Raw genomic sequence first — 55025 nt, 5'->3', positions numbered from 1 at the left:
AAAAGACGGCGAGACTCAAGAAATATTTATTTATAATATCATCGATCATGAAGACGCTTATGCCGAAGTCGGTAGTCAAGGCATTTCTTATACCGCAGGTGTGCCGCCTGTTGCAGCAGCACTTTTGATCGCCAGTGGTGAATGGAATGTAGGTACGATGGTCAATGTTGAAGAGCTAGATGCCAGACCTTTTATCAATCTACTAAATACCATGGGTTTGACGACACGCATTGCTGATAAAGATGGCGATCGATTGTTAGCATTCGGCTAACCTAAGCTTTAGAGCACAGTGCAGCAACGCAAATGCCTTGCTGCGTTTTTGCTTTTTGTCAAAAATCACCTGTGATATAATAATGCCAAACAAACATAAGATGACAATAAAAAAGGCTTATCATGCGAATTCGCAAACTGTTTAAATTTGAAAATGCACACATTGTGCGTAATTGTTCATCCGATCGCTGTAAACGATCCATACATGGGCATAGTTATGAAGTTGAACTGATTTTGGAGGCACATCGCCTTGATCACGGTCAAATGGTTTATGATTTTGGGCTATTAAAGCACCATATCAAAGATATCATAGACAGTTTTGACCACGCCATCACTTTTTGGGATCAGGACGATACACGCTATATCCAAGCTTGCAAGGACTTTAGTGCGCGTTGGATAAGTTTGCCTGTATCACCTTCAGCCGAACAGTTTAGTCGAGTGATTTTCTTTTGGGCAGATGCCATTTTGAATCAAACTGTCATGCAAAACGGTGAACAAGATATCAGCGTTTATTCTGTCATTGTCCATGAGACAGCGACAGGCTATGCTCAGTGCTTTAAGCAAGATGTTGAAAATGAACAAATGGGCGTACTTAGCTTAGCTGATTTTGAGTTTAGTGAGCAAGTTAAATCAGAGTGGAGCGACCCTCAGATGTATGATAAGCTGCTAAAAGGTGACGCATTTGTCAATCCAAAAGTGGATTTGCAGGTTCAAGTATGATCAGCCAAACCTTATCCTTACACAGTGAAGCGGACACCCAAGCACTTGCCGAAACATTGGCTCAGATGAACTTATTGGGCAGTGTGTGGTTGTCAGGTGATTTGGGTGCAGGCAAAACGACTTTGGTACGCTATTGGCTACAAGCTATGGGTCATCAAGGTGCTGTCAAAGCCCCACTTACACGCTGGTAGAGCCTTATCAAATCAATCTTCAAGGAAGATTAAAGCCTGTTTATCATGCTGATTTATACCGCTTAAATGACCCTGAGGAGCTTGATTTTATTGGCTTTTATGAATATTTTGATGAACCAAACAGCCTTGTTATTATTGAGTGGGCAAGCCGTGCCAGTCAGGTTTTACCCAAACCTGATTATCACATTGATATCATTCGCCATCTTGATGACAAAAGAGTCGTTACCTTGATGGGCCTTGAGGAAGTTTAATGGATCTGCCGCATTATACAGATTTGCCAAATAATAGTGTCGTTTGCTTGATGTCTCCGACCGCCAGTGGTAAGACAGATTTGGCGTTTAAGCTATATGATACAGGCAGGTTTGAGCTGATTTCTGTTGATAGTGCACTGATATATGAAGGTATGGACATTGGCACTGCTAAGCCAACCAAAGATGAGCTGAACGCTTATCCACATTATTTGGTGGATATTTTATCGCCCACCCAAAGCTATAGCGTCGCAAATTTTGTGCAAGATGTTGAGCGATTGATTGGCGAGATTCATGCGCGCAATAAAATCCCTATTTTGGTCGGCGGAACGATGATGTATTATATGGCACTGCTTGATGGGATATCCGCAGTACCGCAAACCAATCCAATGATCCGCAATCAGGTCAAAATTTGGCACGATGAAATGGGTAATAAAGCGTTATATGATTACCTAAAACAACATGACCCCGTGATTTGTCAAAAACTCAAAGTCACAGACACTCAGCGTATCACGCGTGCCGTTGAGGTACACTTACAAACAGGTAAGCCGTTAAGCCATTGGCAATCAACACCAAAGCTGGCAATCAGCCACCACCCAAAATGGCACTGGTACGCTATTATTGTTATGCCAGATAGAGCTTGGCTGCATGAGCGAATTGAACAAAGGCTTCAAGTAATGTGGGCGGATGGATTTTTACAAGAAGTTATCGGACTAATCAAGCAGCATCCAAATCTGACGGCCGATATGCCAGCACTGCGTGCTGTTGGATATCGGCAGGTGCTTGATTATTTGATTGCAATTGATCATGCCTGTGTCGCTGCCCATCTTGGGCTTAAGCCTTATTATCATGCTCAAAAATCCAAGCAAAACCAAGAAATTAATTCAATTCATCAAGATTTTAACAAAAAATCTAAAAAAACCATGACAAATACAAGGGATTTGGCTTGTCAAGATATGAAAAATAAGGCATTATATGCTACAAGGCAATTGGCAAAACGCCAATATACTTGGCTGAAGCAATTGGCACAGACAGACAAACCAACCAAAAATAACTTAACAATAGTATCATTTAATAGCATAAAACAAGTAGAACAGCAATTTTTGCAATAATTCATGAGGCGTCTTCTCATTTACATTGCTTTAGCTATTTAGATTGGAGAAACTTATGTCAAAAGGACAAACCTTACAAGACCCATTTTTGAATGCTCTGCGTAAAGACCGTATTCCAGTATCAATTTTTTTGGTCAATGGCATAAAGCTACAAGGGCAGATCGAATCTTTTGATCAATATGTCGTATTATTAAAAAATACAGTCAGCCAAATGGTGTATAAGCATGCCATTTCAACGGTTGTACCTACCAGAAATCCTCGCACAGAAGGCGGCTCTACACCTGCACAATCCGCTGGTGGATATCAAGGCGCTAATCTGGGTGTCATGTCTAGTGGCACTTATCAAGGCGGTGGTTTTGAGCGTCAAACTCAAGGTGGATTTGACCGTGGTGGTATGAGCTATCAAAGCAGCTCTCGCCCACAAGGCGGCTTTACTCGTACCTCTCAAACTGGTTTTGAGCGTCAAACTCAAGGCGGATTTGACCGTGGTGGTATGGGCTATCAAGGCGGTGGTATGAATCATACTGGTTTTGAGCGTCAAAACTTTGACCGTTCAGGATTTGAGGAGCGAGGCTTTGATGGTAAAGCCTTTGAAAGCAAAGATACCAAAAATTTCAACCGCTCAGGTTTTGACACCAAACCTGACCCAAAATTTAATTATGATGACGATTTTGAAAATCAATCCTGATTTGGTCATCATCTTGACTTATCCAACCCAAAATGAAGTATTTTGGCATAAAAACTTGTATACGAGTTAATCGTGTACAAGTTTTTTATTGGGTGATACCTTCTAACTCATAAATGCTAAAATACCAATCAATTAACAGATAAAATATGCTATTATTATGGCCTGTTTTTTTGATGAATGAAATGGCAATGAAACAAAACAACCTTGCACCCAGTGATTACATCCAAGATGCTATTGACGCAATCCGTACCGAACAGCGTGCTTTGGAGTTGTTGATTGATGAGCTTGATGAGCGTTTTGTCAATGCATGTCAAACGATTTTAAACTGTTCTGGACGCGTGGTCGTAACAGGCATGGGCAAATCTGGACATATTGGTCGTAAGATTGCTGCCACTTTTGCATCAACGGGTACACCGGCCTTTTTTATGCACCCTGGAGAGGCAGGGCATGGTGATTTGGGAATGCTGGTACAAGGCGATGTACTCATTGCCATCTCAAATTCGGGCGAATCAGATGAGATACGCATGCTGCTGCCTGTCGTCAAACAACTCAACATTCCACTAATTAGCATCAGTCGTGATAAGCGTGGAATTTTGCCAAGATCAGCGGACATTGCACTGACTTTGGGTCTGTCCGAAGAAGCATGCCCCCTTGGACTTGCACCAACTTCAAGCACCACAGCCACACTGGCTTTGGGCGATGCGTTGGCGGTTGCACTGTTACACGCACGTGGATTTACCAGTCATGATTTCGCACTCTCTCATCCTGCAGGTGCGCTTGGACGCAGGCTTTTGATGCGTGTATCTGACATCATGCATACCGATCATTTACCCGTTGTACATCATCAATCAAGCTTGAATGAAACTTTATTAGTCATGACCAGTGGACGCTTGGGGCTTGCTGTGGTCGTTGATGATGATGGCAAAGTGGTTGGTATTTTTACCGATGGGGATTTACGCCGTAAATTGGCTGAGCATACCAATCTGACGGTTGAAATTCAGACACTGATGACCAAGACGCCAAAGTCTGTTGATCAGCAGATGCGTGCCTCTGATGCACTGAGTTTGATGAATGAAAATGCCATCAGCCAGCTTTTGGTACTTAAAGATCGTCAATTGATTGGCGTAATTAGTATTCATGATATACTAAAAGCTGGCATCAGCTAATTTTATATACACCTAAACTGACATTAAGCGGTTTGAAATTAAAAAGATAAACTCATGAATGAAATTTACCAAAAAGCCAAACATATCAAACTTTTTGCCATGGATGTCGATGGTATTTTGTCGGATGGGCAAATCATTTATAATTCTGAAGGCATAGAAACCAAAGCATTTTATGTGCAAGATGGTTTGGGTTTGCAAGCACTCAAACAATCAGGCATTATTTTAGCCATTATCACAGGCCGAAGCTCTGCCATGGTTGATAGACGTGCCAAAGAACTTGGTATTTCACATATTATCCAAGGTCAAAATGATAAATTGACTGCTTTGGTGGGGCTTGCTAAGAAGCTTGGTATTGAGCTATCACACTGTGCCTATATCGGTGATGATTTGCCCGATCTAAAAGCTGTGCGTGAGGTAGGTTTTGGGATCAGTGTACCTAATGGGTGTGAGCAGACCCGAGCAGTTTCAGATTATATCACAACCAAAACTGGGGGTAATGGTGCTGTCAGGGAGGTTTGTGAGCTGATTTTAAAGGCACAAAATAACTTTGATGCATTCATTGCAACATTTCAGTAGGCGACCCAAATGAACTTTCGTATGTTAAGTGTGTTGGGTGTCATAGCATTAGCGGTGGCAGTGTGGTTTTTTTATCAAGAAGATATCGAGGTGAAACCTGCCTTGCCTGAAGTGCCGACTGTGGATTCTGAAGTTACCCAAATCAAAGCCATTCAAACCGATCCTAAAACTGGTGCAACAGAATACACACTGACCGCAGATTCATTGATTCAAAACGCCAATGGTCAAGATGAAATGTTGGGTGCAACCATTCACTGGCAACCTCCTCAGGGCGAAACCTATACGCTGACTGCCGACCGTGCGACACTTGAACAAAACAGTGGCGATTTGCGACTATCTCAAGGATTTCGGTTGGTGCGTGCAGCCACTGCTGCTAAGCCTGAAATGATTATTGAGGGCTTGAATATTATTGGCAATACCAAAAATCGTACTATATCCAGCCGAGACCCTCTAACAGTACAACAGGGCATAGATCGCTTTAAAGCTCAGGGTTTTCGGGCGAATCTACAAACTGGTGAATATGAGTTTGATCACATTGAAGTGCTTTTTGATGCACCAAAGCGTCAAAATCAAACTTTATTTTAATTAAATTTTTTAAGTTTTTTCAAGGTTTTATATGAAAGCTGATTTTGTAATTACAAAATACTTATTTTTATCGTGCATAGTCAGTATACCAATGATTGCTTCAGCATTGCCTTCTGATACCAATCAGCCGATCCGACTATTGGCCGATCGTGCGACTTATAGCGAACGCACTGGCGTAACCACTTATTCAGGTAAAGTGACGATTGAGCAAGGCACATTAAAGATTGCTGCCGATAATTTGACCGTGAATCTTGATACCAATAATCGCAGCATTAAATCAGCGGTTGCAACAGGGCAGCCTGCCACCATACAACAAGTCGTAACCCAAGAAAAGGGATTGGCAAAAGGTCAGGCAAATCGCATTGATTATAATGCTGTCAGTGGGATTGTGACGCTGACAGGCAATGCTAAACTCACTCAAGCTGGATCAAGTTTTTCTGGTAATACGATCCGTTATAGCTTGTCTGTTGGTGATGTTGAAGCCAATGCTGGTGGTGGTCAGCGTGTAGAATTGGTCTTTCCACCAAGCGACTCAAATTCTCGCAGTGGGTTACGCTAAGGCCTGAATATGACAACAGTATTATCGATGCGTCACTTGGGTAAGCGTTATGGTCAAAGATGGGTGGTCGAGGATGTCTCTTTTGAGATTGAGCAAGGTCAAGTGGTCGGTATCTTAGGTCCTAATGGTGCAGGCAAAACCACAAGTTTTTATATGGTGATCGGTCTTGTGCCTATGGATAAAGGTCAGGTAATTTTAGGTAACCAAGATATTTCAAAAAATGCCATGCATGAGCGTGCTGCCAAAGGTATCGGTTATCTGCCCCAAGAAGCTTCTATCTTTCGTAAGCTGACCGTCGAACAAAATATCATGGCAATCTTACAGACACGCAAGGATTTAACACAAACAGAGCAGCGTCAGCAGCTTGAAAAGCTGATGGCTGATTTTCATTTAGAGCATGTCCGCCATTCGTTGGGCATGAGTGTATCAGGCGGTGAACGCAGAAGGTGCGAGATTGCACGCTGTTTGGCATCAAATCCCAAATTCATCTTATTGGATGAACCATTTGCAGGCGTTGATCCAATTTCTGTGAGTGATATCATGCAGGTCATCGAAACTTTGCGTGAGCGTGGGATTGGTGTACTAATTACCGATCATAATGTTCGTGAAACACTGTCAATTTGCCAAAAAGCTTATATCGTTTCTGAAGGGAAAGTTATCGCCCAAGGTAATAAAGATGAAATTTTATTTAATGAGTTAGTTCGTAAGGTCTATCTTGGCCAAGATTTCGTTGCTTAAGTATTTATAAAATAAAATAATTCTGCTTTATTACAATAAAACCGCTCCAAGATAGAGCGGTTTTATTGTGGTTTAAGGGCTTACGCCGAAGCCATTAAGCTGGCATTGCCCCCTGCAGCGGTTGTATTATAGCTTTGGCTGACCTCATGATACAGTCTTGCAATATCAAGCCCATTGGTGGCATCAATGATACGGCGAATTGAACCATCTAGTTTGGCAATACTAACTTGTTCATCAGCAGGCATTGTTGATAATGCAATGATGATATCATTAGCATTCACCGCAGGTTCTTCAACAACTTTTAGGACGCCAATTAACTCATTGGCATGCTCTGCCAGTACATGAGATGGGCGAACCTGAGTGATGATACCATTGGCTGCCAAGATTGCCAAGGCGTCTAGTGCTTGGGATTGTGATCCACCATACAAAGCAACTTGTTTTGGCGCATGCCAACTTAGGGTGTTAGTCTCTCCTGTCGGGCCTGGTAGGATGACCGAAGCTTGATTTAAAGATGAGTTGATGGCTTGTTGTGCGACAGCATCAAAATTTGCCTTCTCATTATCAGATGTCAAAAGCTTGTGCGCTAACCGCTGTACTTTGCTTAGTGCTGTATGATCAATACTCGCTGGCGTATCAACCGTTGGTTTTTGCCAGTTTGTCAGCTGACTTAGACGCTGAAGATAAAAAGGACCGCCTGCCTTAGGACCTGTACCACTCATACCATGTCCACCAAAAGGTTGAACGCCAACGACTGCACCAACAATATTACGGTTAATATAAACATTGCCTGCTTGGATACGGTCAGTAATTTGATCAATCGTACCATCAATGCGACTATGGATACCGTGGGTTAGGGCGTATCCTTTTTTATTGATACTGTCTATCAAATCATTCAGCTCATGGGCAGCAAATCGTACAACATGCAAGACAGGGCCAAAAACTTCCTTTTTAAGCTGTGATAGATCTTTGAGTTCAAACAAAATCGGTGCAACAAAGGTTGATGGTGCATCTGATGCGATGGCAACTTCATGATAAGGTGCAATTTGTTTGAGTGCGTTGATGTGTTCAAGTAGATTTTTTTGTGCTTCTTCATCAATCACAGGTCCAACATCTGTTGAAAGGGCGACAGGATTATCAACAATCAGCTCATCCATTGCCCCTTTAATCATTGCAACCACATGATCAGCAATGTCTTCTTGGACACATAAAATTCTCAAAGCAGAGCACCGCTGACCTGCTGAATCAAATGCTGATGCCAGTACATCGGCACAAACTTGTTCGGGTAGAGCGGTACTATCAACAATCATTGCATTCATCCCACCTGTTTCGGCGATGAGTACTGGATTATCATCACGAGCAGCAAGTAGTTTATTGATATGTTTGGCAACTTCTGTTGAGCCAGTGAAAATAACACCGTTGATGCGTTCATCTGATGTTAAAGCTGCTCCAACATCGCCTGCACCTAAGACAAGCTGTAAAGCATCTTTTGGCACACCAGACTCATGTAGCCAAGATACTGCCAAATGTGCGATTAAACTGGTTTGTTCGGCAGGTTTGGCAACAACAGTATTACCTGTTACCAATGCCGAGACAACCTCACCGACAAAAATAGCTAGGGGGAAGTTCCATGGGCTAATCGCAACGACCGTACCAACAGGGCTAGACAGATTAAGCGATTCTGCTTCATCAGCATAATAACGACAAAAATCAACCGCTTCACGAACCTCAGCAATAGCATTTAATAAGGTTTTGCCTGCTTCACGGACGGCAACCATCATCAATAGTGCCATATGAGCAGAGTCTTCCATCAAATCTGCAAAACGGCGTAAAATGGCAGCTCGTTCGGCAGCAGAGACAGTCTGCCAATTTGTTTGGGCGTTTAAAGCTGTGGTGATAACATCTGGTACGCTGTTTGGATCAATAAAAGAAACTTGACCAATAACATCTCGATGATCACTTGGATTTAAGACAGTATGAGCAGGCTGATGGCTGACATCTACTGCCGTTAATGAAGAGACATTAAAATCAATCTGACTGGCAGGTTGCATTAAGTCTTCTAATCTGCCAAGTGTGTGTTCATTGGTTAAATCCAATCCAAGCGAGTTTTTGCGATCACCATAAATATGGCGAGGTGGTGGCGTGAGTGGATTTTGAGAGATGCCATTGGCTTTGACAATATCAATGGGCGATTCAACCAATTCATCAATACTGACTTGCTCATCAACAATGCGATTAACAAAAGAGGAGTTTGCCCCATTTTCTAGCAAGCGGCGTACCAAATAAGCCAGTAGCGTTTTATGAGTACCAACAGGCGCATAAATACGCACTCGACGACCCAAATTATTATCACCAACAACTTGGTCATACAGTGTTTCGCCCATACCGTGCAAGCATTGAAATTCAAATTCTTTATCTTTACCCATCTCATAGATGGTTGCTAAACTTTGGGCATTATGCGTGGCAAATTGTGGATAGATCACATCTTGAGCAGCCAATAATTTTTTAGCACAGGCTAAATAAGATACATCGGTATGTACCTTACGGGTATATACAGGGTAACCATCCAAGCCATCAACTTGGGCCCATTTGATTTCGCTATCCCAATAAGCACCTTTAACCAAGCGAATCATCAGTTTTTGATGATTGCGACGAGCCAAATCAATCAAATAATCAATCACATAAGGGCAGCGTTTTTGATATGCTTGTACCACAAAACCAATACCATTAAATCCCGCTAAATCAGGATCAGAAACCAATTTTTCCATCAAGTCTAATGATAACTCAAGACGGTTAGCCTCTTCAGCGTCAATATTTAGACCGATATTGTATTCTTTGGCAAGTACAAACAAGGCTTTTAGGCGTGGCAACAGCTCATTCATCACGCGTGCGTGTTGTGCACGAAAATAGCGTGGGTGAATGGCAGACAATTTAACTGAAATACCATTACCATCATAAACGCCTCGACCAACAGAATCTTTGCCAATCGCATGAATTGCAGTAACATAATCTTGATAATAGCGATCAGCGTCTTCAGCGGTCATGGCTGCCTCACCAAGCATATCAAAGCTGAAACGATATCCAAGCTTTTCACGCTCTTTACCATTAGACAAAGCTTCTTGGATCGTCTGACCAGTAACAAATTGTTTACCCAAGATTTTCATGGCATGGTTAACGCCTGCACGAATAAATGGTGCGCCACCTTTTTGTAGAACACGGGTTAATGCCGAGCTTAGCCCTTTTTCGCTGGTAGGTTGGGTGAGTTTGCCTGTCAAAACCAAACCCCAAGCAGCAGCATTCACAAACATGGATGGACTATGACCGATATGGCTTTTCCAATTGCCATCAGACAGTTTATCTTGAATCAGTCTGTCTCGTGTGGTTGTATCTGGAATGCGTAGCAAGGCTTCTGCCAAACACATCAATGCCACACCTTCTTCGCTGGATAAGGAAAATTCGTGCATGAGTGCATCAACGCCCGAGGATTTGCTGCGGTTGGTTCGAACTTGGGTAATTAATCGGCGAGCCAAATCGCTGATGTGTGATTTTTCATCATTATTGAAGTTTAGAGTTTCTAATAAATTTGATACTGCGGTGACTTCATCTAATCGATAAGCACTGGTAATGGCGTCTCGTAAGGTGGATTGAGTGTGGGTAAAGTTAAACATAAAGTAACTCACAAAATGAAAATATAAGAACCAGTTAAACTGTCAAAATAAATGATATAAAAATCAGAATTAAGCGTTAATTATATCTTATATGAACATATAAACCAAGTAAATTTTTATGCATTTTCCGTGATATTACCGATTTTTTAAGTATGATATTTTTTTAAGCTTAAGATAATTATTTTTTATGAATTGGTTAAAACTATCAGGCTGGTTTGACCAAACAGTTAGCCCAATAACTTTAATAAAAACAGTAGTGTTTTGGTATGGTTTAGCTCAGGTGGTTTATTGTATAATCATACGGTAAGGGCTGATTTAGACAACAGGTGATGATTAATGAAAATCATGGGGCAGGTCATTCCAACTTGGGTATTAATGAGTGCTGTGGTTTTGGCATTTTGTGCAGGTATTTTAAATACAACTGCCTTAATGGGTATCACCCATATTTCAGCATCACATGTGACAGGCAATGTCAGTTTATTTGTGGTTTCAATGCTTAGCAATGACTGGTTAAATTTTAAGTTATTATTAATATCCATCGGGTCTTTTTGGGTAGGATCGGTATTAAGTGGTGCTATCATTGGCTCAAGTGAACTCAATATCCACCAAAATTATGGCTATGCCATGCTTTTAGAGGTGCTGATGCTGTGCTTGAGCCTTTGGATGTATTTATTGACACATCATTTTTTGGGTCAAATGATGATTGCCATGGCGTGCGGACTCCAAAACTCAATGGTTGCAACTTATCATGGCACAGTCATTCGCACCACACATTTAACCGGTATCACTTCAGACTTGGGTGCTACAGTAGGTAACTGGTTGGTTGGTCGGCGTGTCAGCTTGCGTAAAATCATTTTACATAGCTCGCTGTGGTGGGGATTTTTTATGGGCAGTATTTCAGCTGTACTTTTATACAGTTACATCGGATATTTATCGATGATTTTGCCAATTACGATCATTTTGATTGCCGCTTTATTTTATCATCAAATGGGCAAATTATATACTCAAATATTGAGACTTGTACGCCTAAAACTGATCCAAAATCAACGAAAAAAACGCCGCTCAAAGTCTCATCATTCCAAACTATCCACTTAAAACATGCCAAAATCGTTTGGCATGTTTTAAGGATTTGAGTTATTTAGTTATTTGTCCAAATTTGGCTTAGTTTTACCCACGGTGATGATGATAAATTCATCAGGCTTGATACGCAAGTTCAGTGCGGTATTAACACTATTTATCGTGGCATTATCCAAGCGATTGAGCGTATGGTTAAGATGATCTTTTGGGTAATCGGCAACAAATAAAGCACCAATGACACGATGAATACTGGCATTGCTTGAAAAAATATTGGCAAAACCATTTTTATTACCCAAACGCACCAATTCAAGCTCTTCTTGGGTTATGCCTTCATTCAGCGACTCATTAATGATGTGTAGCGTCTCTAAAATGGCATCGGCTGCTTTATCGCCATCGGTTGAAAATTCAACCACATAATTACCACCTGCTCTGAGGCGTTCCATACCGCCATAAATGCCATAAGTGTAGCCTTTTTGCTCTCGAATGGTTTTCATCAATCTGGCATTAAAATCACCACCTGCCAAAATTTCATTACCTAATGAAAAATCGCTGAACTCTTGACGACCTGCTTTGTCCGTGCGTACTTTACTGGTGGGGTGACCGATGATGATTTGGGTTTGACTACTGTTGTGAGGAATATGGATATGGCGAGCCTTAACTGGTTTTGTCAAATCCAGCGTATTTTTATACGACTTGCCTGTCGGTAATTTGGCGGTCAGATGGTTGGCAAGTGATTTGGCTTGCTCGGCGGTCATATCACCTGTAATCACCAGTGTCGCATTATTTGCATTAATAAAAGTATGCCAAAAATTAAGCAGCTCATCACGATCAATTTTGGCAATACTATCTTCATCGCCTGTGGTTGCGTGTGCATAAGGATGATTTTCATATACGGCTTGATGATAAGCAACAGAAGCTACATGATAAGGGTTTTGCTTTTTTTGTTTTAAACTGGTGATGAGCTGATTTTTGTTGCGTTGTAGAGTCTTATCATCAAAAGCAGGTTGAGTGACAGCATCGACCATTAAATCGGCGGCTTGATTTAATAATGATTGATCAGACAAGCTTCTTAATGATAAAGTTAAGTTATCCTTATTTGCTGTACTGGTAAAATCAATGCCAAGACGCTCTTTGGCAGCAACAAACTCATCTTCAGAAAGGCTGTCAGTTCCTTGGGTGAGCATGGTTGCAACCATGTTAGCCGTGCCTGATTTGCCAACCTGATGGTCATACGCTGACCCTGCATTAAAATACAAGCTGATATCGACAATAGGCAGCTCATGTAATGGCGTAAAAGCAACGCTCACACCGTTGTTGGTTTGAAAATATTGTGTATTTGGAATATTGACGGTCAGCTCACCCAATTGATTGATACTATCAATAATACTATCATCAGCAAGTTTAAGCTCGCTACTGGTTAGCGTGTGATGGTGTGTCGTATTTGCTTGCACTGATGGGCTAATGAATAATAAAACGCCAATGATGGCAGCTGATAGGCGATGTTTTGTTAAATGTTTCATGTCAGTGTCCATCGATTAATGAGTGTCTGAGGGCGATTGTGTATTTTTGGGCAATACATAAACCGTGGTTAGATTGTCTTTGGTCAGATATTTTTTACCCACAGCTTGGATGTCTGATTTACTGACTTTGTCCAATGCTTTTGGTAGAGTATCTAAAGTATCTAAAGGCAACCCCAACGCAGACAAAGCACCTAAATTAGAGGCTTGTTTGGCGATACTATCATTGGCAAACACCAAAGATGATAACAAGCTTGCACGACTACGGGCCAGCTCATCATCCGTGATTTGATCGTTGGTGATGGCATTAAGCTCTGCTAATATGGCAGCTTCAGCATCTGCCAAGCTGACACCCTCACGAGGTGTGGCAATAATGGTAAATAAATCATCACTTTTTGAGAGCATATTATAGCGAATAGAAACGCTATTTAGTATTTGTAATTTGCGAATCAGATGACGCTCAAAACGCGCTGATAAGCCGCCATCAGCAATATCGCTAAGCAGTGATAATGCATGAGCTTCTTTGGTATGATTTTTAATAGTACGACTACCTAAAGTAGGTACATTAAACCCCATGATTAAGCTTGGTACTTTAACATTTTGATAGCTATTGGTCTGCGTATAGCCACGATGACTTGGCTGGCTAAGTGGGGTGCGTTTTGGTAATGATGATGGTTTTAGAGTGCCAAAATATTTTTCGATCCAAGGCAGGGCGGTTTTGGGGTCGATGTCGCCAACCAGTACTAATGTTGCATTGTTTGGTGCGTACCATTGATCATACCAATTTTGCAAGTCTGTTACCGTAATTGCTTCAATCTCTGGCATGCTACCAATGATGGGGAGACCTTTGGGAGAATTTGGTAGGGCAATTGCCAAAAACTCTTCATGAGCTTTGGCGGTGGGTTTGTCGTCTGTGGTTAGGCGGCGTTCTTCTTTGATTACCTGTTTTTCGGTGGCAACCTCCTCAGCGGTTAAGATGAGGTTATTCATGCGATTGGCTTCTATTTGTAGTGCCAATGGAAATTGATTGGCAGGCAGGCTTTCATAATAGGCCGTAAATTCATCACTGGTAAAGGCATTTAACTCACCCCCAAAATGACTAATGAGGCGTTGATAGTCGTCATGACTGACACCTTTGGCATCTTTAAACATCATGTGTTCTAAAAAATGTGAAATACCACCTTTTCCAATAGGCTCATCACTTGAACCCACATCATACCAAACTTGGGTCATCACAATGGGCGCTCGGCTGTCTTGTTTGATGATGACCTTTAGACCATTTTTTAAGGTTTGGGTATAAATATCGTGATGTTCTGCTTGGGTGCTTGGGGTTTTTGTGGTTGAGATAGCGTTTTGGGTATGGTCAAGACTTTGACAGGCAGATAAGCCAACCGCCGCACCAATCACAAAAGCCAATGGCATGAGTTTCATAGTATATCCTTATTTTGTTTTATAATGTGGTTGTACCGCTAATCATCACCGATGCTGTCGGTGAAACACTGGCACAGCCGATGACTGTCAAAGCAAATATCATCAGTAAGCAACTTTTTAATAAGTCATTCATAAATCACTCCAGCTAAATTATCGCTAAATCATCTGACCATTATTTTGATGACCTAAGTATTATAATGATAATCATCATCAAAAACACAACACTAAAGCCAAATGTCACAGATTATCTACATTGAGTAATAAATGCTTATCAAATGAAAATTTTGTCAAACAAAAACTGCTTAATCTCTGTCATAAATCTGTCATGAATCAGTCACTAATCTGTCATGCTTGCTTGCTAAGATAACGGCATTCACCAAGCCAGCTTACTATGGCAAGCCTAAGGAAATACAGATGAATAACCCACACGATTTTATCGAAGACTCAAACTCAACCAGCAACCCAAGCTTTGCTGATATCCTAAATCAAACCGTGTCACGCCGCACCATTTTAAAAGGTGGTGCAGGCTTGACGGCTGCTGCCATGTTTGGCTCATTGCCTTTGATGGCGAGCACAAATTCCACCACGGCACCAACGAAAACAAATTTGGCACGCCCAACAAAACTTCAATTCAAAGCCGTACCTCATTATACAGGCAATGACATGAAAGTTGCCGAAGGCTACACGGCGCGTGCATTTTTGCATTTGGGTGAGCCGCTGATCGATGGCATCGAAGCGTTCCGTGACAACCGCGAACATTCAGGCGAATCATTTTTGTATCGCATGGGCGATAACCACGACGGTATGCATTTTTATGGCATGGTCAACGGCAAATTTGATCCCAATCAATCAAATCGTGCTTTGTTGGCAATCAACCATGAATATACCAACGAAAATCTACACCCAATGGGTTTCTTTACACAGGAAGATAACAATGCCGCGCCGATTTATCGAAAAAAACGCCTTGCTATGGATGTGCGTCGCGATGCTAACGCTCATGGCGTGACTGTGGTTGAGCTAAGAAAGACAGGCGATCGCTATGAAATGGTCAAAAACTCACCATTTAATAAGCGTTTTTCAAGTGCAACGACGGTAGATTTTGCAGGTGCAGCAGCAGGTAGTAAAATGCTTATCACCAAATTTGACAAATCAGGCAAAAGCACTTGGGGCATCAATAACCAATGTGGTTCAGGTATGTCACCATGGGGCACTTATCTAACCACCGAAGAAAACTTTTTAAATGTCTTTGCACGCGGTGAAGACAAAGCCAAAATCGGCACCCAAGCAGATGTCGCACTGGCTCGCTATGGCTTAAAAGAAAACAGCACAGGCGGCGGCTATTTGTGGCACACTGCTGACGATAAAGAAGGCATTGTAACTGATGAATTCAGTCGCTGGGAAGCCACTGCCAAAGCCAATGACGCAAGTGCTGATTATCGTAACGGGTTTAATGGCTTTGGATACATCGTAGAAATTGATCCATTTGATCCAAAAGCTCGCGCAGTAAAGCGCACAAGCCTGGGGCGCTTTGCTCATGAAAACTGTGCCTTTGTACCGCCTGTCGCTGGCAAGCCTGTGGTCTTTTATATGGGTGATGATGCGCGCGGTGAGTACATTTATAAATTTGTCTCTAAAGCCAAATGGTCACCAAGCGATGTGGGCAAAGGCCTAAAAGCAGGCGATAAATACATGAACAATGGCACGCTGTATGTTGCTGTGTTTAATACAGATGGTACAGGTGAATGGCGTGAGCTGTCTTATGGTAAAGTCAATCATAAAGATTATCCGTTCAAAGACCAAGCCGATGTTGTCATCAATGCTCGCTTGGCAGCCGACAGCGTAGGCGCAACCAAGATGGACCGTCCTGAGTGGATCTCGGTCAGTCCGATCACAGGCGAAGTTTATGTGACTTTGACCAACAACTCAAAGCGTACAGTTGAAGCTACCGATGCCGCCAACCCAAGAAGCTATAATAACAAAGGCAACCAACATGGTCATATCGTTCGCTGGCGTGAGCGCGGTGAGCATACCGCAACAGCGTTTGATTGGGATGTGTATTTGTTTGCTGCGCCAAATGATTTGACTGAGCAAAACTTATCCAATCTATCTGCTGAAAATGACTTGTCTTCTCCAGATGGCTTGTATTTTGATCCACGTGGTGTCTTGTGGATTCAAACGGATGACAGTGCTTATACCAAAACTACCAACTGTATGCTACTTGCAGCGCTGCCTAGCCATGTGGGTGATGGTAAAATCATGACCACAACCACAGGACGTAATACGCCTGTGGGTGCAATGGCGACTAATGATACCCTAAAAAGATTCTTTGTGGGTCCAAAAGGCTGTGAGGTCACAGGCATCACCATGACACCCGACTTCAAAACCTTATTCATCAATATCCAGCATCCTGGCGAAGACAGCCCTGATGTGACTTGGGGTGCGGTTCCAGGCGGACGCGTACCGCGCTCAGCGACAGTCATGATTACCAAAAATGATGGCGGCGTGATCTTAGGCGAATCATTACAAAACATGGCCTAATATCAGCTAATACCACCGATCCCCAAGCATGTTATGATAGGTTTTAAGGTTTTTGTGTAATGAATTTTGGGTAAATTTGTGCTACAATCAAAATCATTGAACAAAATCATAAAATGTAGGTAAGGATATGAGCGAAAACGAAAAAGGTGGCTGGTTTTCCCGCATGAAAGCTGGACTATCAAAGTCAAGTAAAAACCTATCAGAAGGGCTGGTTAATGTCTTGGTTGGTGGCAAACAGATTGATGATGAGCTGCTTGAGGAAGTTGAAGATCAGCTACTGGTTGCTGATATTGGTGTCAATGCCACCAATCGCATTATCAAAAATCTCACCGAGCAGACCGCGCGTGGCGATTTGATTTACTCGCATGCTTTGTATAAAGCACTCAAAACCGAGTTGACCGACATTTTGACGCCAAAAGTTGCACCTTTGATTATTGATACCACCAAAAAGCCCTATGTCATTTTGATGGTGGGTGTCAATGGTGTTGGTAAGACCACCACAATCGGTAAGCTTGCCAAGCGTTTACAAAATGAGGGTAAGTCGGTCATGCTTGCCGCTGGCGACACTTTTCGAGCCGCCGCCACCGAGCAGCTACAAATTTGGGGTGAGCGAAATGGCATTCCTGTCATCGCTCAAGGTCATGGCTCAGACAGTGCTTCGGTGATTTTTGATGCCATGCAGTCTGCCAAGGCAAAGGGCATTGATGTGCTTATCGCTGATACAGCAGGACGCCTACAAAATAAAACGCATCTGATGAATGAACTTGAAAAGGTTGTGCGTGTGATGAAAAAGGGCGACGAAACTGCTCCGCATGAGACGATGATCGTGCTAGATGCAGGCACAGGTCAAAACGCCATCAATCAAGTGCAAGTATTTTCAGAAGCAGTGAATTTAACTGGCATCAGTGTTACAAAGCTAGATGGGACAGCCAAAGGTGGTGTGGTATTTAATATCGCCCAAAATACGGATATTCCCATCCGTTTTATCGGCGTTGGAGAGGGTATTGACGACCTACAGCCATTTAAGCCAAAAGATTTTGTTGATGCACTTTTGGAAAAAGAAGAATGATGGCAAAAGCAGTTAGCACTAACTATCATCCACCAAGTTTTTTACCTGATTTGCCAACCATGCACCTAACTGCCAGTCACGGTAAGCTGATTTTACTTGATTGGCAAGATATCAAAACCCAAAAACTGCTCAATCAAGCCAATCAGCATGCGGTATTTATAAAACCATCCCAATTAGATATCAATCAGCCCGATCAGGCGATTCTTTTACAGACCACCGAGCAGCTTAATGAGTACTTTGATGGTACTCGCAGGAACTTTAGCATACCGCTTGATTTTTCTTATGGCACTCAATTTCAGCAACAGGTTTGGGCGGCACTGTTGACGATTGATTATGGTCAGACCATCAGCTATGCCAAGCTTGCCACACTCATTGATAAACCCAAAGCGTTTCGCGCCTGTGCCAATGCCAATGGCAAAAATCCTTTAAGCCTAATCGTTCCTTGTCACCGAGTGGTTGCATCTGATGGGGGTTTGGGTGGTTATACAGGTGGTGTTGCCATTAAAAAAGCATTATTAGATTTTGAGATGGCGTGTCACTTAAGCAAAAATAAAACACCGACTGATTTTGATTATTTATGCTATAATTAGATAATTTTAATTTCATATTTGATGGTTTAAGGAAGTGTTTATGCCTTATGCACTGTTGCGTCCGTTATTATTTAGTATGAATCCTGAGCAAGCTCACGAAAAAACGCTTCAGATGCTTGAATCTGCCAACAAAGCACATCTTTTGGGTTTTGTGTATGCTAAGCAGGCGCTACCGACTGAGTGCATGGGTATTTCTTTATTAAACCCAGTGGGCTTGGCGGCAGGTTTGGATAAAAATGGGGCGTATATTGATGCCCTAAGTGAGCTGGGATTTGGGTTTTTGGAAATTGGTACGGTCACCCCAAAGCCTCAAATGGGTAACGACAAACCTCGTTTATTCCGCATCAAAGAAGCGAACGGTATTATTAATCGAATGGGATTTAATAATCATGGCGTGGATGTGATGATTGATAATATTGAACAGGCAAAGTATCAAGGTGTTCTTGGTATCAATATCGGTAAAAATGCCACGACGCCTGTTGAAAATGCACTTGATGATTATATTTATTGTCTTGAGCGTGTTTATCCATATGCCAGCTATATCACGATTAATATTTCAAGCCCCAATACCAAAAATTTACGTAATTTACAAAGTGGCGATGCCTTATCACAACTACTTGATGGCATAAAAAACTGTCAGTTACGCTTAGCCAATGACTATGGATTTTATGTACCTTTGGCATTGAAGATTGCACCTGATTTAGATTTAAGTCAGATTGATGACATTTCTCGCACAGTGATTGATTTTGAGATTGATGGTTTGATTGCAACAAATACCACCTTATCACGCACAGGCGTTGAAGGTTTTCGTCATGGAGAAGAAGCGGGTGGGTTATCGGGTCGTCCTGTCAATCACCAAAGTACGCTGATTTTATCCCAATTTGCAGACCGTATCGCTGATAAAGTCGATTTGATTGGCGTGGGTGGTATTGAGACAGGCGAACTTGCTGTCAAAAAACTTCATGCAGGTGCTAAGGCGGTTCAGTTGTACTCTGGGCTAATTTATAAAGGTCCTGGGCTTGTGACGGATTGCGTTCAGGCACTCTCAGGTGATCGCTACGGATAATCCTATGAATGTGATTGACATTATTATCAGCATTGTTGTGCTTTTGGGTATTTGGCGTGGTTTTACTGTTGGCATGATAAAAAGCATGGCAATGCTGTTATCGTGGTTTATTGCCTTAGTGGTTGCATCAAAAACAGCAAATAGTTTTTCTCATATATTTGCCCCATGGATTGACAACCCAGTTTTACAAGTTGCCATGGCGTTTATTGTCATCATGCTGATCACTGTTTTACTTGTCGGCACAGTTGCTAGCCTATTATCACGCTCATTTAAGGCATTAAAATTGGGATTTTTGGATCGTATTGGCGGCAGTGTATTTGGTGCCGCCACTGGCATGTTAAAGGTTTTGATTGTCCTAAGTATCATCTCTCCGATATTAATGCTAACACCTGCTGCTCAGTCATCTGTACTTGTTCCAAGCCTATTGCCTTATGCACCAATGGCAAAGAATTTCTTACATAAGGCATTTGATAGTACTTGGAATCAGCTGGAAAATCCCTATAAAAATCAACGATGATAATATCATTTAACATCAATTTTTAATAATTATTAACTTATTGTTATCAATAATTTGGAGTAACTATGTGTGGTGTAATCGGCGTTATGGCGCATGAACCTGTCAATCAAATATTGTATGATGGTTTAACCATGCTACAGCACCGTGGTCAAGATGCGGCGGGTATTGTCACCTTAAAAGACAATCGCCTCTATCTGCGTAAAGATAATGGTATGGTGCGTGATGTATTCTTAAATCAACATATGACACGCTTGGTGGGCAATTGTGGTATCGGTCATGTACGCTATCCTACCGCAGGAACTTCTAGTACCGCAGAAGCTCAGCCCTTATATGTCAATTCCCCTTATGGCATTGCTTTGGCACATAATGGCAACTTAACCAATGCCGAAAAATTGGCGCGTGAGCTGTACGAAGAAGATCGCCGTCATCTCAATACTCAGTCAGATTCTGAAGTTTTGCTTAATATTTTTGCCCACGAACTTCAAAAATTTACCAAGCCTGCTTTAGAATCTGATGATATCTTTGAGGCACTGACTAAGCTGTATAAACGCTGTCAAGGTGCGTTTGGTGTGGTGGCTTTGATTACAGGTCACGGTTTGGTGGCATTTCGTGATCCTAATGGCATTCGTCCATTGGTCTATGGACGCCGATTGACCGAAAAAGGCATAGAATATATGGTCGCATCAGAGTCAGTCGCATTACAAGCGCTTGGCTTTGAGATAGTCAGAGATATCGCACCTGGTGAAGCGATTTTTATTGATCTAAACCACAGCATTCACACGCATCAGTGTGTACCTATCGAAAAAGGTCAATACACGCCTTGTATCTTTGAATATGTGTATTTTGCTCGCCCTGATTCTATTATTGATAATATCTCCGTCCACAAGGCAAGAATGCGTATGGGCGAAAAATTAGCCGATCAAATTTTGCGTGAATGGGGTGAGGATCATGGGATTGATGTGGTTATACCGATTCCAGATACCTCAAGAAATTCTGCGTTAGAGCTTGCGGTTCGCTTAAATGTCAAATACCGTGAGGGCTTTAATAAAAATCGCTATATTGGCCGCACCTTTATCATGCCAGGTCAGCAGCAGCGCAAAAAAAGCGTCCGCCAAAAATTAAATGCCGTACCATTAGAATTTAAAAACAAAAATGTGCTTTTGGTCGATGATTCAATCGTTCGTGGTACTACCTGCTATGAGATTATTCAGATGGCTCGAGATGCAGGTGCTAAAAAAGTCTTTTTTGCGTCGGCAGCGCCGCCAGTCATGTACCCCAATGTTTATGGCATTGATATGCCTGTGCGTGGTGAGCTGATTTCATCAGGCCGTAGTGTTGAAGAAGTGTGCGAGATTATCGGTGCCGATCGTTTAATTTTCCAAGACTTAGGTGATTTGATCGAAGCGGTCAAAGACACCAAACACAGCCAAGTTGACGGCTTTGATTGTTCGGTTTTTGATGGTAAATATATTGCAGGCGATATTGATGAAGTTTATTTAACTGATCTTCAAAATAAAAGAAATGACGCTGTCAAAGATAAAGGTGTCACCGTCGTCGATACACCCGTTGATATGACGGGCGTATCTGCAGTTTAATTGAAATGTCATTGAAATAAACCAAAATTTTAACCGCTAAAAAGCGCCAAAAATAGCTTCTCGGTGCTTTTTATCACAATATTTTTATTGATGTGTTTAAACACTTGAGTGATGATGCCTATTGTGATTGGTAAAAATGAGATTATTTTTGGAAGTATTTATGAAAAATCAGTCTGCCACCCATTGGGCATTATCTGTCATGACAATCAGTGTGCTTTTAAGTGCCTGTACTTCTCATGTGACACATGAGCGTGCACCAATCAAAGTTGTGCAGGTTACACCCAATCCCACACAGGTTGCACCGCCTGCTCAAGTGCCTACTCAAGCTTTGACCAAAGTACCTACCTCAACCGTTCAGCCTACGACCGCCAAACCTGCATCCGTTGTGGTACAAAAATCGGTCGTCGTACAAAAACCAGCCCCCACCAACACACCCAGCATGACCACCCAAAGTCATTATGCTACCTTTGCTGAATGGAAACATGATTTTATTCATCGTGCCTTGGCAAAAGGTATTAATGCCAATAGTTTAAATGCATTGATGGGTAATGCCACGCTCAATCAGCGTGTGATAGAGTTGGATCGTAGTCAAGCTGAATTCACCAAAATGCCCTGGGAATATGTCGAATCAGCCGCCTCTTCAAATCGCATCAGCCAAGGCAGATCCAAATTAAATGAAAATTTGAGCATATTAACCTCAGCTGAATCTATCTATGGCACACCAAAAGAGATTACCGCCGCCATTTGGGGTATGGAGTCATCATACGGTGCTGGCATGGGTAGTATGGATTTGGTCAGTGCGTTATCAAGCCTAGCGTATGATGGTCGCCGCCGTGAGTTTGCTGAAAACCAGTTACTTGCGATGCTTTTAATGATTGAGCGTGGTGATGTGGCAGCATCTCAGCTAAAAGGCTCATGGGCAGGAGGCATGGGACATACTCAATTTATCCCAACGACATGGATACAAGAGAGTATCGATGGTGATGCCAATGGTCGAAAAAACCCTTGGAATCGCCAAGATGCCTTAACTTCCACTGCAAGTTATTTGGCAAATGCTGGCTGGATTCGTGGCTTACAGCCTTTTTATGAAGTGCGATTACCAACTGGGTTTGACTTTTTACAGCTAAATAGCAAGCGTAGCCTTGATGCGTGGAAGGCATTAGGGCTGGTCAGTGCAAGCGGTGAATATTTTGGTGGCGTACATGAAGCACAATTGTGGCTACCTGCTGGTCAATATGGGCCAGCATTGCTACTCACCAAAAATTTTGAGGTCATTCGTGTTTATAACAATTCCTCAAGCTATGCTTTGGGTGTTTCTTTGCTTGCCAAAAAAATTGCCGGTGGCCATGATCTTGTTCAATCTTGGCCACGTCATGAACAGCCATTATCACGCACCCAAATCATCAATTTACAAAAAAACTTAACTGCACAAGGCTATGACACCCAAGGCATTGACGGTGTCGCTGGTAGTAATACCCGCCAAGCATTTGCACGCTGGCAAGCTGCTAATGGTCAAATACCAGATGGATTCATCAGCCAGCGTACGGCTGGTCATTTGGTCTGGTAAATTCATTGATGTCATTAACCACCTTTGGTTAAGTGATTGCCCTTGCAAAACCCCATTATCATCCCCATGGTAATGGGGTTTGATTAATTTAACTGTTTAAAGAAGAAGAAAAATCCATTATGCGACTGCCCGAAACGACCAGAGCCGAACGACAAACCAACCAACTTGCTCGTAGAATTCAAGAAAAAGCCCAGCTGACAGGCGTGAATGTCTCAGGAACACAAATCTCCAGTCAAGCATTTGAGATGGTAACCGATTTTGAGCCATCGGGCGATCAGCCAAAAGCCATCGCCGAGCTTGTAAAAGGTGTTGAAGCGGACATGCGTGGTCAACTTTTGTTGGGTGTGACAGGTTCTGGTAAAACCTACACCATGGCAAAGGTGATTGCCGAGTGCGGTCGTCCTGCCATCATCATGGCACATAATAAGACTTTGGCAGCTCAGCTATATGGTGAATTTAAGGCATTTTTTCCGAATAATGCCGTTGAATATTTTGTCAGTTATTATGATTATTATCAGCCTGAAGCCTATGTACCAGCCAGCGATACTTTTATTGAGAAAGATTCTGCCATTAACGATCATATTGACCAAATGCGACTGTCAGCAACTCGTGCCTTATTAGAGCGACGAGATGCCATCATCGTGGCATCAGTATCGGCAATTTATGGCTTGGGTGATCCTGAAAGCTACCTAAAAATGTTGCTTCATATTGTTGTTGGTGATCGAGTGCATCGTGATGCGGTAATCAAACGACTTGTTGAATTACAATACGAACGCAATGAACTGGATTTTGGGCGAGGGACTTATCGCATTCGTGGCGAAACTTTGGATATTTATCCTGCTGAAAGTGAAAGCTTGGCAGTACGCATACAGATGTTTGATGATGAAATTGAAAAAATTACTTGGTTTGACCCCTTGACGGGTAAAAATATCAAATCAGTACCACGCATTACCATTTATCCAAAATCACATTATGTCACTCCAAAAGATAAGCTAGAAGCTGCCAGTGCCACGATCAAAGAAGAGCTTGCCCAAAGGCTAGAATATTTTCGTGCTAATGATAAATTCATTGAAGCACAACGCATCAAAGAGCGTACACAGTATGATCTTGAGATGATTGGGCAGCTTGGTTATTGTAATGGTATTGAAAACTACTCTCGTCATCTGTCAGGTCGACCAGCAGGTGAAGCACCGCCAACTTTATTTGATTACATTCCCTCAGATGCACTGCTGTTTATTGATGAAAGTCATGTGACTGTGCCTCAGATTGGTGCGATGTATAAAGGCGATAAAAGCCGCAAAGAAACGCTTGTTCAATATGGGTTTCGCTTGCCGAGTGCTATGGATAATCGACCCATGAAATTTGAAGAATGGGAAAAAATTTCCCCAGCGACCATTTTTGTCTCTGCCACGCCTGCTCAATATGAGCTTGAAAAATCCGAACAAGTGGTTGAGCAGGTCGTGCGTCCAACGGGTCTTGTAGATCCGATACTTGAAATCCGCCCTGTATTAACCCAAGTTGATGATATTCTTGGTGAAATTAACCTAAAAAAATCACTCGATGAGCGGGTTTTGATTACCACACTGACCAAACGCATGGCAGAGGATTTGACCAGCTATTTAAAAGAATACGGTATTAAGGTTGCCTATTTACACTCTGATATTGACACAGTTGAGCGAATGAAAATCATTCATGAGCTGCGTACGGGTATTTTTGATGTTTTGGTAGGTATCAATTTGCTGCGTGAAGGATTGGATATGCCCGAGGTTTCTTTGGTGGCAATTTTTGATGCCGACAAAGAAGGATTTTTACGCTCAGAACGGTCGCTGATTCAAACCATTGGGCGTGCTGCTCGCCATGTGAATGGCAAGGCAATTTTATATGCAGATACAATCACGCCAAGCATGCAAAAAGCCATCGATGAAACCGAACGCCGCCGTGCCAAACAAATTGCATTTAATCAAGAACATGGCATCACACCAAAATCAGCCAGTCGTGCCATTACCGATAAGATTGATACCGGTGATGACGAAACTTCTGAAGTGGTGCAGATTGTTTTATCTCAAGCATTGGCAGGCGTGGATGAAAACATCCTACATTCGCCAAAACTACTGGCCAAAGAAATCGCTCGCTTAGAAAAACAAATGCAGGCATTATCTCGTGAGCTAAAATTTGAAGAGGCTGCCAAAGTGCGTGATACAGTCATCGCACTCAAAGAGCTGTTAGTTCAATAAAATTGATCAAATCAATTTATCACAACAATGCCTTTACTGTTTAATGATCAAGTAAAGGCAAATTTTATGTTTAATCAGCTTATGACAATCCAAACAATTCATAGACACCCTTTGCCACCATTCACACCACCCAATGCATGTGTCATGATGCTTGGCAGCTTTCCGCCACCGCCTGAGCGTTGGGCAATGCCATTTTATTATCCAAATTATAATAATGATATGTGGCGTATTTTGGGTTTGGTATTTTTTGATGATGCTAAGCGATTTATTGATAGCACGAATAAAACCTTTGATCAAGATGCTATTGAGCAATTTTTGACTAAGACGGGCATCGCCATCGGCGACACAGCCGAACAGGTGATCCGCCAAAAAGACAACGCTTCTGATCAGTTTTTACAGATTGTCACACCAGCAGATATTGAAAAGACGCTCAAGCAGTTGCCTTGGTGCCATGCATTCATCACCACAGGCAAAAAAGCGACTGAAGTTTTATGTCAGCAATTTACAAGCCAAAAAATACCAAACATTGGCGAGCAAGTACAGCTATTGATTGCCAACCGTCGCATTGATTTATATCGCTTACCATCATCATCACGGGCGTATCCTTTGGCGATTGATAAAAAAGCCGATTTTTATCGAAAGGTTTTTGAGACATTGGGCGTGCTTTAAAAAGTACAACGATTTAAGTGTATTTTTGCTAAAATACCAAGATCTTCGCAATAAGATACCGCAATGACTGATACCATCTTAACGATACCGCCAACACCGCCCAAACCCTCTGAACAAATTGCCGCCTTACAATGCACGCTTGAGCAGGCTTATTTGATTGAAGCTTCGGCAGGTACAGGCAAAACTTGGACGCTGACGGGGATTATTCTACGGCTATTAATTGAAAAAAAATATCCACCTGAGCGTATTATTGCCACAACTTTTACTCGGGCGGCGGCAGCTGAGATGCAAGAGCGTATCAGTGAGCGGCTGCACAGCTTTTATGGCTTGATGCGTTGGTTGCAAGGGATGCTAAGCACTCAGCCTGAATGGTTTAATCAGACTGCACCCATAGAGCAAATTATTACTTCTGCCAATCAGGCTGGGTATGATGCCGCCGATCCAATTAATGAGCATTTACTCAGATTTATCCTATCTCAGCAAGCAACTTTCTTAAACGAAGTGGTTTATCGCACAGGGCTTTTATTAACTTCTTTAGATAAACTATTTGTTGGTACGCTAGATAGCCTTGCTCAAAAATGGCTCAATGAATTTGCCGCCCAAATTGGGCATCAGTCTGGCATGGAGATTTTAAATAATACCGAACAAAAAGTTGCCGCCATCGTCCATGATGAGATGCGTGCCGAAGAAGTTAGGCTTAAGCACGCCCAGCCTGAATTTTATCAAATCTTTAAAGCATTTTATCCAAATTTTTTCAGCCAAGTGGATGCTGTTGTCAAGATTGTTAATAAAGCGATTAATTTTTATTCTGCACCCATTGATGAGCTTATGCCTATTAATACAGACATAAGCTTGGTCAAAGCGATGATTGATCAAATTATAACAACAGATTTTACAGGATTTACACCATATTTTGACGCCAATTTTCGCAAACAAGTAGCAATGAATCAGAGTTTAGGCTTTGGCAAACTGATTCAATATCTGCCAAATTTGCTGTCTTTAATCCAAAAACACGGCGTGCTATTTGTTCGTTTTGTGGATAATGATGCACTTAAGCTGATTGATGCAATCATAAAAGCAATGGATAAAGATTGGCAAATTTTTAATAAAAGTGCCAACCCAAGCGATATCAATCAATTTTTGGCGTTGCCACTTCAGGCTCTCAGCGATATTGCCAATGTTTATTTGACGCTAAGTGAACAAACCAATCTATACCATACGCACATCTGCCGACACATTATCCTAAGTGCAAAAAGTCAGATTGCCCAAAGGCTTGAGACACATGGTCAGACCACATTTACGCTACAAATGGTAAGATTAAATGAGGCACTTCGTAATAGTCCTGCACTGGCACGGCAGATTCGCCATCATTATCCTGTCGCTTTGATTGATGAATCTCAGGATATTAATGGGCTACAAGTTGAGCTGATTGAGCTGGTTTATCTCAATGAGATTGCCAATTATCACAAAAATCTTATCCGCTATGAGCAAATCGGTGGCGAGAAGCCAAAACTGCCACGGGGATTTTTATTGTTAGTTGGAGATCCTAAGCAGGCAATTTATCGCTTTCGTGGTGGCGATGTTACCAATTATAATTTAATTAAGCATTATGGCAACCAAGATTTGCTCATCAAAGCACCATTGATGAATCAATCGCTGTCTTTGACGGTCAATCGCCGTTCAAGCAAAGCACTGATTGAGGCACTCAATGCATGGTTTGACAATAATCATCAAGATGCTGTCGCCAATCATGCCAATTTAGGTCAAGGGATTTTTTATCAGCAGATCCAAGCACATAAAGACGGTGGCGGTATCCATTGGCAATCTGATGCCTATGCCGATTATTATGGTAAATATCCCATAGCGGTGTTGCATTTTGACCATATCGAAGCTGGTCAAAAAGCTGCACAAAGGGCTGAGCAAATTGCTCGGCATATCAATACCATTTTGCAAGGTGATCATACGCTACATGGTCAAAAGATACTGCCAAAGGATATTGCTGTACTTGGACGCACAGCTGATACGCTAGATAGGATAAAAAGTGAACTTGATCAGCTCAATATCCCAGCCATCATTCCCAAAGAGATGAATATCTTTATCACTCAAGCTGCAGATGATCTTTTGGCGTTAATTGGTGCGATACTACAACCAAATCACAGCGAAAACTTGGGTAAATTTTTGGTATCAAGCTTGGTTGGCATGACGCTTAAGCAAGCAATAAATATCATTGAACCAAATGATCAGCAGGCTTTGGATAATGACTTATCAGAAACTCAAAATCTAAAAACTCATCTTTTAGCCTACCTAAAAAAATCATATGAAAAATGGCAAAAATTTGGTGTATCATCAGCACTTGCTTATGCGCTTCACCATTCGCCCATTGATTATGATGATGACAAATCGCCTTGGCTTAAGGCAGCCACTCAAGGCGAGCGTTATTTGGTGGACCTTGAACGGCTGGTGGCTTTGGTCAGTGAGCAATCGCAGCTGCACGAGATGCGTATCATTGCTTGGTATCATAAACAGATGAACGCTGATGTTGATAGCCACAATAAGCGTCCCATTCTACCGAGCGAAAGCGGTGTTAATTTGATGACCATTCATAAATCAAAAGGGCTTGAATTCCCCATCGTGTATGTCATAGGCATGGATGAAAAGCCAAAAAATGAGAATGGGCTGACAATCTACCCTTATACTAATCACAATTTTCAGCGATGCTTAAGCTTAAGCCAAGGCAATTTGATTGATGAAAATTATTATTATCATATCAATCAGCAGGAGTTGATTGATGAAATCAGACGCTTAGGCTATGTGGCATTGACGCGTGCTTCTGAACAGCTATATATCGTGGGTGGTGATTTATCCAAAAAAACTTCAAAAGAAATGCCTTTGTATCAATGGCTTGACTGTGCAGGTGAAAAAATACTGAGCCTACCAGATCGGCTAAAAGGTTGGGTGGACTGGATAGATCTGACTGAAGCGGATTTATTTAGCCAACCTTATCAAACCAAGCTGCCCAATCTTAGCACCAAACATTATGCACCTTGGGATATGGTGATGACCAAAACCCAGTTTTTTGGAGAATATAAGACCAGCTTTAGTGCATTAATTACTCGCTTGGATAAGTCTGCCATTTCTCCTGATGAAGCAGATATTGATCAGTTGTCTGTACTGACTGACATGGCCGCATCTGATCAGTTTGATGACATTCGTACCAGCTTTTTTAAGGGCAGTTTGGCTGGTGATTTTTTGCATAAAGTCATGCAATTTTTACCGACAGATCGACTGGCATTGGCATCTTTGCACGATGCTCATCGTATCATCAGCGGGGTGATTTATGAACAAGGCAGAAAACTTGGGATTGCTGAGCGTTATTTACCCACTCGCCCCGCTCAGCAGATTGGTACACGCATCAATTCTAACGAGCATCAAGCCGATGATCATACCAAGTTGGTTGCTTGGATTTATCAGCTTGCATACGCACCTTTTAGAGCATCTCATCGCTCATTAATGTCTCTGCCAATGACTGTACAACTGCGTGAGCTTAGCTTTACACTGGGGCTTGGCGATACCTTTAGTATCACTCGCCTAAATGAGGTGTTTAAAGCACATAGCGACAAAGACTTGGTATTGCTTGACGATGACTATCATACCATGCGTTATCGTTATTTACGAGGTGAGATTGATTTGGTTTATGAGTGCGATAGGCGATTTTTTATCGTTGATTATAAATCAAATTATTTGGGTAGCACGCCTGATGAGTATCATGATCACGCCATGGCTGCAGTGATGGATAAGGTCGGCTATTGGCTACAAGCTGCTATTTATCAAGTGGCATTGCATCGACTTTTAAAGATTCGATTAAAAGACTATGTTGGCAATGAAGCAGCTTATTTGGGTGCTGTTGAATATGTCTTTTTGCGTGGCGTTCAAGAGGGCAATGAGAAGACAGGGCATTTATGTTGGCAGCCGCCATTATCTTTGATTTTAGCACTTGATGAGATTTTATAAGTTAAACTTAACGATTAATAGTAGAGATAATATATGGCAGGGGATATTATTAGCCGATATGTGACCGATCGCATTCAAGACAATCATCAATGGTATGCCAAAAAACAGGTTTTGGCTGCTGAATGTACACTAAGATTACCAGACTTTGAGCTATATCATATCGTGCAGGATGCGTTATTATTTCAGCTCAATCAAGGGCATACCATACTGCATATCAATGATCATGATGATTTGAATAATCGCCATGGATTAAATGGCATGATACCCATTTGGCAACAAAAAATCATGGATTCATGCCTGACAGTGATAACGCACGCATTGGCAAATGAGGGCATGGACTGGGCAGCATTTTTTGATGCTTATCATCGCTGTGCAGATGATACTATCAAGATAAAACAATTTGTTAATCATGCCTTAAATCATTTTCGTCAGCAAGTATCTTTGCTTGATCACACAGTGATGGAAATTGAGCAATTATCTGCGTTATTTTTGTCCATGCTGCGTATTTACTATGTCTTATATAAAAACGCCAATACTTTGAAGCAATTTGTGAGTCTTTTGCATAACAATACTTTTTTTGGAGATATTTTGGCATCAAACATTCAAAGCATACCAACAAATACGCCACCGATTTATTTTAGTGATCAAGCAGGTGGACTGTATTTATGGACAAGTCGTGCCTACCTTGCTGAATCACAACTGATGACGCATATCTTGCGTATCAGTCAGGCTGATGTGCCGATATTTGCTCTTGATCAGCTACCAAATAGCCTAAATACCGAGCAGCGTGACGCAATCAAGCTGGTCTCAAAACAAGCGTTTTGCCTAATTACGGGAGGTCCTGGGACAGGCAAGACCTTTACAGTTGCCCAAATTGTCATCGCACTCAATCAGCGTGATGAGCATAAAAAGATGCGTTTGGGGCTTGCTGCACCGACAGGTAAGGCAGCTCAGCGTATGAGTGAATCTTTACTTAAATCCCTAGATAAGGCGAACGATATACAGCTGCCCAAGCCTAAGACCATTCACCGCCTGCTTGGTATTGGGGCAAATGGCAGCCCACGCTATGATGCCAAAAATCAGCTGCCGCTTGATATGCTTATTATCGATGAAGCTTCTATGCTTGGCACGGAGCTGGCAAGTCAGCTATTTGCTGCTATCGCCACGGGTTGCCGTGTGATTTTACTTGGGGATACGCATCAGCTGGCTGCGGTTGATGCTGGTGCGGTGTTGGCTGACTTATGCCGAATTGAGCGCCTAAGGCATTTGCGTGTCAATTTGACAGCATCAAAACGCTTTACGGACACATCAGGTGTTGGTCAATTGGCAAAGCTGATTAATGATGATCGTCAAAATATACACTTTGATGAAATACAACAATTAATCAATTGCCATACCAAGATTGATTTTCATCCCATCACCCATGCCCTAATGCACAATGATACCTACCAAAAGCTTAGCCAAGACTATCAGGACTATTTTTTAGCAAGTAAACGGCTTCGCTTTAGTTTTGCAAAATTATCTAGCCAAGATGCAATTGATAGCGTCAAAAAACTATTTAAGATATTAGATACTTACCGTATTCTTTGCGCTTCACATCTTGGTACATTTGGCGATGATCAGATCAATGATTATTTAAGCTTAGCTCATCGAGCAGTTCAAAAAATCCCACCATCAGTATCGCCTTGGTTTCATGGTCGTGTGGTGATGATTACCAAAAATTTATATGATTTGGGCTTATTTAATGGAGATATCGGCATTTGCTTATGGGGTTCATCAGGTCTTAGCGTGTACTTTGAAGGCGAGGCTTTGCGTATGGTGGCGGTTGATATGTTAAGTGATACCGTTGTGAGTACGGCTTATGCCATCACAGTGCATAAATCCCAAGGTTCAGAGTGGCAAAAAGTCGCCATTATCTTTGATGGCAATAGCGAACGCCTGCTGTCAAAGGAGCTTATTTATACCGCTGTTACTCGAGCAAAGTCAGCGGTACATATCTACAGCACGCATGACGCACTCATCAATGCCATCAATACGCCGACAGTTCGACAAACTGGGCTGGATAAAGTGAGTGATGGTCAGCAATCATAATCACTTGATCTTGCCATGTTTAAAAATACAAATTTTATTCCAAATATGCCATAAATTATAAAATTATGTCATAATACAAAGTTTTAAAGTGATATTTCAAAATACAAGTATATGACACAATGATGACAGATAATAAGCTACAAAAATCCCTTAAAAATCAACATATTTTATCACAGCCCCTATCTATTGGGGGTTTAAAAATTGAGAATAGAATTTGGGTAGCACCGATGGCAGGGGTGACGGATAACCCTTTTCGAAGGCTCTGTAAATCCTTTGGTGCAGGTCATGCCGTCAGTGAGATGATTATTGCTGATACAGCATTATATGCACGCAAAAAATCGTTATATCGAGCCAATTTTGATGGCGAAATTGCACCCATTTCTGCACAAATTGCAGGGGCTGAGCCTGATAAATTGGCACAAGCCGCCCAATTTCAAGTTGCCAATGGTGCTCAGATTGTCGATATTAATATGGGCTGTCCTGCCAAAAAAGTCTGCCGTAAGCTCGCAGGCTCGGCATTGCTTCAGGATGAAGATTTGGTTAGGCGGCTGCTTGACAGTGCGGTTTTGGCCGTTGATGTGCCAGTCACTTTAAAAACTCGTTTGGGATTTGCCAATGGGCAAGAAAATATTTTAAAAATTGCACAAATTGCTGAACAAGCAGGCGTGGCTGCCATTACCATTCATGGGCGTACACGAGAGGATTTTTATACAGGTCAGGCACGCTATGAGCTGATTACCCAAGTAAAAAAGGCTGCCAAAATCCCTATCATTGTCAATGGCGATATCGATAGCCCACAAAAAGCTTTGGATATCCAAGCCAAAACAGGGGCAGATGCTGTTATGATTGGTCGAGCTGCTCAAGGTAAACCTTGGCTGTTTCAGCAAATTGCCCATTTTGCCAATACTGGCGAACTCTTAGCGTCGCCTACGGTCGGTGAGATTCATGAAGTGGTCTTGAGGCATCTAGATGAGCTGTATCGCTTTTATGGAGAATATTCAGGATGTCGCATTGCCCGTAAGCACATCGCATGGTATACAGGCGGTCTGCCCAACTCTAACGCTTTTCGTGACGCCATGTATGCGTGCGAGACTACCAAAGAGCAGTTTGAGGTCGTGGATAAATTTTTTAAGACAATTTCTTAACAATTTCTTAAGTGTTTTTGTGTGTACTGATATCTTTGATGACTGCACTGACTGTCCCATCTTTAAAGGTTATCTTAACTGACTGATTTTGTTGGAGTGTTTTGGTGCTATGAATACTTTCATTGGTCTGAGCATTATGAATGAGTGTATAGCCTTTTTTTAGCATTCGGCTTGGATGCTGAATTAAAATCAAACTTTGTAAATGGCGACAGTCTTTTTTTAGTTTAGATAAATAATCAAATAGAATATTATGCTGATCAAGGTGGATTTTTGTGGTATGTTTGGCTTGCGATATAATCGCCAAACTTGATTTTTGGGTCTGAGCAAGTAGGGCGGTTAGAGCCGATTTTTCTTGGTGATGGCGGAATTTTGCGGTACTTTTTATGTGGCTTAGTTGATATAAATTGTCTTTTTTTGCCATATTGACGGCGTGCAAACTGCTTCTTTGGATTTTCTCAATTTGTCTTTGGCTATTTGCTTGGGCCATTGTTAGATGAGTATTGGTCATTTTAGTCAAACGCTCCATTGTAGCGACCGCTTGACGCGTCATTTTGACCAAATGCGACTCGATACCAAGGATAGCTTTTGATGGGGTATCAAAACTGCTATGTGCTACCTCATCAAGAATTACCGAATCACGCTCATGCCCAATACCAACCCAAACAGGAATCGGACATTCTGCCACCAAAGCCGCTAATTCAAAATCATTCAAATAAGCCAAATCGCCAACCGCACCCCCACCACGAATAATGACCAACAAATCTGGCAAAGTATCATAGGTATTTTTAAAATTATTCATACCCTCAGAAATTGCAAGGCGTATCTCATTGGGCGCATGATTGCCTTGAAAAGTGGCATAATGATAGTGAAATTGGCAAGCACCTGCCAAGGCGAGCCGATCGGCTTCGGCACGAAAGTCGCCTAAACCTGCCGCCTTTTCAGGGGCGATTACGATGACATGGCGAATATCAAATGGTATGGCGTGTTTTTTATTTAAATGAAGCAGGCCTTCTTCGCTCAACCGTTTTTTCATCTGTGTATATGCAGCAGCGATCTCGCCGAGCGTATAATTTGGGTCAATATCGCTAATGTTTAGGCTAAAACCATAATTGGCATGAAAACTCGCCGAGCATTTTACCAAGACCAAAATACCTGCTTGTAGGCTTTGACCTGTCATTTTGGTAAATTTACTCATCACTGTCTTGGCACGAAATCGCCATAAAGTTGCACGGCAGCTTGCGGTAATTTGATCAACATCATCAGTCTCAGCCAATTCAAAATAATAATGACCGCCTTTAGTGTTCATGGCACGGATTTCAGCACGCACCCAAACCTCATGATCAAAACTGTCATCAATCACCATTTTGACTGCTGTCAAATAATCCGATAAAGACAAATGAGCATCTGCCAAATTATTAAAATTCTCATCAAAAACTGCTTCTTTGGCAAGCTTCGCTTCAAAACTTTCGGCAATTTGACGATGTTTATTTAATAGCGTTTCAGGGTCATCAAGGGTGCTGCCCAGTGCTTCAACATGCTTTATAGTGGTGTTTTTTGGCATAATTTTGGCATAATTTTGGTGAGATACTATTGTAGCAAAGCCAAGCAAAATTGGCAATTTTGGGTCAATCAGGCGTTTTTACATGCTTAATCTACATGCTTAATCTAAATTAAAATCACCCAAATGAATTTGAGCGATCATAGGCCAAAAGAGTTATTTGGTTGTTGTGGTTTTTCTGGGTAATTGAGTGCTGACAGTCAAGTCTGTGCGTTCATCCATCTCATACAATGCACCTGCACGACCAACGATTAAAGGATCGATATTACCAATTTGAGCGATGTCTTTATTTTCGTAGGTTAATTTATTGAGTACATAACGCATGGCGTTTAAGCGTGCGCGTTTTTTACAGTCAGATTTAATCACAATCCAAGGCACTTCTGCCGTGTCAGTATTAAAGAACATAGCTTCTTTGGCAAGTGTATAATCGTCCCATTTATTGAGCGAGGCTTTATCCACTGGCGATAGTTTCCACTGTTTTAACGGGTCATTTTCACGGCTGGCAAAACGCACACGCTGTTCTTCACGACTGACCGAAAACCAAAATTTCACCAAATGAATGCCAGATTCTACCAAATGCTTTTCAAATTCAGGCACTTGATGCATAAAAATACGGTATTCTTCATCCGTACAAAAGCCCATAACTCGTTCTACAACCGCACGATTGTACCAAGAGCGGTCAAATAAAACGATTTCACCAGCGGTTGGCAGATGCTGCACATAGCGTTGAAAATACCACTGGCCACGCTCTTGTTCGGTTGGCTTTTCTAGAGCGACCACACGAGCACCACGGGGATTTAAATGCTCCATAAATCGCTTAATGGTGCCACCTTTGCCTGCAGCATCACGCCCTTCAAAGATAATGACAAGTTTTTGACCAGTGGTTTTGATATGATGTTGGAGTTTTAATAGTTCAATTTGTAGCTTGTATTTTTGGGCTTCGTAATTTTTACGACTTAAGCGATATTTGTAGGGATAACCGCCTTCACGCCAATTATCCGAAAGCTGAGTATCTCGTGATTTATCGGTACGAACTTGGCTGATGACATGAGTTGTGGGAAGGTATTCTTTGAGCGCTTCACCAAATTCTGCCAACTCCTCAGGGGTAGCATGCTCAAGTAACTCTTCTAATTGACCCACCGTTTGTGTCATAATCGCTTCCGCTTTTGATGGCTTTGGCTTGGTTTCTGTAGCGGTCGATACTTTGGTACGAGTCGATGTTGTTTTTTTGGGAACGGTTGTGGCAGTCGTTGAGCTTGTTGTCGCCGTCTTAGGTTTTGGGGTGGTTGTCATAAGAATTCCTTAGATAAACAAATAAAAACAACAAAAAACCTTGCTATTAGTATGTTATCATGTTAATGATATGTTATCAACTGTTAAGCAATTTGTAATATCGGCTGACCATACCGCCATAATTTATCATAACATATGACAAAATATGACTAAGCGTGCTTTGGTTTTTATCATCTAAACCATCAAATCATTATTTAACGAAAAAAATTGATAAAAAGTATTGACAGCGATAAAAATATCAGTATAATACGCACTCATAGCCAGTTAGGCTAACCATACATGCCAGTGTGGTGAAATTGGTAGACACGACGGATTCAAAATCCGTTGCCCTTAAAAGCGTGTCGGTTCGAGTCCGACCACTGGTACCAATAAAATAAAAGACCTACAGCAAAAGTTGTAGGTCTTTTAATAGCTAAAAATAATAATAACCACATACTAACCACCGTTAAAACTTTGTTTAATTTCTTCCTCCTAAAATGGTATATCATCTAAAGGCTGTACTTTGCAGGCGCAAAGCTGTAAATTGTACCCACTTCGCCAAATTTTCGACCAGTGACTTTAAAATCTTACTATCTCATTTGACTTCAATTTTTGTTGGGCGGTTGAGCTTACTGGCGTGTAATAAATGCAGTGCGTCATCCTTGACCACGAATATATAAATCATCAACAATTGATCCAAATCCTATGACTGACAAGATACGTGAAGCGTATGAAGCAATCAAAGCAGAGCAAGCACTCCAAAGGCAAAGTGAAGCCTTAATGTGTATGTTTGATCGGCTTGAAAAGGCGTGAGAGGTAAGGTATGATGAGGGTAGTTTTTGATGATGAGACTTGTTATGTTTGGCATTAAACTGTTACATTCTGATGATTTTATAAAATCGGCGTCATCGTCTGGTTGTTTTCTTGCCATCATGGACAAACAAACCAACAAAAACCATGTGTACAATCTTAGCACTCAGGTACAAAGATTTGAGCTCATTGACATCGATCAGGTGGCAAATTTGGCAAATTCGGTTCAAAATGGTGCCATCAGTGCCACTGTTGGCACGCTGCTTGTTAGGGCGGGCGTTTTGCCTGCACTGGTTGCCCTGTCTATTGGTGCTGGGCTACCCAATCGTACCAAAGACGCTTATGTTTGTCATATTGAGTTTGACAATGGCAAATCTGCCATTTTACAATTAAGCAAGCACAAATATCAGCAGTTTTTAAAACACATCGCTTAACGACCCAATCACGACCAAAACCCACCCAATGCGGTGGGTTTTTTTTACTTAAAGGATGACAACATGGCACTGGCAATTAACATTGTGCTTGGAGCAAATACGGTTCATTTTAGCCGTAACATCCAAAAAGCCACCCAAAACGCCAAAAAATACTTACAAGGCTTTGCCTTACTTGCCTACATGCAAGCGGCGGATAAAGACAAATCGGTGCAGGATTTTCTCATCATTGACCCAAACCCCATGACGGACGAACAAAAAAGCCTTTACTAAGCGCTTTGTAAATGAGATTAAGCAGTCTCTAAGTCGTGGGCGAACAGACGCTTAGGAAATTTTTACCAAAAGCAGTAAGTTTAATAACGCCTTTTTGTATCTCAATTTTGGACTCTAATTCTTTGTTTATCAGCTCTATTTGTTCAGTTCGTTCATCTTTGTTTAGAACCTTGCCATCGAGTTCAACTGGTCTAGTGAGATCTTGAAGCTTGGATATATCCAGTCTTCGAAGTTTAAGCTCTTTGCCCAGTGCTGAAACTTTTTCTTGATATAAGGCTGAGTGATAAAAGGGATCATAGACTGGTTCATGTGTCAAGTGTTCGGTATATGTCACATCTATTAGCTTAAGGCGTGCAAGGTTATCAATAGATGGTGTAATCAAGTTGGGATCTAGTACTTGGCGATTGCCTAAAAATACATGTTGGTGAAGCATATGAAAGCCATAACTTGCTTCTTTGACAATATTCACAATTGGTGCATCACCGCTTTGACTTAGATATTCTAGATTTTTGGCATCCAATGGGCTAAGTGATTTGATAATCTCTACAAACGCATGATGCACCTGACCATCTTTTCTCTCATCCATGGCTGACACAATCAAATTGGCAAACATTTCACGGAGGCTATCTTCGTTCATATGAAATCGGCTGGCTTCCAACGCTGGGCCGATAATTGCCACATTGGGGTCTTTGAGTGCATTTGCTGGTATTTTTTCAATACCGGTCTGAATGTTGTTCTGCATGGCTTGTATATTCATTGCTTGTTGAGCCTTAATGCTTTCAACTTTATAATGCCACTTGTGACCATATACCACAAACCAAATATCTTGCAAGGTTTGCAAAGGTCCATTTAGCAAACCAACTGATGCAGCGCCACTCACAGCACCTGTGATAGCTGGTATTAAATGAAAGGTTTCTGCTGTCACGGCTATTACTCCTAAATTTTCTTCAATATGCGTTTGGTGATCTTAAATTCATTACCACCGCTCAAGACGGCTGACACTCCACACCCAGCCAATCACTTCAAACTCACCATCGCTGATCTGCTGCTTGGTGGCGACCTGCTCAGGAAATTCAGCGGCATTATCACTGACGATACGCACGCCACCATCAGGCAGTCGATACAGACGCTTACATAAGCACAGCTCCCCAAAGCGAATTGCAAAAATGCGACCATCCTTGACTTCTTTTCGTCTTTTATCGATATAGATGGTGTCGCCATCTTGCACATAGGGCGTCATGCTGTCATCGCACGCAGTGACTGCAAAGGCATTGATGGGCATCACACCCAGATTGCTCAAGGTGCGTCTGCCCATGCGCAGCTTACGACCCTCAAGCGGTGCATCACCATTGACTGCACCATGCCCACAAGCAAAGGCAATGTCTTTATAAAAAGGGATCTCAGCTTCATCGTCATCCAATGGGGCGCCATTGTCCCATTCGGTGATAGGGGCGAGTTTATCATTATTTTTTGTCATCTCACCTTCGCCGTAATCAAGCCAAGTTATAGGTACACCAAGACATTGCGTAAGCAGTTTCATTTTGTCGTTTCTTGGCTTGGCTTGACCTTTGGAATAACGGCGTATCATTTTAGGAAATTGATCAGCCTTGGCTCGCTCACTTGGCATCACGCCTTGGGCATTGAGTAAATGGGATAAAAACAATCCGCCAAGGGGTAGATGCTTAGCTATTGAGCAAGCGACAGGCGGTAAGGTAAAAGCGGAAGACTTGCGTCCTGATATTAATTGGGAATATGTCAGAGAACAACAAAAAAAACCCCTAGTTATCGCTAGGGGCGGTATCCATTTTCGGATTAACTTAAGGAAAGTTAAATGAACGAATTTATTATACCAAACTCTAATTCTGTGAGCAATGATTTTAATTATTCAAGAACAGATTTAGACGCCCAAGAGCAACAAATCGCTGAATTTATCAAAAAAGGTGGCAAAGTCATCAATCTTGACAATTCCGAACAGCCAAAGAAAAAATCAGCAAAAAAGCGTGATTTTAACAACCAAAGGATAAATAGCAAAATGTACCTTGTTTTGTGCTATCTAAAAAGGTCAGGTAAGCGTATGACTGGCTTACAAATTCAAGAAAAATTCGGCATATCGGCAACAACTTTAGGTAGTCAAACAAGGCTACTGAACGCACAAGCAAGCAAACAGTACAATCAAAACAGCAACCCAAGCAGAAAATGAAACATCAGCACAGCCAAGCCAAGCATCTTTATGTGTTGCCAATATTAACGAAGGCTTTTTATCACTATTAAACTGGTGCAATAGATACACAGGGGCAAAGCATCCACCGAAATTTGTTATTAGACAGCAATTTAGCCAACATGCGGTTGATATTGGCTTATTAACACAGCTATCAGGTTTAATTGACGCAGGCAAGCTGCCTAAATCTGTACTGTATGATAAAGCCCGTGAGTTTAATTTAATCAGTGGCGAGCTTAGCAATGATGAAATAGATGGCTTAATTGAACAACCGAGCATGACTTATGAAGCATTTAATCAATTTAGAAAGGCTCAAGGTTCATCTGGCAAATAAGTTTAAAGCCACGCTTGATGAAATTGATGAGTTTTTGCAATTGGTGGTATTTCGTCATGAAATTAGTGAGCTTAACTATAAAGAATTTGAGTTATTGATTGGCGAAAGTAAGCAGAAGCTCTTGGGCTTTTTGGCAGGTTACGCCTTGGAGTTAACCCAAGATTGGCAAGAGCTATACGATTACAATTATACGCTTGAAACCAAAATGATTGATGATAAGCCAGATACGCTAAACATGAATGAGCCACAATTTGACGCAGACAGCCCCATCAAGCTATCTGCTCAGGTTGGTGTAACGCTTAATCAGATTTTGGCTAAGTTTGGCGATGAGCAAAGCACAAAGATAAGCAATGCTATCAGCTATGCTTATGCCAATGGCTTAACCAACCAAGAGCTTGTTAGGATTATCAGGGGTACACGCAAAAACCGTTACCAAGATGGCATTTTGGCAATCACAACACGCCATGCCAAGACCATTGCTCACACAGGTACAGCCATTGTTGCAAATCAAGCCAAACAGCAATTTATTCATGATAACAAAGACATCATCAAAGGCATTAAAGTCATTGCAACCTTGGATTTACGCACCAGTAGCATTTGTAGGGGTTTAGATGGGGTGTTTATGCCTTTGGACAAAGCACGATATCCGCCCTATCATTTTAATTGCCGTTCAAGTTTTGAGATTGTCTATGATGGCTATCAAACGCCCAAACAGCGAGCGAGCATGGATGGGGTGGTTAAAAATCAAACTTATTATGAATGGCTAAAAAATCAGCCTGCCCAATATCAAGATGAAGTGCTTGGCAAAACCCGAGCGAAGTTATTTCGTGATGGTGGCATGACAGTAGAGCGGTTTAGGGCGTTACAGCTTGATAAGCATTTCACCCCCTTAACGCTTGAACAAATGAGAGCATTAGAACCCAAAGCCTTTGATAAGGCATTTGCTGCTGTGGTAAAATTAGACAATACCAAAGACAGAGTACTTGCTGTGAAAAGAACCGATTGGGGGGATTTGCCCAATGTGATGATTGCCCACGCCAAAGACACTATCACAACACACAAACATTATCAAAAAGCCAAATCTGGGGAATTAAGCTCAGCATTATTTTTGGTTGATGAATATTTAACAGATGATTTTGTACTAAAATTACACCATACAATTAAAGGTTATGATAATGTACGTATTGTGCCTGTTCATGCCGAAGAACAGCTAGGGCGAAACAAAATCCCCATGGCTTATGCCTTAGCTTTATCAGAAATGCTTGGTGTGGATATGGATTTGGGTATTGTACAAGCTAAGCGTGCTTATCGCACATCATCTGATGGCGTGGGTAGACTCTTAAAACGTGTCAGTTTTGATGGTGTTGTATTAAGTGGCCATCATTATATGATTGTTGATGATGTGATTACCCAAGGTGGCACATTGGCGGATTTGCGTGGCTTTATTGAGAGCAAGGGTGGCAAAGTAATTTTAGCCAGCACCTTGAATGGTAAACCCAATTCTGCTAAACTGCCTATTACCAAAGCCACGCTTGGGCAGCTTCGCAAACAAGCAGGCAAAGAAATTGAACAATGGTGGCAGGAGCAATTTGGCTATGATTTCTCACAATTTACCGAATCAGAAGCAAGATACCTTGCAAAACAAATTCATAGATATGGCATTGACGCCATCAGAGATATACTCTTTGCGTCAAGACCTTAAAGATGCTTATAAGCAAGGCAAAGGCTTTTTTAAGGAGCGTGCTAGGCGGCTGCAGAGCACTTATACAAGCCAAGATAAAATCCTTGCACCAAAGCAAAGTTGATGTTTATCATCAGATGATGAAAATGCCTTTGTAGTTTATTTATTCACACACAGCACCCAGTAGGGTGCTTTTTTATCATCCGCTGTTTGTAACAGCAAAATCAAGGTAGTAACCAATGAGCGAAAAACCAACCACAGTTTTAAGCGATGACACGCAAAACCAAATCACCCAAGAGCAGTACAACAAGCTACAAGCAGAAGTTGAACGATTGCGTAAACACAGCGAGACCCTTTTGGCTGAAAAAAAGCAACAAAGCGAACAGCGAAAGGCTGAGCAGGCTGAAAAAGAGCGACTTGCCGAAGAGACTGCACGCAAAAAGGGGGATTTTGAGACGCTAGAAAAGCAGTATCAAGCCAAAATTCAAGAGTTAAACGAGCAAATCGCTAAGCGTGATAAAGAGCGTGATGAGAATTTGGTCAAATCACACGCCCAAAAGCTATCAAGTCAGTTAAGCGATAACCCTGCCAACCAAGAGATTTTACAAATACTCATTGAAAAGCGTTTGTCTGCCAAAGATGGTCAGCTAAGCGTGTTAGATGACAGTGGTGCTGTATCTATCATGACCCTTGACGATTTGGCAAAACAAATGCAAAACTGTGGTAAATACGACAGCTTAATCATTGGCACAAAATCCTGTGGTACAGGTTCAAACGGTCAATCAGCTAAGCGAGCAGGTGATTACAGTGAACAAGAGCGATTAGCACTTGCCAACTCAAACCCTGCTTTATTTAATCAATTATTTTTGGAGTAATCATGGCAAAATTAAGAGAGATTTTTAATAAAAATGTCACCTTGTCTTATCAGGTTAAAGACAACTTACAGCGGTCAAAGTTTTGGCAATCAGGGGCATTTGTCTCAGATGCACGCTTACGCCCCCTGCTAAACAGCGGTTCATTAACCTTTGATGTGCCTTTTATCCACCCCATTGATGGCAACTTAGAAGCGAACTATTCCAACACCATCATGACAGATATTGCGATGCCACGCTCAATCGAAGGCAGTAAATCAAAAGGGCGTTTGGCACTGTTAAATGAGGGCTTTATTGAAAGCCGTCTTGAAAGCTATTTGCTCGGTCAATCACCGCTAAAACTCATGGCACAGATGATTGATGACTATTGGCTGACACAAGCTGAAAACCGTGCCATTGCTACCTTGTTTGGTCTTTTAAATTATGACCAATCTAATGGTAAGAAGTTATCTACTGACATATCAAAGGCAACTGCTGATGATTCATCAGGCTTTGATGTTCATGCGTTCATTGACGCTGAAGGCACGATGGATGAAATGTATCAGGGCAAAGGCTTAATGGTCGTGCATCCTTTGATTGCAACCAAGATGAGAAAACAGCGACTACTTGAGAGAGTAACCACCGCTGATGATTTAAAGCCCATTGATATGTATAACGGTCGCAGGCTTATCCAGTCAAAGCGTGCCACGGTCATAGGCACAGGCAAAAACGCCAAATATGTCTCTTATTTGTTAGGGGCTGGGGCATTTGCTGCTGATATGGTTGCAGGGCATGATGATTTGGAGCTTGAACGCACAGCGAACACAGGCAACGGCTCAGGTCATACCACGCTATGGACACGCCGTAACATGCTTATCCACCCCCAAGGGTTTAGCTTCATCGGTGAGCCTAGTACGCTAACAGGTGGCACAAAAAATGAAGCCTTATCACCGAGTTGGACAGACTTAACCACAGCGGCAAACTGGCGATTGGACGCTGATGCTGATGCTACCCCCATTCGCTTTTTAATCACCAACCTATAAGGAGAAATTCATGTCATTACCAAAAGATAAGGTTAAGCCTGCTTTTAATTTTACCTATCCATCAGAGCGAGCGTATTTTGATGAAAGCAAAAGCACACTGGCTAACGCACAGGTAACAGACCCTGCCAAAAGTGGGGCAGACTACGGCATCAAAGACCCACAGGTTACCGAAGCACTGACAGGTACAAAGAGCGAGACCGCTAAGGTTGAATAACAGCCAAACAGCACGAACAAAAGCCCCATCTGTTTTAGGTGGGGTTTTTAGGATGAAACAATGATAACACTTGATGATTTAACAGACATTGATAAGGCTGATGAACAAACCGTGGTTATTGTCAATGCGTGGCTAAATAAGCATAAAATTAGGGCATTTGATAAGACCCCTGACCCCATCAGGCAAGCAGGTAGGTACATTGCCAAAGCATGGCTTGATGGGGATTTGTTTGCCACACGCACCGAAGGACAGGTCATCTCAAAGTCATCAAAGGCAGGTGATGTGTCTGTTTCAAAAACCTATGCAGATGGACAGATGGGGCAGGCTATGAGCCAAAACGAGCAAATCGCTTTAGCACTTATTGAGCCGTATTTACAACAGCCTTTGGGAATGTTTGGCTTGCCTTTGGTTAGGGTGTGAAATGGGATTAAATGCTGAAATTAGTACTGAAATTACCCAAGCCTTTGATACTGATTTAAAAGATGCTGTCAAAGACTTCACAGGCAGGCGTGTCATCTTATCTGATGATGATTGGGCGGTTAATGATACCCAAGTACTATCTACCATCAATTACAGCGGTAGGGGCGTTTTTACAGGCTTTTACGCCCATGAGATTGATAACAAGACCATCATGCAAAGCGATGTTAAGCTGATTTGCTTACAAGATGAGCTGACAGAGATACCACAGATTGATGATGAGATTAACGAGATGAAAATCATCAGTATCAGTCATGATCCTGCTGAGGTGAGCTTTACAATTCAGCTAAGGGGCTTTTAATGGGCATTAAATGGAATAAAAAGCTTAGCATTGAACCCATTGCTGATAAGATTGACGCCACTTATCGCAAATTTGCCATTGACTGCTATAACAATGTCATCGCCCTAAGTCCTGTGCGTAAAGGGCGTTACAAAAATGCCCATCATATCAGCATTGGCAGTCCTAGCTATGCCGAGACAGGCGGTGGCATTGAACTTATCTTAGGCATTCCAAAGCACACCTACCCACTCATCTACATTCAAAACAACTTGCCCTATGCGTTGCGACTTGAACACGGCTGGTCACAACAAGCCCCAACAGGGGTTTATGGCAATGCCTTTAACAGTGCATTGGGCAATCTATCATAGGATAAAGTGATGAATGCGTTTAGCCAAAATAAAACTTTACGAGTTTGGAGCTATTCAAGGGTATTGCTGAAATTATACGAGCAACACAGGGGCAATGATGGACACAGCACACATTGAACAAACGCTACTGACGCATATCAAATCATGGGAGCATTTTGATGATGTCCCCTTAGCCAAAGAAAACCGAAACTTTAAACCCCCTGATGGCATTTGGGGCAGGGTTACGATTTTAGGCGGTGTCAATCAAGTACGCAGTATTAGCAATACGCCTAATATCCTGCAACAAGGCACGCTGGTGATACAGCTGTTTTGCCCACAGGATTTAGGCACAGTGGCAATTAAGCAAAAGGCGGATAGCCTAGCTAATCATTTACAAACAAGGCGGTTTGGTAGGCTTGAGACGCTGACGGCAAGTATCATCAATGCAGGATTTCATGATTACTACCAAATTAATGTAAGCGTAGCATGGAGATACTACTAATGCCAAAAAACCGACACCGACGGCTGTTACAGCTGTATGGTGAAATTAATGAACTTGGGGCAATATTAGACGCCCCAAAACCCAAAGATATTCACCCACATGAGTGGATATTAATGAAAGACCAACTTTATTATATGCGTCAGTATTACCGAGTGTTAAAACAACGAACTGATGATACGGAGAATTGATTTATGTCTAGTGGAGCATTTGTTAAAACGGCGTATGCCAAACAAACAGGCGAAACCCTGCCTAAAACTGGCTGGAAAACCCTACCAAATATCAGCAATGGGCTAACCGTTGCCACAGAGCTTACAAACAGTGAAATGCTGTCAGGTTCACGCATGGCAAAAGCAGGTATGGTAACATCAGCAAGTGTGCAGGGCGATATTGAGACCGAGCTTATGTTTGGTGCGTATGATGAATTAATTGCTGCTGCTTTTTGGAGTGAATGGTCAGCAGGTGCTAGCCCTAATACGCTAAGTGTTGGTGCAACCAAACATCAGTTTGCTATAGCCAAGGATTTTAGCGATATTAATGTTAACCATGTCTTTACAGGATGCGTTGTATCAAGCTTTGGGCTGAGTGTGGATACATCAAGCCTAATTAAACTAAAATTTGGTATGACAGGCCTAGGCTATCAAGAAAGTAAAACGGAATCATTTGCCAAAACACCGACCGCCCAAGCAGATACCGCTAAGGCAAGCGGTTTGTCTATTGGCGAGATTAAAGTTAATGGCACAAAACTTGATGTGTGTGTTGAAAGCTTTAGTTTTGAGCTTGATAACCAAACAGAAGTACAAAAGTGCTTGGGCGATAATATCTATGGTGGTAATATCTTAGCCATGCTTACCAACATTACAGGCTCTATGACGATTGCTTATAGCCAAAAAGCCCATGAGATGATTAGTAACCAAATGACAGGGGCAACGCTAAGCCTTGAGTTGCCGATTAAGTTTGGTAATAGTAAGTATGTGATTAAAATACCCAAATTTCAGGTATCAGGCGAAATCCCAAGCCCATCAGGCACAGATTTGGTTACCGTGGATTTGTCTTACACGGTGGTTGATGAAAGCCCAGTCATTGAGAAACATACCGCCTAATCAGTGATAAAACAAAAGCCTAGCTACTGCAAATAGCTAGGCTTTTTTATTAACCCCTTTTGGCAGATAAAAGGAATTAACTTGTGGAATATATTACCATAATTGTGGATTTTATGAAATATTTAATTGAAAAACACGGCTTATTTGTCATTTGGCTGATGGTGGCAAGTCTGATTACGCTTTATAAGCTGGATATGATTTTAACCGCCGTTCATTTGTTTTTTAATTAAGATGGGCAATATTATCCATACGATTCGATAAACTTTAAGGAAAAAAATAACATGGCATTTGATTTAACACTCTTAAAAAAAGACGCTAAGATGAGTGCTAAGCGTGAGATTGAATTTGATGGGCTTGAATTGACGCTTGAAATTCAAGCAAGCGAAGCGTTTAAACGAGCCGCCGCTGAAGTACAAAAGATAGCAAACACGCCCAAAAAGGTAACCAAAGACAGCTTAAAGCGTGGCAATCAAGATGAAATTGGCGAGTATGAAGCCATGCTATTTATCTTAGGTGAGTACTGTATCAGTCAATGGAATGTTACCGCCGATGGTGAGCCGTTAGCGGTCAATGGCGATAACTTTTTAATTTTGCTTGACCAAGGTTTTGAAAAAGACAAATTAACACAGTTTATTACCTTGCTATTTGAAACTTATGCCAGCCTTAGCCAAGAATTTGAAGACAACAAGGCAAAACTGGTAAAAAAGTCCACGACTGCTACCAATGGGAAAAAATCAGGGTAACACTTACCCCAAACCGTATTGAGAGCTATCAGCGGTTGGGGATTGATTTACCCACGCCTGCCGCTGCCGATGTATATGTTGACAATGTCTTTATGGTTTTTGCTCTAGCAAACCGAGCAAGGCGATACACCCAAGGCATAGCCCTACCGTTGTCTGTGCGTGATGTTTGTGATGTTTGTGAGCATTATCAAAGCTTATTGCCCAGGGCGTGGCTGTTTGAGCTTATTTTTATGCTTGATGATTTATGGCTTGATGAGTATAACAAAAGCTCTAAGAAAACTTAGGGCTTTATTTCAAAATAATATCTTAACAAACAAGAAAAAATGTTGTAAAGTTATAACTCCGATTAACTAGGGAGTTATTGAATGAAAAAGCTTTTAATTGATGAAATTGATTTGGCAGACCTACCACGAGCGATAGCATACACACATAGCTTATAGCTTAATGATCAAGCCAGATGCAAAGGAACAAGGGGAATTTCAAATCACCTGTCATCAGGCAACTAACCAAGCGATGAACTATTTGCATGGTTTGCACGCAGAAATCAAACGGCTTGGGGGCGTAGCACCCAGCTTGGATATAGATGAAGATGAAATCGCTAGAGCCATCATTACAAGAATGGTTCAAGGTAAGAGATTTATGGTCAATCTTGACTAGCTCATCAGATGATGGGCAGGGCATTGGTATTTGTTATTGATAAGTAAAACAAATTGTTCAAACCATATCATGCTTGCTATAATATAATTTCAGCGATACTTTTAGTATTGTTATCATCAAGGAGATGGGTGTATGCAAGATAATGCTAAAAAATCAGATGCAACTCACCACTCTGCTCAACTTTTGCGTGATATGTTTAGTTGCCTAAACCAAGCAATGAGCAGGGAAACCGAGAAATTTCACCAAGAGCAAAAAAAGGTAAAAGAGGAGATTAACCGTGGCGCAAGAATTACCAACCACAGAATCTCTCTTTGATTTTTTATATCTTGACAGCATTAAAATTCGCTCGTTTTATGCGCAGCTGACAGGGTTTGGCTCGTTGGCTAGCATTAAGGCAAATAACGCACTTAATAGCAGCTTAGCGAGCGAGGGTGCTTTTGGCGTAAATGCTATGGCAAAGATTGACGCTAAGGTGAACTATGCTACAGGTGAAAATCAATCTAGCGAAAAGACTTATGATGCGACACCAACATTACCTAGGGAAATGATTGATAAGCTAGACGAGTTAGGATTTATCAGTCGAGAACTTGGTGAGAATTCAGCAGGTAATTTGGTGTTATTAAACGGTGTGCTAAGCATTACAGATATAGAAACACTGCAAAATCTACTTGAGCCAACAATGCACTTTGCAACCGAAGAAGAATACAAGCAATTGTATGGTGATAGAAAAAGGCGGGCGGTAAAGAAAAAGCTTGAGGAAAACAAGCCAGTGGTTCAATTAATTAAGGCTATTCCATATGCACTTGAAGCTAGACTAAAAGTCGGTGAAGACATGGTATGGATGACCTTAAATCGTGGAGAAATGGTCGGCAATCCACACGATATCAACCTAAAGCATGGTAAGGTGTTGTTTGGGGAATATTATGTTTTGGGAGTGTTAGACGCCATCCCAAATGATGATATGAATATAGATATGACAACTGGTAGCTTTGGTGATGTAATCTTGGAATTGTCTCAGTCGCTCAAAGAAACAATGGGTAGGAATACAAGCAGTTATGGCATCACCCCGATTGCTATCTTTAGAGTAATCCGCACCAATCAACAAGCTAAATAGCACTATATAACTTAAAAAACCAACCGTCCTTTATGGGCGGTTTTTTATTGGGTGAATTTATGTCAAATACATACCGCTTAGACATACAGGTAAATGCCGACAGTGCTAATACCGCATTGGGAAATCTAAAAGAGCATTTTGATAAGATTGAACAATCAAGCACTAAGGCAAGCGTTGGTATTGATGGCTTTTCAGACAAAGCGGATAAGGCGTCAAAATCCAGTAAAAAAGCTGGTGATGGGGCTAAAAAGTTTGGTGATGATGCTAAAAAAGCAGGTGATGATGTTGATGGCTTAAAGCGTAAAACAGATGGCTTAAAAACAGCTTTTGGGGCATTAAAGGGGGTAATGTTTACCGCCTTTGCCGTTGCTGGCGTTGGCGGTATCATCGCCACCGCCGACCAAATGCAAAATTTGGCAAGCCAAATCCGCCTAGCTACGAGCAGCACCGAGCAGTTTCATGCCGTACAAACTGAGCTAAGAGCCATCGCCAATGAACAGCGGTCAAGTTTTGATGCGGTTGTGGATTTGTATTCAAACTCACAGCGTTCATTGTCCGCTCTTGGCAAAAGCCAGCAAGATGTCATCAATTTCACTCGTAACATGACTATGGCGATGAATGTTGGTGGCAGATCAGCACAGGCTCAAGCGGCCGCTTTGACCCAGCTTGGGCAAGCGTTGGCGTCAGGGGTGTTGCGTGGTGATGAGTTTAACTCTGTTGCGGAGCAAGCCCCTATTTTGATGGATTTAATCGCTAAAGAGATGGGCGTAACATCAAATGCCGTCAGGGAGCTTGCCAAAGACGGTAAAATCACCGCCGATGTGGTTTATAATGCGGTGGCAAAAGCCACGGACAGTCTGTCCGCCATGTCCGCTAAGATGCCAACCACGGTATCACAAGCCCTACAAGTCATTAAAAACGAGTATAATTATCTCATTGATGACATCATGAACCAAAACAGCATGATGAGCCAAAACATTGCCAATGCCCTCTTATGGGCGGCTGAGCATTTTCGCACGCTGGTCAGTGCGGCAGCGATGGTCGGGGCGGTATGGCTTGGCATCATCGCTAAAAACTCTGCCTTAGTAACATCATTTGCCACACTGACAGGGACGAGCTTAGCAAATACAAAAGCCAGTATCGCCAACGCATTTAGCGTACAAGGGCAAATCACGGCTTATAATGCCTTGTCCACTCGGCTTGTGTTACTACGCTTGACAAAAGCCCATTACATTGACTTAACCAAAACCGCCATAGCGGCCACCGCCGTTTATGCTCGCTCATTGGTTGGTTTGGCAACAAGTTTTGACAGAACCACGCTCGCCACCAAGGCGGCAACGCTTGCAAGCATAGGCTGGACGAAAACCAAACGAGGGGCGATAGGCGTGGGCATTCTTGCCACTCGTACCATCACAGGCTTGGGCGGTGCGTTTATGTCGCTTGGGCGGATCATCACCGCTCACCCCATCATCGCCATAGGGGCGGTGCTGGCATCTGTGGTGGTCAGTACGCATGGGGTGACAGGTGCACTTGAAAGCTTATCTGATGCCTTTGGGGTAGTCACACTCATGGCAAAGGATTTCATTGGATTTATTGGCGATGGCTTTTCAATGGCGTGGGATACTGTCTCTGCCTTTGCTGATAATATGCTTGCCAAAGTGGGTGATACCACAAAGGGCAGCACGGGGGCATTTTCTAATTTCTTTGCGACCAGCCATGGCGGCTTTGTGGGCATGCTACAAGTTGCCGCCAAAACCTTTGATTTGATTAACGCCACCGCCAAAGCTGGAGCAAAAAACGCCCTGCATAATTTTGTACAGCTTGGCAAGACGACCAAAAATATCTTTTATGGTATTGGTAATGCGTTTGTCTCAATCATTGAGATGATGATTAACAATGCCGCAAGAAAGATTGATTTTCTTAGCACCAAAGCCAACGGTATGGCAAAGGTTTTGGGTATAGAAGCCAGCATTCCGCTGATTGGTACGGTCAGCCTTGGACGAGTGCAATATGACAATGTTGATTTTGGGGCGGTGGCAAGCATTGCAGATAATAATACCAATTCAGCGTACAACTATGTCACACAGCTGGCGGATAAAGCAACCCAAGCCACAAAAGCCAATGCGTCACTGGCAGACAGTTATAACAGCGTAGGCAGTGCTGCGACAAATGCCGCCAATGCCACAAAAAAAGCGTCCGATAAAACCAAGAAAGCCACCGATGACATCGGTGACGCCATCAATGAGCTTGATGCTTTGGTAGCAAAACTGCATCATGAATCCCATCAGCTGTTAAATAACAGTCTATCAGAGATGATATTTGAGACGGATAACAAACTGGGCAAGTTTTATGGGGCAACCGAAGCACAAAAACAAAAGCTTAAAGATTTGGCAGGGCAAAAAGATTTATACACCGCCACCAAAAAAGCTGATGATGAATTAAAATCATTGGCACGCACCATCAAACTTGTGGGCAAGCAGACGCCTTTTGATGAGCTGGCACATGATTTGTTTGATGTTCGCCATGAGATGAGTGTGTTAAATGGTGAAACCAAAAACAACTTATTGCTTTGGGCGGCAAATGCCGAAAATGCCAAATTGGCGTATGAGCTTAATCAAAGAAGCAGCCAAATCAAACATGATGCCATGCTATCAAATCACGCATCATCATATCAGCGTGAACTGCTTAACATTGACCGAGAAATCAATCAAGAGATACAAAAATACGCAGGATTAAAGCAAGATGGCACAGAGCATATTTATGAGCAGATTAAGGCAAATCTACAACTACACGCCACCGAACAAAAAAAATTGGCAACACACAAGGCGTATATGCAGCTGGTGTTTGACAGTCGCAGTGAAGAAGAAAAACGCCTTGATATCTTAGATGAACAATTAACCATCTTAGCTGAGCAGCACCGCCTACACGGTACCGATGTGTCTGCCCAAAGCAGACAGCTGATGAGTGAGCTGCTTGATTTGCCCAAGCCTGACAGCTCTGCTTTTGATGAGCTTAACTTTGAACATGAAACCCGCCTAAATCGCTTAGGGCGGTTTATGGATAAACAAAAAGAGCTTTATAAAGACAACGAAGACGCACTCACACAGATAGCACAAGAAGGGGTGGCGGCAAGGATTGCCATTGATGAAGCGTACCAAGACGCCAAACGCACGCTGATACTCAGCCAAAGTGAAAATATCTTTGAATCACTGGCGTCCATCACCAAAGACAGCCTAGGCGAGCAGTCTCGGCTATACCGTGCCATGTTTGCCATGCAACAAGGCTTTGCCATCGCCCAAGCTGGCATCGCCATGCAGCAGGCCATCAGTCAAGGTCTTGCCAAAGGTTTCCCTGAGGGGCTGGCGGATATGGCGTTGGCGGCAAGTCATGGGGCGAGAATTGTCAGTGCCATTAAATCCGTCGTCATGCCCGTCGGTCAAGCCCATGACGGCATTATGTCTGTTCCCAAAAGCGGTACTTGGAATCTTGAAAAAGGCGAACGGGTGCTACCACGGCATACCGCACAGGCTTTGGATAAGAAGCTAGATGGCATGCAAAATGGGAATGCTGGGCAGGTTATCAATGTCCATGTAACCGTAAACTCTGACGGTAGTAATGTCCAAGCCGATACCCAAATGGGTAAAACCATGGGCGAAGCCATGGCAAAAATCGCTCGGCAAGTCGTGATACAAGAGAGCAAACAAAACGGACATCTTGACAGGCTATACCGCAGATAAGCAAAAACCCAACTGGTGCAAACAGTTGGGTTTTTTATTACCCCTTTAAACGGTACTTAAAAGGATAATTTATGGTAAATTTTAACATAGAATTGGCAAAAAATGAAAACTTTTACATGGGACATATCGGCAGACAGTAGCGAAACAACCGCCTTAAATACCACCATAACCGCCTTTGGTGATGACTACGAGCAGGCGGTAAGTTTTGGCATTAACAACAGCCGTAAATCATGGCAGTGTTCAAAAACCGACACAAAAGCTGTCATTGATGAGATTTACCGCTTTTTAATTGACACAAAAGGCGTTGAGCCTTTTAACTTTAAGCCTTTAACCGATGAACCAAGTATCAAAGTCCGCCTAGATGGTGAGATATCACGCCAAAAGACGGGGGGCGATGTTTGGCAAATTGGGTTTACTTTAAAGCAGGTTTTTTAAACCAAACCGCCCATCTGATGAGCGGTTTTTTAACTCGCCGACATTAATGTCGGTGACATACCCACAGCCCTTGTAAATCAAGGGCTTTTTTAGGAGCAAAAAAATGAGTGAAACAACTCTAACCGAAGTATCACGCACCGAGGCACAGGTATTACAGAGCTTTATCGCACAGGTGGACTTTTGGAAAAACCAACATGGCGATAAAGCTACCACCATTGAAGTCATCTACTACCCTGAGGATGACGGCTTTGAGGTGGCGAACGGTGAGCCTAACAACGGCGTGCTAAAACGCAATCGCACCACGGCGTTTCGTGCTGACCTTTTAGCGTGGGCGTCCAATCAACTGCGTCAGCTACAAGGCTGGGACAACAGCCAAACGGTAACCGAATTTAGCCTATCTTATAAAAATGACCGTTATGGGGTGCGTGCTGCCCTTGCCAGTGAAGCCACCGACAAGGCAGATGATGGGGATGATGCTAAGAACACAGATTAACAGCTGATGGCTTTATCATCTGTTCATTGACTGTCTGTCAAGGGGGCAATACCGCCTCTTTGGCAGGTTTGGGAGTAAATCACATGAGTTTTAACACAGACATACAACAGACCACTGTACAGGGCTTTATTACCTTGTACGAATTAGACGCACGAAAATTGGTCGGTGAGATTTACCGTTTTCATGGGCATAACGATGGGGTGATTAGATGGCAGGGGCAGGATTTTCATCCCATCGCCATCAAGGCAGACGGCCTTGAAATGCGTTCAGATGGCAGGGCAAGCACGCCTAAGCTTAGCATTGGCGATAAGATTAATGGCATACAAGGGGCGGTATCAGCCCTTTGCCGATTGTATGATGATTTTGCAAGGGCTAAGCTTACTGTAACGCATACCCTGCAGGCGTATCTTGACAGCCATGATGCCCAAAATTACCGCCAGCAAGAATGGTACATAGAACAAAAGGTGAGCGAAAACCCAAGCCTTGGCATTGTAGAATTTGAGCTATCAAACCCTGTGGACTTTGAAGGGCAAAAAATCCCTGTGCGTCAAATCACCACTTACTGTAATGAAGCAGTCTGTGGTCGTTATCGTGGTGAGATTTGTGGTTATACAGGTACAGCACGATTTACCCATGATGGCAAGCCAACCGATGACCCTACTTTGGACAGATGTAGCGGTTTATTAGCCCACTGTAAGTTAAGGGACAATGAAGGCAGTTTTTGTGGGTTTCCTGCCGCTGGTTTGATTTAGTCAAGCGTTCTGGCATACTCAACCAAAGCGATTTTGATTGCCATTGCCTTAGAGCAATCCTTATGAGC

The 55025-nt window shown here is 42.3% G+C and carries 52 protein-coding genes, 1 tRNA gene and 1 pseudogene; 47 read left to right on the top strand and 7 right to left on the bottom strand.

From position 1 onward, the window contains the following. From HMPREF2573_RS09220 to lptB, 10 genes and pseudogenes are all read left to right on the top strand, one after another. Nucleotides 1-271, top strand: a 271-nt coding sequence (locus HMPREF2573_RS09220) for a saccharopine dehydrogenase family protein (protein ID WP_369801714.1), incomplete at its 5' end; no start/stop codon positions are given. A gap of 122 nt (nucleotides 272-393) precedes the next feature. Further along, entirely contained in the window at nucleotides 394-990 is a 597-nt protein-coding gene (locus HMPREF2573_RS07375) for a 6-pyruvoyl trahydropterin synthase family protein (protein ID WP_003658226.1), read from the top strand. Next, nucleotides 987-1432, top strand: a pseudogene (gene tsaE, locus HMPREF2573_RS07370) (tRNA (adenosine(37)-N6)-threonylcarbamoyltransferase complex ATPase subunit type 1 TsaE). The gene HMPREF2573_RS07375 and the pseudogene tsaE overlap by 4 nt, the downstream one beginning before the upstream one ends. After that, a complete protein-coding gene (gene miaA / locus HMPREF2573_RS07365) occupies nucleotides 1432-2541 on the top strand; it encodes a tRNA (adenosine(37)-N6)-dimethylallyltransferase MiaA (protein WP_003658222.1) in 1110 nt (369 codons plus the stop codon). The pseudogene tsaE and the gene miaA overlap by 1 nt, the downstream one beginning before the upstream one ends. A gap of 55 nt (nucleotides 2542-2596) precedes the next feature. Beyond that, entirely contained in the window at nucleotides 2597-3229 is a 633-nt protein-coding gene (gene hfq, locus HMPREF2573_RS07360) for an RNA chaperone Hfq (RefSeq protein WP_070473078.1), read from the top strand. 146 nt (nucleotides 3230-3375) lie between these two features. Continuing rightward, on the top strand, nucleotides 3376-4395 hold the full coding sequence (locus tag HMPREF2573_RS07355) for a KpsF/GutQ family sugar-phosphate isomerase (RefSeq protein WP_003669701.1): 1020 nt from the start codon (nucleotides 3376-3378) through the stop codon (nucleotides 4393-4395). Nucleotides 4396-4449: 54 nt separating this feature from the next. Next, nucleotides 4450-4971, top strand: coding sequence for a KdsC family phosphatase (locus tag HMPREF2573_RS07350; RefSeq protein WP_042510332.1), 522 nt, complete (start codon nucleotides 4450-4452; stop codon nucleotides 4969-4971). Nucleotides 4972-4980: 9 nt separating this feature from the next. Next, on the top strand, nucleotides 4981-5556 hold the full coding sequence (gene lptC / locus HMPREF2573_RS07345) for an LPS export ABC transporter periplasmic protein LptC (RefSeq protein WP_003664322.1): 576 nt from the start codon (nucleotides 4981-4983) through the stop codon (nucleotides 5554-5556). Nucleotides 5557-5587: 31 nt separating this feature from the next. Continuing rightward, on the top strand, nucleotides 5588-6115 hold the full coding sequence (gene lptA / locus HMPREF2573_RS07340; protein WP_003658213.1) for a lipopolysaccharide transport periplasmic protein LptA: 528 nt from the start codon (nucleotides 5588-5590) through the stop codon (nucleotides 6113-6115). 9 nt (nucleotides 6116-6124) lie between these two features. Next, entirely contained in the window at nucleotides 6125-6853 is a 729-nt protein-coding gene (lptB, locus tag HMPREF2573_RS07335) for an LPS export ABC transporter ATP-binding protein (protein WP_065248999.1), read from the top strand. An 80-nt stretch (nucleotides 6854-6933) separates the two neighbouring features. Here lptB and putA read toward each other — a convergent pair whose 3' ends face one another. After that, nucleotides 6934-10518, bottom strand: a complete 3585-nt coding sequence (gene putA, locus HMPREF2573_RS07330; RefSeq protein ID WP_070473075.1) for a bifunctional proline dehydrogenase/L-glutamate gamma-semialdehyde dehydrogenase PutA — start codon at nucleotides 10516-10518, stop codon at nucleotides 6934-6936. A 336-nt stretch (nucleotides 10519-10854) separates the two neighbouring features. Between putA and HMPREF2573_RS07325 the strand changes: the two genes are divergently transcribed. Then, the gene (locus tag HMPREF2573_RS07325; RefSeq protein WP_070473071.1) at nucleotides 10855-11613 is read left to right on the top strand and encodes a YoaK family protein; all 759 of its coding nucleotides are present in this window, start codon (nucleotides 10855-10857) and stop codon (nucleotides 11611-11613) included. A 47-nt stretch (nucleotides 11614-11660) separates the two neighbouring features. Here HMPREF2573_RS07325 and HMPREF2573_RS07320 read toward each other — a convergent pair whose 3' ends face one another. Both HMPREF2573_RS07320 and HMPREF2573_RS07315 read right to left on the bottom strand, forming a co-directional pair. Continuing rightward, the gene (locus HMPREF2573_RS07320; protein ID WP_003664328.1) at nucleotides 11661-13115 is read right to left on the bottom strand and encodes a M16 family metallopeptidase; all 1455 of its coding nucleotides are present in this window, start codon (nucleotides 13113-13115) and stop codon (nucleotides 11661-11663) included. Nucleotides 13116-13130: 15 nt separating this feature from the next. After that, the gene (locus tag HMPREF2573_RS07315) at nucleotides 13131-14543 is read right to left on the bottom strand and encodes a M16 family metallopeptidase (protein ID WP_070473068.1); all 1413 of its coding nucleotides are present in this window, start codon (nucleotides 14541-14543) and stop codon (nucleotides 13131-13133) included. 414 nt (nucleotides 14544-14957) lie between these two features. Here HMPREF2573_RS07315 and HMPREF2573_RS07310 point away from each other — a divergent pair, with 414 nt between their 5' ends. The 12 genes from HMPREF2573_RS07310 to dusB all read left to right on the top strand — a co-directional run bounded on the left by HMPREF2573_RS07310 (nucleotide 14958) and on the right by dusB (nucleotide 33635). After that, the gene (locus HMPREF2573_RS07310; RefSeq protein ID WP_003671057.1) at nucleotides 14958-17081 is read left to right on the top strand and encodes a PhoX family protein; all 2124 of its coding nucleotides are present in this window, start codon (nucleotides 14958-14960) and stop codon (nucleotides 17079-17081) included. 127 nt (nucleotides 17082-17208) lie between these two features. Continuing rightward, nucleotides 17209-18150 carry a signal recognition particle-docking protein FtsY gene (ftsY, locus tag HMPREF2573_RS07305; RefSeq protein ID WP_003661250.1) on the top strand — a complete coding sequence of 314 codons (942 nt, stop codon included), beginning with the start codon at nucleotides 17209-17211 and terminating at the stop codon, nucleotides 18148-18150. Then, a complete protein-coding gene (locus HMPREF2573_RS07300; RefSeq protein WP_003658198.1) occupies nucleotides 18147-18740 on the top strand; it encodes a methylated-DNA--[protein]-cysteine S-methyltransferase in 594 nt (197 codons plus the stop codon). Before ftsY ends, HMPREF2573_RS07300 begins: the two co-directional genes overlap by 4 nt. A 40-nt stretch (nucleotides 18741-18780) precedes the next feature. Continuing rightward, a complete protein-coding gene (locus HMPREF2573_RS07295; protein ID WP_003658196.1) occupies nucleotides 18781-19806 on the top strand; it encodes a quinone-dependent dihydroorotate dehydrogenase in 1026 nt (341 codons plus the stop codon). Nucleotides 19807-19810: 4 nt separating this feature from the next. Continuing rightward, complete coding sequence (locus tag HMPREF2573_RS07290; RefSeq protein ID WP_003658194.1) at nucleotides 19811-20323, top strand: CvpA family protein; 513 nt, start codon at nucleotides 19811-19813, stop codon at nucleotides 20321-20323. A gap of 65 nt (nucleotides 20324-20388) precedes the next feature. Further along, nucleotides 20389-21918: an amidophosphoribosyltransferase gene (gene purF, locus HMPREF2573_RS07285; RefSeq protein ID WP_003659765.1), complete on the top strand. Its 1530-nt coding sequence runs from the start codon at nucleotides 20389-20391 to the stop codon at nucleotides 21916-21918. A gap of 160 nt (nucleotides 21919-22078) precedes the next feature. Beyond that, nucleotides 22079-23485 (top strand): lytic murein transglycosylase, encoded by a 1407-nt coding sequence (locus HMPREF2573_RS07280; protein WP_003659767.1) that lies wholly within the window; start codon nucleotides 22079-22081, stop codon nucleotides 23483-23485. A gap of 245 nt (nucleotides 23486-23730) precedes the next feature. Beyond that, entirely contained in the window at nucleotides 23731-25719 is a 1989-nt protein-coding gene (uvrB, locus tag HMPREF2573_RS07275) for an excinuclease ABC subunit UvrB (protein WP_196758200.1), read from the top strand. A 66-nt stretch (nucleotides 25720-25785) separates the two neighbouring features. Next, entirely contained in the window at nucleotides 25786-26388 is a 603-nt protein-coding gene (locus HMPREF2573_RS07270; RefSeq protein ID WP_003668387.1) for a uracil-DNA glycosylase family protein, read from the top strand. 63 nt (nucleotides 26389-26451) lie between these two features. Further along, complete coding sequence (locus tag HMPREF2573_RS07265) at nucleotides 26452-30399, top strand: UvrD-helicase domain-containing protein (RefSeq protein WP_070473065.1); 3948 nt, start codon at nucleotides 26452-26454, stop codon at nucleotides 30397-30399. Nucleotides 30400-30432: 33 nt separating this feature from the next. After that, entirely contained in the window at nucleotides 30433-32490 is a 2058-nt protein-coding gene (gene recD / locus HMPREF2573_RS07260) for an exodeoxyribonuclease V subunit alpha (protein WP_003668385.1), read from the top strand. A gap of 119 nt (nucleotides 32491-32609) precedes the next feature. Then, nucleotides 32610-33635 (top strand): tRNA dihydrouridine synthase DusB, encoded by a 1026-nt coding sequence (gene dusB / locus HMPREF2573_RS07255; RefSeq protein ID WP_003664267.1) that lies wholly within the window; start codon nucleotides 32610-32612, stop codon nucleotides 33633-33635. 7 nt (nucleotides 33636-33642) lie between these two features. On the opposite strand, the gene xseA is transcribed toward dusB, so the two are convergent. Both xseA and ppk2 read right to left on the bottom strand, forming a co-directional pair. After that, a complete protein-coding gene (gene xseA / locus HMPREF2573_RS07250; RefSeq protein ID WP_003668383.1) occupies nucleotides 33643-35253 on the bottom strand; it encodes an exodeoxyribonuclease VII large subunit in 1611 nt (536 codons plus the stop codon). A 96-nt stretch (nucleotides 35254-35349) separates the two neighbouring features. Next, the gene (ppk2, locus tag HMPREF2573_RS07245) at nucleotides 35350-36486 is read right to left on the bottom strand and encodes a polyphosphate kinase 2 (protein WP_003664271.1); all 1137 of its coding nucleotides are present in this window, start codon (nucleotides 36484-36486) and stop codon (nucleotides 35350-35352) included. 281 nt (nucleotides 36487-36767) lie between these two features. Between ppk2 and HMPREF2573_RS07240 the strand changes: the two genes are divergently transcribed. The 3 genes from HMPREF2573_RS07240 (at nucleotide 36768) to HMPREF2573_RS07230 (ending at nucleotide 37979) form a co-directional block, all read left to right on the top strand. Continuing rightward, nucleotides 36768-36854 (top strand) — tRNA-Leu (locus HMPREF2573_RS07240). Between the two features lie 453 nt (nucleotides 36855-37307). Then, nucleotides 37308-37709, top strand: a complete 402-nt coding sequence (locus HMPREF2573_RS07235) for a hypothetical protein (protein ID WP_227505906.1) — start codon at nucleotides 37308-37310, stop codon at nucleotides 37707-37709. Between the two features lie 63 nt (nucleotides 37710-37772). Beyond that, on the top strand, nucleotides 37773-37979 hold the full coding sequence (locus tag HMPREF2573_RS07230; protein ID WP_003659781.1) for a hypothetical protein: 207 nt from the start codon (nucleotides 37773-37775) through the stop codon (nucleotides 37977-37979). A gap of 28 nt (nucleotides 37980-38007) precedes the next feature. Here HMPREF2573_RS07230 and HMPREF2573_RS07225 read toward each other — a convergent pair whose 3' ends face one another. Then, entirely contained in the window at nucleotides 38008-38904 is an 897-nt protein-coding gene (locus HMPREF2573_RS07225; RefSeq protein WP_070473063.1) for a DUF4393 domain-containing protein, read from the bottom strand. Nucleotides 38905-38955: 51 nt separating this feature from the next. Continuing rightward, complete coding sequence (locus HMPREF2573_RS07220) at nucleotides 38956-39606, bottom strand: S24 family peptidase (protein ID WP_070473060.1); 651 nt, start codon at nucleotides 39604-39606, stop codon at nucleotides 38956-38958. Between HMPREF2573_RS07220 and HMPREF2573_RS07215 the strand changes: the two genes are divergently transcribed. The 21 genes from HMPREF2573_RS07215 (at nucleotide 39587) to HMPREF2573_RS07115 (ending at nucleotide 54957) form a co-directional block, all read left to right on the top strand. After that, on the top strand, nucleotides 39587-39814 hold the full coding sequence (locus HMPREF2573_RS07215; protein WP_003658174.1) for a transcriptional regulator: 228 nt from the start codon (nucleotides 39587-39589) through the stop codon (nucleotides 39812-39814). The genes HMPREF2573_RS07220 and HMPREF2573_RS07215 overlap by 20 nt on opposite strands. Further along, the gene (locus HMPREF2573_RS07210; RefSeq protein WP_070473057.1) at nucleotides 39811-40179 is read left to right on the top strand and encodes a hypothetical protein; all 369 of its coding nucleotides are present in this window, start codon (nucleotides 39811-39813) and stop codon (nucleotides 40177-40179) included. The genes HMPREF2573_RS07215 and HMPREF2573_RS07210 overlap by 4 nt, the downstream gene beginning before the upstream one ends. Nucleotides 40180-40481: 302 nt before the next feature. Continuing rightward, nucleotides 40482-42233, top strand: coding sequence for a minor capsid protein (locus tag HMPREF2573_RS09105; RefSeq protein ID WP_083297500.1), 1752 nt, complete (start codon nucleotides 40482-40484; stop codon nucleotides 42231-42233). Between the two features lie 218 nt (nucleotides 42234-42451). Continuing rightward, nucleotides 42452-43087 (top strand): hypothetical protein, encoded by a 636-nt coding sequence (locus HMPREF2573_RS07200; protein WP_070473054.1) that lies wholly within the window; start codon nucleotides 42452-42454, stop codon nucleotides 43085-43087. A 2-nt stretch (nucleotides 43088-43089) separates the two neighbouring features. Beyond that, nucleotides 43090-44106 carry a hypothetical protein gene (locus HMPREF2573_RS07195; protein ID WP_003662603.1) on the top strand — a complete coding sequence of 339 codons (1017 nt, stop codon included), beginning with the start codon at nucleotides 43090-43092 and terminating at the stop codon, nucleotides 44104-44106. A gap of 10 nt (nucleotides 44107-44116) precedes the next feature. Beyond that, on the top strand, nucleotides 44117-44320 hold the full coding sequence (locus tag HMPREF2573_RS07190; RefSeq protein WP_003662607.1) for a hypothetical protein: 204 nt from the start codon (nucleotides 44117-44119) through the stop codon (nucleotides 44318-44320). A gap of 60 nt (nucleotides 44321-44380) precedes the next feature. Beyond that, complete coding sequence (locus tag HMPREF2573_RS07185) at nucleotides 44381-44740, top strand: hypothetical protein (RefSeq protein WP_003662609.1); 360 nt, start codon at nucleotides 44381-44383, stop codon at nucleotides 44738-44740. A 1-nt stretch (nucleotide 44741) separates the two neighbouring features. After that, nucleotides 44742-45098, top strand: a complete 357-nt coding sequence (locus tag HMPREF2573_RS07180) for a glutamate 5-kinase (protein WP_065249009.1) — start codon at nucleotides 44742-44744, stop codon at nucleotides 45096-45098. Further along, on the top strand, nucleotides 45098-45445 hold the full coding sequence (locus HMPREF2573_RS07175; RefSeq protein WP_070473051.1) for an HK97 gp10 family phage protein: 348 nt from the start codon (nucleotides 45098-45100) through the stop codon (nucleotides 45443-45445). Before HMPREF2573_RS07180 ends, HMPREF2573_RS07175 begins: the two co-directional genes overlap by 1 nt. Before the next feature lie 97 nt (nucleotides 45446-45542). Continuing rightward, nucleotides 45543-45926 (top strand): phage tail terminator-like protein, encoded by a 384-nt coding sequence (locus HMPREF2573_RS07170; RefSeq protein WP_070473048.1) that lies wholly within the window; start codon nucleotides 45543-45545, stop codon nucleotides 45924-45926. Continuing rightward, on the top strand, nucleotides 45926-46114 hold the full coding sequence (locus HMPREF2573_RS07165) for a crAss001_48 related protein (RefSeq protein WP_003658151.1): 189 nt from the start codon (nucleotides 45926-45928) through the stop codon (nucleotides 46112-46114). The genes HMPREF2573_RS07170 and HMPREF2573_RS07165 overlap by 1 nt, the downstream gene beginning before the upstream one ends. Before the next feature lie 3 nt (nucleotides 46115-46117). Further along, entirely contained in the window at nucleotides 46118-47026 is a 909-nt protein-coding gene (locus HMPREF2573_RS07160; protein ID WP_070473045.1) for a phage tail tube protein, read from the top strand. Between the two features lie 281 nt (nucleotides 47027-47307). After that, nucleotides 47308-47769 carry a hypothetical protein gene (locus HMPREF2573_RS07155; protein ID WP_070473042.1) on the top strand — a complete coding sequence of 154 codons (462 nt, stop codon included), beginning with the start codon at nucleotides 47308-47310 and terminating at the stop codon, nucleotides 47767-47769. A gap of 35 nt (nucleotides 47770-47804) precedes the next feature. Then, nucleotides 47805-48053, top strand: coding sequence for a hypothetical protein (locus HMPREF2573_RS07150; protein WP_038519449.1), 249 nt, complete (start codon nucleotides 47805-47807; stop codon nucleotides 48051-48053). Nucleotides 48054-48213: 160 nt separating this feature from the next. Beyond that, nucleotides 48214-48426 (top strand): hypothetical protein, encoded by a 213-nt coding sequence (locus HMPREF2573_RS07145; protein WP_049155869.1) that lies wholly within the window; start codon nucleotides 48214-48216, stop codon nucleotides 48424-48426. A 132-nt stretch (nucleotides 48427-48558) separates the two neighbouring features. Next, a complete protein-coding gene (locus HMPREF2573_RS07140; protein WP_003661679.1) occupies nucleotides 48559-48741 on the top strand; it encodes a hypothetical protein in 183 nt (60 codons plus the stop codon). Next, nucleotides 48704-49540 (top strand): DUF6414 family protein, encoded by an 837-nt coding sequence (locus tag HMPREF2573_RS07135; RefSeq protein ID WP_070473038.1) that lies wholly within the window; start codon nucleotides 48704-48706, stop codon nucleotides 49538-49540. The genes HMPREF2573_RS07140 and HMPREF2573_RS07135 overlap by 38 nt, the downstream gene beginning before the upstream one ends. A gap of 59 nt (nucleotides 49541-49599) precedes the next feature. After that, a complete protein-coding gene (locus tag HMPREF2573_RS07130; protein WP_228141163.1) occupies nucleotides 49600-53277 on the top strand; it encodes a tape measure protein in 3678 nt (1225 codons plus the stop codon). A gap of 102 nt (nucleotides 53278-53379) precedes the next feature. Continuing rightward, a complete protein-coding gene (locus HMPREF2573_RS07125; RefSeq protein WP_070473029.1) occupies nucleotides 53380-53712 on the top strand; it encodes a phage tail protein in 333 nt (110 codons plus the stop codon). Nucleotides 53713-53815: 103 nt separating this feature from the next. Further along, nucleotides 53816-54205: a hypothetical protein gene (locus tag HMPREF2573_RS07120; RefSeq protein WP_070473024.1), complete on the top strand. Its 390-nt coding sequence runs from the start codon at nucleotides 53816-53818 to the stop codon at nucleotides 54203-54205. A gap of 83 nt (nucleotides 54206-54288) precedes the next feature. Next, nucleotides 54289-54957 (top strand): phage minor tail protein L, encoded by a 669-nt coding sequence (locus tag HMPREF2573_RS07115; protein ID WP_070473021.1) that lies wholly within the window; start codon nucleotides 54289-54291, stop codon nucleotides 54955-54957. The last annotated feature ends 68 nt before the right edge of the window (nucleotides 54958-55025 follow it).

This window comes from Moraxella sp. HMSC061H09 (assembly GCF_001809255.1).
Taxonomy (GTDB): Bacteria; Pseudomonadota; Gammaproteobacteria; order Pseudomonadales; family Moraxellaceae; genus Moraxella; species Moraxella catarrhalis.
The sequence above is the reverse complement of the archived record's forward strand: the minus strand, read 5'-3'. Positions and strand labels throughout refer to the sequence as shown.

What these genes read in the sequence shown, in the direction of transcription:
- HMPREF2573_RS07375 (WP_003658226.1), top strand. Translation starts at nt 394, where the DNA reads ATGCGAATTCGCAAACTGTTTAAATTTGAAAATGCACACATTGTGCGT.
- miaA (WP_003658222.1), top strand. Translation starts at nt 1,432, where the DNA reads ATGGATCTGCCGCATTATACAGATTTGCCAAATAATAGTGTCGTTTGC.
- hfq (WP_070473078.1), top strand. Translation starts at nt 2,597, where the DNA reads ATGTCAAAAGGACAAACCTTACAAGACCCATTTTTGAATGCTCTGCGT.
- HMPREF2573_RS07355 (WP_003669701.1), top strand. Translation starts at nt 3,376, where the DNA reads ATGCTATTATTATGGCCTGTTTTTTTGATGAATGAAATGGCAATGAAA.
- HMPREF2573_RS07350 (WP_042510332.1), top strand. Translation starts at nt 4,450, where the DNA reads ATGAATGAAATTTACCAAAAAGCCAAACATATCAAACTTTTTGCCATG.
- lptC (WP_003664322.1), top strand. Translation starts at nt 4,981, where the DNA reads ATGAACTTTCGTATGTTAAGTGTGTTGGGTGTCATAGCATTAGCGGTG.
- lptA (WP_003658213.1), top strand. Translation starts at nt 5,588, where the DNA reads ATGAAAGCTGATTTTGTAATTACAAAATACTTATTTTTATCGTGCATA.
- lptB (WP_065248999.1), top strand. Translation starts at nt 6,125, where the DNA reads ATGACAACAGTATTATCGATGCGTCACTTGGGTAAGCGTTATGGTCAA.
- putA (WP_070473075.1), bottom strand. Translation starts at nt 10,518, where the DNA reads ATGTTTAACTTTACCCACACTCAATCCACCTTACGAGACGCCATTACC.
- HMPREF2573_RS07325 (WP_070473071.1), top strand. Translation starts at nt 10,855, where the DNA reads ATGAAAATCATGGGGCAGGTCATTCCAACTTGGGTATTAATGAGTGCT.
- HMPREF2573_RS07320 (WP_003664328.1), bottom strand. Translation starts at nt 13,115, where the DNA reads ATGAAACATTTAACAAAACATCGCCTATCAGCTGCCATCATTGGCGTT.
- HMPREF2573_RS07315 (WP_070473068.1), bottom strand. Translation starts at nt 14,543, where the DNA reads ATGAAACTCATGCCATTGGCTTTTGTGATTGGTGCGGCGGTTGGCTTA.
- HMPREF2573_RS07310 (WP_003671057.1), top strand. Translation starts at nt 14,958, where the DNA reads ATGAATAACCCACACGATTTTATCGAAGACTCAAACTCAACCAGCAAC.
- ftsY (WP_003661250.1), top strand. Translation starts at nt 17,209, where the DNA reads ATGAGCGAAAACGAAAAAGGTGGCTGGTTTTCCCGCATGAAAGCTGGA.
- HMPREF2573_RS07300 (WP_003658198.1), top strand. Translation starts at nt 18,147, where the DNA reads ATGATGGCAAAAGCAGTTAGCACTAACTATCATCCACCAAGTTTTTTA.
- HMPREF2573_RS07295 (WP_003658196.1), top strand. Translation starts at nt 18,781, where the DNA reads ATGCCTTATGCACTGTTGCGTCCGTTATTATTTAGTATGAATCCTGAG.
- HMPREF2573_RS07290 (WP_003658194.1), top strand. Translation starts at nt 19,811, where the DNA reads ATGAATGTGATTGACATTATTATCAGCATTGTTGTGCTTTTGGGTATT.
- purF (WP_003659765.1), top strand. Translation starts at nt 20,389, where the DNA reads ATGTGTGGTGTAATCGGCGTTATGGCGCATGAACCTGTCAATCAAATA.
- HMPREF2573_RS07280 (WP_003659767.1), top strand. Translation starts at nt 22,079, where the DNA reads ATGAAAAATCAGTCTGCCACCCATTGGGCATTATCTGTCATGACAATC.
- uvrB (WP_196758200.1), top strand. Translation starts at nt 23,731, where the DNA reads ATGGTAACCGATTTTGAGCCATCGGGCGATCAGCCAAAAGCCATCGCC.
- HMPREF2573_RS07270 (WP_003668387.1), top strand. Translation starts at nt 25,786, where the DNA reads ATGTTTAATCAGCTTATGACAATCCAAACAATTCATAGACACCCTTTG.
- HMPREF2573_RS07265 (WP_070473065.1), top strand. Translation starts at nt 26,452, where the DNA reads ATGACTGATACCATCTTAACGATACCGCCAACACCGCCCAAACCCTCT.
- recD (WP_003668385.1), top strand. Translation starts at nt 30,433, where the DNA reads ATGGCAGGGGATATTATTAGCCGATATGTGACCGATCGCATTCAAGAC.
- dusB (WP_003664267.1), top strand. Translation starts at nt 32,610, where the DNA reads ATGATGACAGATAATAAGCTACAAAAATCCCTTAAAAATCAACATATT.
- ppk2 (WP_003664271.1), bottom strand. Translation starts at nt 36,486, where the DNA reads ATGACAACCACCCCAAAACCTAAGACGGCGACAACAAGCTCAACGACT.
- HMPREF2573_RS07235 (WP_227505906.1), top strand. Translation starts at nt 37,308, where the DNA reads ATGATGAGACTTGTTATGTTTGGCATTAAACTGTTACATTCTGATGAT.
- HMPREF2573_RS07230 (WP_003659781.1), top strand. Translation starts at nt 37,773, where the DNA reads ATGGCACTGGCAATTAACATTGTGCTTGGAGCAAATACGGTTCATTTT.
- HMPREF2573_RS07220 (WP_070473060.1), bottom strand. Translation starts at nt 39,606, where the DNA reads ATGCCAAGTGAGCGAGCCAAGGCTGATCAATTTCCTAAAATGATACGC.
- HMPREF2573_RS07210 (WP_070473057.1), top strand. Translation starts at nt 39,811, where the DNA reads ATGAACGAATTTATTATACCAAACTCTAATTCTGTGAGCAATGATTTT.
- HMPREF2573_RS09105 (WP_083297500.1), top strand. Translation starts at nt 40,482, where the DNA reads ATGAAGCATTTAATCAATTTAGAAAGGCTCAAGGTTCATCTGGCAAAT.
- HMPREF2573_RS07200 (WP_070473054.1), top strand. Translation starts at nt 42,452, where the DNA reads ATGAGCGAAAAACCAACCACAGTTTTAAGCGATGACACGCAAAACCAA.
- HMPREF2573_RS07195 (WP_003662603.1), top strand. Translation starts at nt 43,090, where the DNA reads ATGGCAAAATTAAGAGAGATTTTTAATAAAAATGTCACCTTGTCTTAT.
- HMPREF2573_RS07190 (WP_003662607.1), top strand. Translation starts at nt 44,117, where the DNA reads ATGTCATTACCAAAAGATAAGGTTAAGCCTGCTTTTAATTTTACCTAT.
- HMPREF2573_RS07185 (WP_003662609.1), top strand. Translation starts at nt 44,381, where the DNA reads ATGATAACACTTGATGATTTAACAGACATTGATAAGGCTGATGAACAA.
- HMPREF2573_RS07180 (WP_065249009.1), top strand. Translation starts at nt 44,742, where the DNA reads ATGGGATTAAATGCTGAAATTAGTACTGAAATTACCCAAGCCTTTGAT.
- HMPREF2573_RS07175 (WP_070473051.1), top strand. Translation starts at nt 45,098, where the DNA reads ATGGGCATTAAATGGAATAAAAAGCTTAGCATTGAACCCATTGCTGAT.
- HMPREF2573_RS07170 (WP_070473048.1), top strand. Translation starts at nt 45,543, where the DNA reads ATGGACACAGCACACATTGAACAAACGCTACTGACGCATATCAAATCA.
- HMPREF2573_RS07165 (WP_003658151.1), top strand. Translation starts at nt 45,926, where the DNA reads ATGCCAAAAAACCGACACCGACGGCTGTTACAGCTGTATGGTGAAATT.
- HMPREF2573_RS07160 (WP_070473045.1), top strand. Translation starts at nt 46,118, where the DNA reads ATGTCTAGTGGAGCATTTGTTAAAACGGCGTATGCCAAACAAACAGGC.
- HMPREF2573_RS07155 (WP_070473042.1), top strand. Translation starts at nt 47,308, where the DNA reads ATGGCATTTGATTTAACACTCTTAAAAAAAGACGCTAAGATGAGTGCT.
- HMPREF2573_RS07145 (WP_049155869.1), top strand. Translation starts at nt 48,214, where the DNA reads ATGATCAAGCCAGATGCAAAGGAACAAGGGGAATTTCAAATCACCTGT.
- HMPREF2573_RS07140 (WP_003661679.1), top strand. Translation starts at nt 48,559, where the DNA reads ATGCAAGATAATGCTAAAAAATCAGATGCAACTCACCACTCTGCTCAA.
- HMPREF2573_RS07130 (WP_228141163.1), top strand. Translation starts at nt 49,600, where the DNA reads ATGTCAAATACATACCGCTTAGACATACAGGTAAATGCCGACAGTGCT.
- HMPREF2573_RS07125 (WP_070473029.1), top strand. Translation starts at nt 53,380, where the DNA reads ATGAAAACTTTTACATGGGACATATCGGCAGACAGTAGCGAAACAACC.
- HMPREF2573_RS07120 (WP_070473024.1), top strand. Translation starts at nt 53,816, where the DNA reads ATGAGTGAAACAACTCTAACCGAAGTATCACGCACCGAGGCACAGGTA.
- HMPREF2573_RS07115 (WP_070473021.1), top strand. Translation starts at nt 54,289, where the DNA reads ATGAGTTTTAACACAGACATACAACAGACCACTGTACAGGGCTTTATT.